33 protein-coding genes and 1 tRNA gene are annotated in these 43,243 nt (G+C 39.1%); 12 read left to right on the top strand and 22 right to left on the bottom strand.

Annotated elements, in window-relative coordinates:
* Positions 1–15: 15 nt before the first annotated feature.
* The 4 genes from HYW21_05480 to HYW21_05495 form a co-directional block, all read right to left on the bottom strand.
* Positions 16–1,686 carry a T9SS type A sorting domain-containing protein gene (locus HYW21_05480; protein MBI2548774.1) on the bottom strand — a complete coding sequence of 557 codons (1,671 nt, stop codon included), beginning with the start codon at positions 1,684–1,686 and terminating at the stop codon, positions 16–18.
* Complete coding sequence (locus HYW21_05485) at positions 1,687–1,911, bottom strand: hypothetical protein (protein MBI2548775.1); 225 nt, start codon at positions 1,909–1,911, stop codon at positions 1,687–1,689.
* A 32-nt stretch (positions 1,912–1,943) separates the two neighbouring features.
* Positions 1,944–2,336, bottom strand: coding sequence for a hypothetical protein (locus tag HYW21_05490; protein ID MBI2548776.1), 393 nt, complete (start codon positions 2,334–2,336; stop codon positions 1,944–1,946).
* Between the two features lie 113 nt (positions 2,337–2,449).
* Complete coding sequence (locus HYW21_05495; GenBank protein MBI2548777.1) at positions 2,450–3,886, bottom strand: right-handed parallel beta-helix repeat-containing protein; 1,437 nt, start codon at positions 3,884–3,886, stop codon at positions 2,450–2,452.
* Positions 3,887–4,118: 232 nt separating this feature from the next.
* Here HYW21_05495 and HYW21_05500 point away from each other — a divergent pair, with 232 nt between their 5' ends.
* The 7 genes from HYW21_05500 (at position 4,119) to HYW21_05530 (ending at position 14,597) form a co-directional block, all read left to right on the top strand.
* A complete protein-coding gene (locus HYW21_05500; GenBank protein MBI2548778.1) occupies positions 4,119–7,637 on the top strand; it encodes a PGF-pre-PGF domain-containing protein in 3,519 nt (1,172 codons plus the stop codon).
* Complete coding sequence (locus HYW21_05505) at positions 7,621–8,817, top strand: DUF4046 domain-containing protein (protein ID MBI2548779.1); 1,197 nt, start codon at positions 7,621–7,623, stop codon at positions 8,815–8,817. Before HYW21_05500 ends, HYW21_05505 begins: the two co-directional genes overlap by 17 nt.
* A gap of 45 nt (positions 8,818–8,862) precedes the next feature.
* Positions 8,863–9,183 carry a TrbC/VirB2 family protein gene (locus tag HYW21_05510; protein MBI2548780.1) on the top strand — a complete coding sequence of 107 codons (321 nt, stop codon included), beginning with the start codon at positions 8,863–8,865 and terminating at the stop codon, positions 9,181–9,183.
* Positions 9,183–10,544, top strand: a complete 1,362-nt coding sequence (locus HYW21_05515; GenBank protein MBI2548781.1) for a hypothetical protein — start codon at positions 9,183–9,185, stop codon at positions 10,542–10,544. Before HYW21_05510 ends, HYW21_05515 begins: the two co-directional genes overlap by 1 nt.
* Positions 10,537–11,370: a hypothetical protein gene (locus tag HYW21_05520; GenBank protein MBI2548782.1), complete on the top strand. Its 834-nt coding sequence runs from the start codon at positions 10,537–10,539 to the stop codon at positions 11,368–11,370. The genes HYW21_05515 and HYW21_05520 overlap by 8 nt, the downstream gene beginning before the upstream one ends.
* A 1-nt stretch (position 11,371) precedes the next feature.
* Complete coding sequence (locus HYW21_05525) at positions 11,372–14,347, top strand: DUF87 domain-containing protein (GenBank protein ID MBI2548783.1); 2,976 nt, start codon at positions 11,372–11,374, stop codon at positions 14,345–14,347.
* A gap of 70 nt (positions 14,348–14,417) precedes the next feature.
* The gene (locus HYW21_05530) at positions 14,418–14,597 is read left to right on the top strand and encodes a hypothetical protein (protein MBI2548784.1); all 180 of its coding nucleotides are present in this window, start codon (positions 14,418–14,420) and stop codon (positions 14,595–14,597) included.
* Between the two features lie 132 nt (positions 14,598–14,729).
* Here the strand turns inward: HYW21_05530 and HYW21_05535 are convergent, their stop codons facing one another.
* From HYW21_05535 to HYW21_05565, 7 genes are all read right to left on the bottom strand, one after another.
* Positions 14,730–15,269: a hypothetical protein gene (locus HYW21_05535; protein ID MBI2548785.1), complete on the bottom strand. Its 540-nt coding sequence runs from the start codon at positions 15,267–15,269 to the stop codon at positions 14,730–14,732.
* Positions 15,270–15,559: 290 nt separating this feature from the next.
* A complete protein-coding gene (locus HYW21_05540) occupies positions 15,560–18,727 on the bottom strand; it encodes a type I restriction endonuclease subunit R (protein ID MBI2548786.1) in 3,168 nt (1,055 codons plus the stop codon).
* Positions 18,708–20,135, bottom strand: coding sequence for a hypothetical protein (locus HYW21_05545; protein ID MBI2548787.1), 1,428 nt, complete (start codon positions 20,133–20,135; stop codon positions 18,708–18,710). The genes HYW21_05540 and HYW21_05545 overlap by 20 nt, the downstream gene beginning before the upstream one ends.
* A complete protein-coding gene (locus tag HYW21_05550) occupies positions 20,132–21,415 on the bottom strand; it encodes a restriction endonuclease subunit S (protein MBI2548788.1) in 1,284 nt (427 codons plus the stop codon). Before HYW21_05550 ends, HYW21_05545 begins: the two co-directional genes overlap by 4 nt.
* Before the next feature lie 9 nt (positions 21,416–21,424).
* Positions 21,425–22,036, bottom strand: coding sequence for a hypothetical protein (locus HYW21_05555; GenBank protein ID MBI2548789.1), 612 nt, complete (start codon positions 22,034–22,036; stop codon positions 21,425–21,427).
* Between the two features lie 54 nt (positions 22,037–22,090).
* Positions 22,091–23,449: a putative DNA binding domain-containing protein gene (locus HYW21_05560; protein MBI2548790.1), complete on the bottom strand. Its 1,359-nt coding sequence runs from the start codon at positions 23,447–23,449 to the stop codon at positions 22,091–22,093.
* 2 nt (positions 23,450–23,451) lie between these two features.
* Entirely contained in the window at positions 23,452–24,975 is a 1,524-nt protein-coding gene (locus HYW21_05565) for an SAM-dependent DNA methyltransferase (GenBank protein MBI2548791.1), read from the bottom strand.
* 277 nt (positions 24,976–25,252) lie between these two features.
* On the opposite strand from HYW21_05565, the gene HYW21_05570 reads away from it, so the two are divergent.
* Complete coding sequence (locus HYW21_05570) at positions 25,253–25,486, top strand: hypothetical protein (GenBank protein ID MBI2548792.1); 234 nt, start codon at positions 25,253–25,255, stop codon at positions 25,484–25,486.
* Positions 25,487–25,896: 410 nt separating this feature from the next.
* Positions 25,897–27,207 carry a glycosyltransferase gene (locus HYW21_05575; GenBank protein MBI2548793.1) on the top strand — a complete coding sequence of 437 codons (1,311 nt, stop codon included), beginning with the start codon at positions 25,897–25,899 and terminating at the stop codon, positions 27,205–27,207.
* Between the two features lie 82 nt (positions 27,208–27,289).
* Here the strand turns inward: HYW21_05575 and HYW21_05580 are convergent, their stop codons facing one another.
* From HYW21_05580 to HYW21_05605, 6 genes are all read right to left on the bottom strand, one after another.
* Positions 27,290–28,459, bottom strand: a complete 1,170-nt coding sequence (locus tag HYW21_05580) for an aminotransferase class I/II-fold pyridoxal phosphate-dependent enzyme (protein ID MBI2548794.1) — start codon at positions 28,457–28,459, stop codon at positions 27,290–27,292.
* Between the two features lie 110 nt (positions 28,460–28,569).
* Entirely contained in the window at positions 28,570–29,631 is a 1,062-nt protein-coding gene (locus HYW21_05585; GenBank protein MBI2548795.1) for a M20/M25/M40 family metallo-hydrolase, read from the bottom strand.
* Positions 29,612–30,532, bottom strand: coding sequence for an acetylglutamate kinase (gene argB / locus HYW21_05590; GenBank protein MBI2548796.1), 921 nt, complete (start codon positions 30,530–30,532; stop codon positions 29,612–29,614). Before argB ends, HYW21_05585 begins: the two co-directional genes overlap by 20 nt.
* Positions 30,532–31,542 (bottom strand): N-acetylornithine carbamoyltransferase, encoded by a 1,011-nt coding sequence (locus tag HYW21_05595; GenBank protein MBI2548797.1) that lies wholly within the window; start codon positions 31,540–31,542, stop codon positions 30,532–30,534. Before HYW21_05595 ends, argB begins: the two co-directional genes overlap by 1 nt.
* Positions 31,543–31,565: 23 nt before the next feature.
* Positions 31,566–32,630 carry an N-acetyl-gamma-glutamyl-phosphate reductase gene (argC, locus tag HYW21_05600; protein MBI2548798.1) on the bottom strand — a complete coding sequence of 355 codons (1,065 nt, stop codon included), beginning with the start codon at positions 32,628–32,630 and terminating at the stop codon, positions 31,566–31,568.
* The gene (locus HYW21_05605; GenBank protein ID MBI2548799.1) at positions 32,596–33,702 is read right to left on the bottom strand and encodes a hypothetical protein; all 1,107 of its coding nucleotides are present in this window, start codon (positions 33,700–33,702) and stop codon (positions 32,596–32,598) included. Before HYW21_05605 ends, argC begins: the two co-directional genes overlap by 35 nt.
* Before the next feature lie 170 nt (positions 33,703–33,872).
* Between HYW21_05605 and HYW21_05610 the strand changes: the two genes are divergently transcribed.
* The 3 genes from HYW21_05610 (at position 33,873) to HYW21_05620 (ending at position 35,408) form a co-directional block, all read left to right on the top strand.
* Positions 33,873–34,571: a DNA alkylation repair protein gene (locus HYW21_05610; protein ID MBI2548800.1), complete on the top strand. Its 699-nt coding sequence runs from the start codon at positions 33,873–33,875 to the stop codon at positions 34,569–34,571.
* A gap of 45 nt (positions 34,572–34,616) precedes the next feature.
* Complete coding sequence (locus HYW21_05615) at positions 34,617–35,324, top strand: hypothetical protein (protein ID MBI2548801.1); 708 nt, start codon at positions 34,617–34,619, stop codon at positions 35,322–35,324.
* Positions 35,325–35,408, top strand: a tRNA-Ser gene (locus HYW21_05620).
* A gap of 612 nt (positions 35,409–36,020) precedes the next feature.
* Here the strand turns inward: HYW21_05620 and HYW21_05625 are convergent.
* The 5 genes from HYW21_05625 to HYW21_05645 all read right to left on the bottom strand — a co-directional run.
* The gene (locus HYW21_05625) at positions 36,021–36,158 is read right to left on the bottom strand and encodes a hypothetical protein (protein MBI2548802.1); all 138 of its coding nucleotides are present in this window, start codon (positions 36,156–36,158) and stop codon (positions 36,021–36,023) included.
* A gap of 468 nt (positions 36,159–36,626) precedes the next feature.
* Positions 36,627–37,346, bottom strand: a complete 720-nt coding sequence (locus tag HYW21_05630; protein ID MBI2548803.1) for a hypothetical protein — start codon at positions 37,344–37,346, stop codon at positions 36,627–36,629.
* 172 nt (positions 37,347–37,518) lie between these two features.
* Positions 37,519–39,591: a hypothetical protein gene (locus HYW21_05635; protein MBI2548804.1), complete on the bottom strand. Its 2,073-nt coding sequence runs from the start codon at positions 39,589–39,591 to the stop codon at positions 37,519–37,521.
* Between the two features lie 2 nt (positions 39,592–39,593).
* Complete coding sequence (locus tag HYW21_05640) at positions 39,594–42,215, bottom strand: tandem-95 repeat protein (protein ID MBI2548805.1); 2,622 nt, start codon at positions 42,213–42,215, stop codon at positions 39,594–39,596.
* On the bottom strand, positions 42,212–43,243 hold a 1,032-nt coding region (locus HYW21_05645; protein ID MBI2548806.1), incomplete at its 5' end, for a hypothetical protein. The genes HYW21_05645 and HYW21_05640, both read right to left, overlap by 4 nt.

Genomic DNA, 43,243 nt, shown 5'->3' on the forward strand with positions numbered 1-43,243 from the left:
AGGTTTAACGTAAGACTATTTCGTTACCATCATCTTCCTCGTTGCTGTACCTTCTGGCGTTTGTAAGCTATAGACATACACTCCTGAAGGAACTCCTTGTGCATTCCAGGTGACAGCATGCTTTCCAGGTGAAAGAACACCCTCTTGAAGTATTTGAAGGATTCTTCCTGAAAGGTCATACACACCAACACGGCCACGCATCTCGTAGGGTACTTCAAAGAGGATGGTTGTTCTTGGGTTGAAGGGATTTGGAGCATTCTGACTGAGATACAGTCTTCCTTCTAATGAAGGTCCATTCCCTCCATGAATGCCAACCATAGGATCATCGCTAGGAACATACCCATACTCTCCGGTGTGATGCCGATCGTGCATAAACATTGGCCATGGCTGCATTGCAGAATCAGAATTCCATGTGTTTGATCCTAGATCCCAACAATAAAAGTTACCATCCCATGATCCAACCATCAGTTCGGTGTGACCATCATTATCAATATCTCCTACTGCCGGGGAAGATCCAATCTCTCTCCCTGTGGGGATGGGAAATTCTGGTGAAAGATACGAACCATCGTCATTAAACGCATGGACATAACCATCTATTGAGCCAATAGCAATATCTAATCTTCCGTCGTTATTTAAATCAGCAATAGCAGGTGAATTCGAAATTTGTGTGCCAAGAAGTTTTGGCCATGCAGGATTTAAGTAAGACCCATCCAACTTGAGAATATGGAGTTGCCCATTATCATAGGAAGCAATTACCATTTCTAAAGTCCCATTCTTATCAAAATCTGCCAATGCAGCAGGTGAACCTCGCATTGAGCTTCCTAATGGTTTTGGCCATGCTGGGCTATAATTCTCACCGGTTTTTCCATTAAGGACATAGAGTAAACTATCGCTAGAACCAATGATTACTTCTAAACTTCCATTGCCATCGAGATCTCCAATAGAGGGTGATGATTCTACTGACCCTCCGGTTATTCTCTGCCAAAGAGGGGTTCCATCATGATTAAACGCATAAATGGTTTTACTTGGATTTGATCCAAGAACAATCTCCATTTGACCATCGTTATCGATATCTGCAGTCGCAGGAGTTGTAGCTAAGACATTGTTTTCGCCAGTATTTACTGGCCAGCCAGGTAAATCAGTCCCATCGTGTTTTTTGATATAGAGTTTACCGTCATAGGAGTTGAAGATGTTTTCCAATTGGCCATCTCCATCTAAATTTCGAAGTGAAGGTGATCCAATAACCCAATCTTTGGTATTATACGGTGTACCAGGCATATTTGCACCATCCAGTGAAAAGGCATAGACTTTAGTATCATCGGATCCTGCAGTTATTTCTACCTCACCAGCACGATCAATATTCCCTATAGCAGGAGATGTTCCAACCCTATCTCCCGCATATTTTGGTTCAGTAACGAACTCTCCTCTAGAATTAACTACATACATACCACCATTCCAAGAGCCAAATGCAATGAGAGACTCTCCGTTCGGTTGTTGGTATAGGGTTGGTGAGGATTCTATTGGTTCGCCAGTATTGATGGGAAATCCCGGTTGCGTAGTGATCACAAGTGCCTGAGCTGGTTGGGCATTAAAGCCAGAAGAGAGTGCCAGAAAAGGCAATGCCCGGGAAATAGTTCTCAATGGTCCTGAACTCATAATGTTTTGATACACTTGTTGCATGTCCATTTATTTCACCTCCACGGTGATCTTTTTAGGTGATCTGGGATAATGACCGTCTCGAGGATTTGGGGGTAAATCAGGATCCGTTACAATCTGATTTCTATTATTATCATACCATATTTCGACATTATACACATAGCTTCCTTTCTGTGCTGTTACGGGTGGTTGCACGCCGATGAGAAATACATGTTTCTCGATTTGCTTAATCTTTACGTCTTGATTGAGCTCCACAGAACTTACCCAGCTCATGGCTTGGTCTGGAGCTATATTGATCGGCGTCCTATTTTCGGTGTAGCTTCTTTAAACTCGAGGTTCAATTCAAACATATCCATACTGCTCAGCACATTCATCACACCAACACTGAAAAGAGCGAGTTCTCCTGGTGCAACCTCTTGTGTATCAATAGGTACGGAAACTCGATTCGTATCCGTCAATAGTTGTTCGGTCTGTCGTTCCATTCGTGCCTGGATTGCCTCAACGCTTTCCTTACTACTCCCAAGCATCTTACTTACAGCAACAAAGGCAAATCCTAGAATGGCTATCATCAGAATCAGCAACACAAGATAAGTTACCGAGAGCTCAATACCTTTTTTATTGCATACACATCGCTGAGAAAAAGAACGTTCGCTGCCTTTATTTGTTTGTATAGGCTTCACAAATAGTTGATTAATGTGAAGAATCTATAAAAACCTTTCTATTTTTTGTTACTTAGTTGGGGTAAGAAGGATTTTCGAAGAAGAAATTAAAGAAACAAAAAGAAAAAATAAACCTAAGACACGCTGATAATCTTCACTGCGTCAGCTGCAACAATACCACCCGTACTGGGGAAGATCGCTACTCCTTGTAATTCTGAATCATCAAAGGTATATCTTCCTAAGTAAATCCATTGATCTCCTGGCGTGCTCTGATCAACATATTTGGTTGTTAGACCGTACTTGTGTTTGATCATGTACTTTGCTGCCGTACTCATCTGTGGGCTCCATGGATGATCGAATTTCCAAGCATAGACATCATACCGGCTGAGTAAACTGTGGACTTCCCAATAGACATAACTACTACTGCCACTTGCCGTATGGTACCATGTATTGCCATCAATCGCATCAGGGTAATTAATGCTCTGCCAGCCTGCGGTAATGACCATGTCATCACTCGGAACAATACCAGTAACTTCTGCTAATGGCCCATATCCCATGCCATTCAGTAAAGCAGCACCGCCATTAAACCACCCTCCTTGGTTGTCAAGGACTTCACTGCAATCTGGCTTGATGCAATCTCCCTCGCACGTAGGCGTAATGTTGAAATCCCAAGTGTTCTGGATACCCTGGTAACAGTATAAATTATAATTAATATCAAGCCCATTGTTCTGGTTATGGATGGTGTTGCCCCACATCACATTGTTTTGTGAATTATCCATATAGAGACCCCATCCTTCAAGAACTTCATCACCAACAGTTCGAGAACTTGAATTAACAGAGTTGCCCGTAATGCTGTTTAAATCTCCTCGGGTAATAATCACTGCAAGGAAATTATCCTCAAAGGTATTATTCGTTACTTCGTTATATTCTGATCCCCCCACATATCCACCGAGTTCGATGGCTGTCCAGAAACCCGTAAACGTATTGTTAATATATCTGTTGTAGAGCGATTGGTCAGTATTAGAAATGGCCATGCCGAGACCACCAGCGTTTCCTACAAAGACATTATTTCTGACGGTATTTGAATCAGAATGAACGTTGAGCCCAATCGTTTCAGTACTTACCGTAAACCTATTCCCCTCAAAGGTGTTCGAAGGTCCATTTAAGCCTACTTCTGCATTGAATACATTGTTTCTTACCAAATTGTTGGCTGAGCCAGCTATCAATTCAAAGACGTTTTGTAAGGTGTTGCCTTCAACAATGCTATTATTAACACCTTCTAAGAAGAGGTTACTGTAGCCAAAATTCCTAATAGCACAATTCTTAATACTAATCCCTGATTTGCTATTTGCGTAAATTCCATCCAAATATCCATTTCCATTAATTGTATATCCCTGACAATCTAAGGTAATATCATTAGCACCGATAGTTATACACGGTGATCTATCAGCAGTAATATTTCCTATAAGAACACTATTGTCGTAGATGGTTCGACAACCGGTGACTTCGACACCATAAACATTAACCACACTCACTAAGAGAACTAGCATTAATAGCCATAGTTTTTTCATTCTTCCACCCCTCAGCGATATTTACTACTGTCTTAAGACGAATTAGTATATAAATCTGTCGGTTTTTTCCTGTTCCGTATTTTCTTCAATGCTAAATCGAAAGGTTAATATAGTTCTGTCATTGGGGAATAGAAAGTAACAAAAGGGGAAGATGATTATAGAACACCGACGGTTAGGGAGAAGAGGGGGGACAAAATGGTTGATATTTTCTTTGATAGTTATGATATTGTCTATGCTCTATTTTTTCGAGTATAATAACAAGGCACTGTGGAATCCTACGATTACCGGTCATGTTGTTGACCAACCATCTATTGATGTTTTACAAGCAAATCTTGAAACGACCTTACAAAACGACGTCCACAGTACGAATATAGAGATAAAGAGTATTTCACAAAATTTAGACGGTTTATACGAGTTGAACGTGAGCTTTGTTTCCTCGCTCAATGAAGAGCAGGGCTTTATTACCTTTCATGGATTAAATGACCCATCGAAGATTGCCAGCATAGAGAGCGGACACTACGGAAGATTCAGTAGTGATATTGTCTTTGTTAATGTCGGTGATGCTACCTTCACGAGTGCCACAATAAGATTACCAACCTATGCACCAACAACCAAGCTATTGAAATGTGAAAATTTCTATTGGAACAGCCAAGCCTTTAATTGTTCTCAATGGCAGAATGTCAGTATTCCATTTCAGGAAGTCGAGGGAGGGATTCTGTTCAATGTGTCGTCCTTCTCAGGATATGTAGGTACTAGCTATACCTATGATAATTTTGAAGCGAGTTTTACAAATTATTGTAATGATCCTCCCAGTTCAATATGGAGTGGTTCCATCTGTTCGACTGGCGCAGGGAGTTTCAACATTATTCAAGATGTAAATTTTGCATTTCTTGACAAGAAATATGGCAATGTGAGCAAGTCAAATTCGGAGAATAGCTCCTTAATCAATGTGTTTGTTTATGACAGTTCGCTCAAGACTTTTGTGTATGAATCCGTGTTGAATGCTCGTGTGTATGTAAATGTACAATCATTGAACATAGGAACAGGGAACAATATGTGGAAGTTCCTTGATTTTGGTGATAGCAATGCAGATTCTCAGGCATTTTTGTATTTTGACGAGAATGAGAGTTTAGGATGTGGGTATTATGCTGGTTCTGGTACCGGGACATTAACGGCATGTCCGAATCAGGTTCTTCAAAATCTAACGCTAGGACAGTGGTCTGCTGTGGAACTCCACTACAACAAAACAGGAAGATTACAATGTTGGCTTAATTCATCTTTGTTTTGTAATGCCTCTAGCCTTTCGGTGAATAATGAAGCTATCCGTTACTGGACATTGGGAGTAAGTAAAGGTTCAACGAATAATGCGACGGGTACATTATTGTTTGACGAATATCGTGCAGCAGCAAGTGATATAGGCGCGTACCCCTCAATAAGCAATATAACGGTAAGCAACCTATCAGTTTACGACGACCAGAATTTTTCTTTATGGGCATTGATAAGTGATCCGGATGCAGGTGATAGTATTCAGACAGCGTATGTCAACAAAAGCAGTAGCGAGTTGTTTCTCTTTCCAGAGTTGTCTCCTGAAAGTCGTGCAGGCACCTTGACCTTGCAGGCTGGCAATAATTATTCGCTGATAGTAAACGAGTCTTTGTATGACAAAAACCCTAGTTCTTCCTCCTTTACTCTCAACCTCTTTATTTTCGCCAATGACTCAGTGGGACAGGTGCAGAAAGGGACAGCAAGTATAACGGTTCTTGATGGCAACCCAACGGTTTCACTTGACACTCCGCCAGCTCTATGGAGCAATACCGGGAATATGACCCTAAACTGTAGTGCAACTGATCCGAGTAACAATCTCTATAATATCTCTTTATACACGAACCAGAGTGGCGTAGCTGCTATTAACCAAACGCAGAACATCAGTGGGAATGCATCGTCAGTCTCGTTTAATCTGACGAATCTTGGTGAAGGCGTGTACGGATGGAACTGTGAAGCTTATGATACTGAATCGTTGGATGGCGATGCAGCCAATAGTGATACGGGAGATGTTAATAAAACCTTTACCGTGGACATGACCTCACCGGGAAGCATTACCAACCTGACGAACGAAAGTGCGAGTTTAAATTGGATTAAGTGGAACTGGAGCAATCCAACAAACGACGACTTTAACCATACTGAAGTGTGGCTGAACAATAGCTGGCTGGCAAATGTGAGTTCTCCTACGAACAATTATGTTGCTACGGGTTTAACCAATACGACAAATTACACGGTGAGCATCCGAACCGTGGATCATGCCGGGAATGTCAACACGACGTTTGTGAATAATACGGTTAGTACCAATGCCGAGCCAGATACGACACCACCAAGTACGATAACTGATCTGACGAATGTTTCAGTAACTGATTCGAGCATTACGTGGAACTGGACTAACCCGAATGAAAGTGACTACAATCATGTTGAGCTTTACGTAAATGGCAGCTTTGTGGCAAACGTGAGTTACACGATGCACAACTACACCGGTACTGGATTACAGAACAACACGAACTACATGTTAAGCACACGAACCGTTGATCATAGCGGCAACATCAACACCACATGGATCAACCATACTGTTGCAACCGCCATCGATACGACTGCACCGGGAACCATTAGCAACTTACTGGTTATCAACCGAGATTCGAGCTGGTTACAATGGAACTGGAGCAATGCGAATGGTGATTATAACCACAGTTTAGTGTACCTTAATGGCAGTTATGTCAGTGCTGTGTATGCACCGGATCATCAGTACACAGCGTCTAACTTATTAGCAAACAGCGTCTATATGTTGAGCCTGTTGAGCGTGGATCATTACGGCAATGTTAATACAACCTGGATAAATAACAGTGCGCAGACTAATGCGAGTTACTGTGGTGATGTCCGTTGTGACACCGGAGAAAGTTGTTCTTCGTGTCCAGTAGATTGTGGTGAATGTCCGGTGGGAGAGCAGGTTGGTGGTAATGCACCTGTTGTTACGATCGTGCAAACCGAACCAAAGGTTTCGAGAGCGTGGGATAAACTCGATCCAAATGCTGAAATAACCTGGAGGATCTATGATAACACTATTGCAATTAAAGAGTTGTCGTTCACCACTAAAAAGGCAATGGAACACCCAGAGATCAGCATAACCACGTATGCCAATAGGCCGGTAGGGTTGTATGAAAGTGTTTCAGGCTTGTTGTATTATTATCTACAGGTGCAGACCAAGAACATGGACAGCAGTTCGTTGAAAGATCTTAGCTTTCAGGTTGCTGTTGAGAAGGCATGGCTGGATGCTAACCAGTTAGCTGCTGCTGATGTTGTTGTCTATCGTTATACCAGTGATTGGGTAGCTCTGCCCACCAGCAAGAAGGATGAGAATTCTTTGGTGGTTACCTATACCGCTGAAACACCAGGCTTCAGCTACTTTGCGATTGCCGGTAAGAAACCAGAGCCCATCGTCATACCACCAGAGGAAGAGGAACCAGCGCCTGTTATCGAGGTACTGCCACCGGTGCACGACGTTCCACCGAAAGAACCAGAAATTGAGCGTCCATTGGTTGTGCCGAGTAATACGAGTGAACCTCGACCAGAGCCATGGAGATTTATCATACCTGAGGGGGATCTCTTGATGCTCCTTGGGTTTACGGCCTTACTCATTGTGTTCAGTGGTGTTAAGTACCTAAGGCAAAAGAAAAAAAAGGTGTTGACCAATGACCAGACCCTTTAATTTCCCAAAAGAAAAACAACAATGTGTATGCTGTGGAAGGAAAAGCACAGGTAAAAACAAGCAACGTCTCGCTGTTTGTGAGTTTCATAACCAAACAATAAAGAAGTACTCTCGGTACGAAGTGATTAAAATCTATGAAAAGGTTTTGGCTGGCTATCGGAAAAGATTCCCTGTATCCTTTTGGAAGTTTGATGGGAAACGCCATGCCAGAATATTGATTCGATATTTGATTGAAGAGAAATTACGATTAAAAAAAAGAGAACAAATTCCTTTGCGGCTTACTTACGATTTGCTTCGAGAATATAAGTTACTTAGCATATATTTAACTTGTTTTCAGTCATTGTATACCCTTTTGGATAATGCCTATCCAGGACGATTTAAGCCATGGGAATTCGAAGTGACTACGCGAGGATTTTGGCGAGGAAAAGAAGGTCGAGAGCATGCCAAAGCAGCTCTCCGTTGGTTCGTTGAAAAGAGGTTAAAGATCCCCCTTCATGAAGTTCCGTTACACATCAATATTAAAACACTCACTGCACACGGTTTAAGCGGGTTGTTAGGCCGCACCACCCCGTATCAGTCACAATGGGAGCTTGTTAATGACACGTACCCTGGTCTTTTTAAGCCATGGGATTTTAAAGTCATCAAAAGAAGCTATTGGCAGGGAGAACAAGGGAAACGTCATATACGCGAAGCAACAAAATGGCTGATTGAAGAGAAATTAAAGATCCCTCTAGATCAAATACCCACAACCATAACCGTATACCATTTCAAAAAACACCGGTTAAATGGGGCACTTTCTGTTTGTGGTAATTCTCCTGCCGCAGTTATAGAGAATGCCTACCCTGGTCTTTTTAAGCCGTGGGATTTTAAAGTCATCAAAAGAGGCTATTGGCAAGGAGAACAAGGAAAACGTCATGCAGGGGAAGCAACACGATGGCTGATTGAAGAAAAATTAAAGATCCCTCTAGATCAAATACCCACAACCATAACAACATACACGTTCTATGACCAGCGGTTAACGGGGGTACTCTCCGCTTGTCGTCGTTCTATCTATGGAGTTATTAACAATGCGTATCCTGGTAGATTTAAACCTGAGGACTTTGCCAGAAAAAGGAACGAAAAAGGACAAATTATAGTTAAAGCCAGTTCTCCTGTGTGCACAAGAGTCGTACAATCTTAATAAACCCCTAGCGTAACTTCTTTAGACATAGCGGGGTGAAGTATCATGAAATGGCAGATAGTTGTATTGGCATTACTTGTACTCATGCCATCTGTTTTCGCTTATGGGTTTAATGACACCATCAGCGATGAGGATAAAGCAACATTCGATGAGATATTAGTTCCGGTAATGAAAATCTACGATTTTGTGAAGTATAGTGCAACGGTCATTGCGGTCGTGGTCTTACTGTTTGCAGGAGTGAAATTTATGATGCATGGCAATGATCCGCGGCAGCGAGATGATGCAAAGCATATGGCAATGTATGTCGTTATCGGATTAGTCATTATCTGGGGAGCTCCCCTGATCGTTGAATATATAATCGCATGATGAAACCATGGATATACCTTGTAACTATAGTACTGTTCAGTATCCAGGGTATTGCAGTCGATTGTTCATGGTTTCTAGATCAAACCGATTGCAATGCAATCTTAGCGAGTAATCTGACTGATGATGAAAAAGAACTTGCCGTTGTTAATTTGTTATATACGGATTATTATGTGGCCAATCATACTTTTATTCAGAACTGGAATACCGGGTTAGATATCACTGAACCACCTGAGAACGTGATGGTAGCTAATAGCACGTTCATTGCAAACGCTTGGATGACATTGCTAACCATAATGCCTTCTATGCGCATTGAAGACAACCCCCACATCCGATCTTCTGCTACTATCATGGCAGGATATGGTTATGAGGTGATCGTCCCGGAAAACTATCAGGCTCGAGCATATCCTGAAACGAACAATGGTGACTGTCAACGTTCATACAGACTACAAAAAAACTCATCAGTATTTTCCGTGAGCGATGGTCAAAAAGAACTGGGTAATAACCGATCCGTTACTACAAATTTTTCCAAGAACACCACGCTGTATGCGAACTATACCATTACCACACAGATATCGGTTGACCATTATCAGTGGAAATTGGAATGTTGTCGAGAACTTAATTACGAATGTGTTGAAGAATGCTGGCAATGTCGGCATAATACACATGAAGATCTGGTAGATAGTATCGTCCTCAACGATTCACTAGTTGTTGTTTATGATGATGATCCTGAAATTACAGAATTTACGTTAATCAACCAGTACCGTGATACCAATATCGGTATCTTCAACAACAGGAACAGCAACATCCACATCGAATCAGGCAATGCATCCTATGCTAGCTATAAACAGTTCTATTCGTTGGATTATGATTCTAAACCCTATTATGTGTTGCAACTTGTTGCAGATCCTATCAACGAAACTCAGGTAAGAAATGTTTATACCTCTCAGGATGTTCTGATCTTTGCCCGAGATCCTGATTGTCAGATAACCTATAGTACACATTTTTTGACCAAAAATGCGTCCTGTCTGCTTAACTTCTCACAAATAACCATAGGCATAGACACCAATAAGTTTCAGTATGCGATCAACGAATCAATCTATGTTACCCTACTGCCCGCAAACACACCGATGACCGTATCCTATGGAAACATTACAGTAGAAGCTGAAAACGCTACGGTATTTCGTGCAAATCCATTAGCAACGAGGATTACTGCACAACACGGTTACCTGAAAACAGCAACCATCATTGCCATTACCAACCCAGAAAATTGGGAACTGGTTGCTGATGTATCAGTCTTTTCAGCACTGCACTATGTTCTTTTCCTCGTACTTCGTAAATATTGGGGTGGTTTCTTTGGCTGATTGTGGCTTGGCTAATTTAGGTGCTTGTCTGCCTGAGAAATTCTTTGAGTACATTCTCTCGCTCATCAATGCACCACTGCAATGGTTGCTTGATCTTATCCGATCGTTGCTGACTGAACCTGTTGATATTTACTTGTTTGGTTATTTCTGGGCTATTGTGATTTATATCCTATCACTCTTTTATGGGCTCCTGTTAACGTACAGCGGGTTTCGATTCATGTTTTCAGGTCATGATGTAATTATGCGAGAGAATGCAAAATCATGGCTCAAAAACATCATTATCATGATGGTACTTGTCCAGGCATCTTTTTTCCTTTATGAGTTGGTCATTGAAGTAGGTGCAGCACTCACGGCAGGAATCATGACCTTAATACCAAATGATTTCTTTCTGTTAACCGCAGACAGTTTCATTAATTTCACGCTTGAACTCGTGTTTGGATTAATCTATCTCATCGTATTACTCATCACGTTACTTGTATTGGTCATGCGTTATCTCTTTGTAGGCATAGGAGTTATCTTTTTTCCTATCGGTCTTTTTCTGCTGTTTATCCCGCCATTACAGGGATATGGCAAAGGTATTCTGCATCTTTGTGGAACGTTTATTTTTATGACCTTTTTCCAGACCATTATTTTACTCGCAGCTTCATTAGTCGTCGAAGTACCCTTTTTTGAACATATCAAAATATTGGTCATGATTTGTGCTTTTTTGCTCGTCAATATACTCGTGGTTTTTCTCATGATGATCAGTATCGGTAAAATCAATGAGTTGAGTGGCATGAATACCAGTTTGAAAGTGGTTGCAAGTCGTTTAGTACGACTGAGTTAACATGTCATATGAAATACCATCGCAATTAGCGTACCAGGAAAAGATCATCTTTGATCTTACCTTTGAACAATTAGTCTATGCAGGAATCTTTCTGCCCCTTGTCGTCATCATCCTGTTTAAAACAGCGTGGCCAGAATTCCTGCGATGGATGGTAAGTACCATTGTTATGATTCTCGGCATTTGTTTTATGTTTTTTGATTTGAAACACTGGCTCAAGAACTGGTACGAATATCTTAAGTTACGAAAAGTCGATACCAACAGCGAACGAATGATTCATTTTCTGGAAGTCAAACAGATAAAAGCACAAGTACTTACGACAAAAGAAAAGAAATTAGCATTTCTGAAAGTAGAACCACTGAATTTTGCCATACGAACGCAGGAAGAACAAGAAATGATTATCCAGCAGTTTAAGAAATTCCTGAATGCACTTGATTTTCCGATTCAGATTCTCATGGATACGGTTCCCATACGACTTGAAGATTACCTGACATCACTCGAGAAACGAGTGCCTGCAACGTATAAGGAACAGTTTCTGGAATACAAAAAACATCTGTTGACGACTATAGAAAACGATAAAATCCTGAACAGGAATTTTTATGTCATCATTCCACAAAAAGAAGATCTTGATATCCAAGTAACCTTATGCCAATCACGATTAAACGACCTCGGACTTAAAACCAGGAGATTAACAGACAACGAAATAGGATCGGTTATTTCAAAGTTCTATCGAGGAGATCCCATTACCTTTTGTCCTGACCGTATTGAAAACAATATTGATTTAGTTAAGGTTAATGAACAACTCAATCGCATCGTAGCTGCCGTCGGCTATCCACGCCTTGTTGAAGCTGGATTCTTAGATAAGATTGTCATGGCTGCTGGTGACTTTGATTTGGCATTGCACATCAATCCATTTCCCATTGAACAACTCATGGTCATGCTCAACAAGGAATTACAAAAACAGCGGGCAGATCTGTATGCTGCCCAATTACAGAATGTTATTAATCCATCACTTGAAATCCAGTATACTGATACCAGAACAACACTCGAAAACCTGCAAAAAGGATCGGAAAAATTGTTTATGGTCTCATTGTACATCAATTGTCGGGCTGATACTGCTTATCAACTCAATCTCTTGACACGCAAAGTTCAGTCTGAACTCAATAGTTTAATGATTCAGCCAAAAGTACCCTTGTTTCGTATGATTGACGGTCTTAAATCCGTTGCTCCTTTAGCCGTTGACAAACTTAAATATCAGCGTAACATTACGTCAACTGCCTTAAGCGCATTCTTTCCCTTTACGTCACCGTTTTTGCAGGTCGATACGACGGGCGTAGGCTTTGGATTAAATAAAAATAATATCCCCATCATTCGGGACATCTTTAAACTGAGTAATCCAAATGGCTGTATTTTAGCTACCTCTGGCAGCGGCAAGAGTTACATGGCAAAATTGTTTATTGCACGACATCTCTTGAATGGCACTAACGTTATCATTATTGATCCACAAAGCGAATATAAAGATCTCGTCAGGAAGTTTCATGGAGAAGTTATTGCATTGCACCGGACTTCTCAAACCATGATTAATCCGCTTGATCTCATGGGACATGATTATGCTGAAAAGCGTCTTAGTTTAATGGATTTAATGCAGGTCATGCTCGGAGAATTAACTGAACCGCAGAAAAGTTTCATTGATCGAGCATTGACCGAAACCTATGCACGAAAAGGTATAACCGATGATGCTGCCACGTGGAACAATAAACCGCCAAAACTCAGCGATCTGTTAATCGTTCTTGAACAGATGGAAAAGCTGGCAACGGTTATGGAAAAAACAACGTTGCGAAGTCTGGTTAACCGTTTAGCAATGTATGTCAGTGGCGTATTCTCATTCTGCAATCAGGATACCAATATGCAGTGTAATGATACACTGGTATGTTTTGATATCGGTGCCATGCCAAAACAGGTCAAACCAGTTATTATGTTCCTTGTCCTTGATTATGTCTACATGAAAATGAGAAAAGATATTCATCGTAAATTACTGGTGGTGGATGAAGCATGGGCATTGTTGGAAAGAAGCGAAGAGGCTTCTTATATCTTCGAAATTGTTAAAACATGTCGAAAATTTAATCTGGGGTTATTATTAATCAATCAGGAAGTTGAAGGACTCCTGACCAGTAAAGCAGGTAAAAGTGTGCTCGCTAATTCTGCCTATACCATCTTAATGCGTCAAAAACCGTCAGTCATGAAAGATATGGAACAGACCTTTGATCTCAGTAAGGCAGAAGTTAATTACTTGCTAAGCGCATCAGTCGGTCAAGGAATTCTGATCATGGAAAATGACCATTCTGAACTCAGAATCCTAGCATCGCCCATGGAACATGAGTTGATAACAACCAATGCCGATGAACGGTTACAAAAGGATCAAGGAATAATCACTGAAAACAGGAATGATGTCACCATAACCGTCGATGACGAAAAAGGCATTTACAGTCACAACAAACTGACCTTACCCGAGATCAAGTATTTGATAGCAAAGGGCTACAAGGATGTCCAGCAGTACAGCATTACTTCTCGGAAAAAGGAAAGATTTCTTTTGAAGCCAAGATTCAATGAAGGGATAAACCATTATTTCCTGACTATGGATATTTACACTTTTATCAGACAGTTTACCGATAAGGTCTGGCTCTATGAAACCATCAAACCAGACATTGTGTTTACCATTGATGACAGGCAAATCGGGATTGAAGTTGAAACAGGCAAACAGCTGGAAAAGGATAAACAAAAGGTTTTGGAGAAGGCTGCATACAACAATGAACATTATGCTGATTGGTTCTTTGTGGTGACTGATAAGAACATTGTACAAAAATATAAGCAGTTTGGCAAAACCATAGATAAACGATCTATAGGAAATTATCTCGCCAAAATATGCCAAAAATGTCCGCAGCCAATTTGCTCAAAGAAGCCGTACGGACAAGGAATTTGAGGGTTTCAGCCATTTTGGCTGTACCCCATAAAGAGCTCTTTATTACAAGAGAAGTGAGGAGGAAAAAACCATGGAAAACCAAGAAGTACAGCAGCAATTAAGACCAGTAAAGATTGAGCAGCTAAACAAGCAGCCAATCGTAGAAACGTCTTTGCAACTCAGCGAAGATAAGAAATGGATGGTTCACAAGACAACCATCACTGACATCAAACCGTTAAGTTATGTCGAGAAAGTTATGGGCTCAATTTGAGCCCTTTTTATTATATCTACTTCGTTGAATCTGTATGGTGGAAGAAGCATTCGTCTGTGGAGAGCCCATCTGTATTCGTTTTACCCTCGACTCGTTCGTTCTCATGAACACGTAAAAATAAAAGCCTTGGGTTTAGAACTTTTTACTCGCTTTGAACAAAATCATAATTCCTAGAATATAAGCTGGAATAAGTAATATAATTCCTAGTATTGATAATATTACCGTCAGAAAAGAGATCCCAACGATTATCAATAATATGCCAGCTCCTTTTGCAAGACCGCCAAATAATCCTTTTAATTTAAGAACACTAATACCAAATATTATTTCTAGGATTCCAAATAATAACAGAACAAGAATAGAAAAAAATAATCCAAATAACTCAGGGCGGTATACAGACACAATATAAAATCCATTTAAAATAAAAGCAAATATTAAAGAAATAATAGAAATGATTTTTAATAACGAATTTTTTGAATAAATCCCAAGTAACACATACCCATAAATGAAAATTAAATATGAAAAAAAGGATATTAATAATATAATTACATAATAAGTTACTAAATTTCCTGTTAATTTATTAAGGCTTTTTAAAACCTCAAAAATAATTGCAGGTACTACGGTTAAAAGAGTTATTATTCCTGCAACCGCAGAATGCTTAAGAGTTATATTCATACTGAAGTTATCGTGTTATCATATGTATATAAATGTTTCTTTGATAGGGAGTTTTCCGCCAGAAATCTCCTGCTTACGCCTAAGATTGGTAATTCCTTTTATCACTTGTTACTATATATTGCTTTCTGCCACTGGGCCATTTGTCAGAAATATAATTCATAGAGTATTCAGAAGTATTTGATAGGCTACTATTAATCAACTCAGTTGTATCTTGACTAAATAATTCGTAAAGGCTTTTTATGTCCATTTTATAAGATCCGAGTCCATTCTTTCTTTCTAGAGGGAAAAACTCATTTACTTACCCAACCCTTAGCAATTAATTCTGCTTGCTTCAAAACTGTTTCAATTGCATTCTTCTCTTTATCAGGAGGATAACCATATTTTCTTAAAATCTTCTTGACTTTCAAACGCATTCCTGCTTGTACACTTTCCCTTTGAGTCCAATCTATTGTTACACTATTTCTAATCATTTCAGTTAATTCTAATGCAATTTTTCTGAGAGCATCATCACCTAAAATTTTAACAGCACTATCATTAACTTCAAGAGCATCATAAAATGCAACCTCATCATCACTCATATTAAGCTCTTTACCTCTGCCTTTCTCATCTCTTACTTTTCTTGCTAATTCAATCAACTCTTCAATAACTTGGGCAGCTTCTATACTCTTATTTGTATATTTCTTGATGGTTTTATCGAGCAAGTCCATGAATGATTTAGCTTGAACCATATTTTTCTTTGAAATGATTCTTATTTCATCATTGAGCAGTTTCTTTAATGCTTCAAATGCAAGATTCTTCTGAGGCATTTCCTTGACTTCTGCCAAGAAACCCTCAGATAAAATGGAGAGTTCTGGTTTTTGAATTCCTGCTGCTTCAAAAATATCTATAATTCTATCGGAGATTACCGCTTTTGACAAAATCTGCTTAATTGCAGAATCAAATTTATCCTGTAATTCTCTCTTTGTTTCTGTTGTTTTAGTAATGGCAGATTTTATTGCTTGGAAAAGTCCCACTTCATCTTTTATTTTCATCGCCTGATCATGTGGAACAGCTAAAGAAAATGCTTTTAGAAGCGCAGTTACTTCTCTGGCAAATCTCTCCTTTTTGTCTTTCTCTTTGAGAATATGCTCCATTGCAGACGGAACAAAAGAGATTCTCTCTTCTGGTCTATGCTGGAAGAATTTTTTATAATTGAAGCCATAAAACATATCTTTTACAACTTCATACTTTTCCATCATGAGCTTAACTGCTTGCTCTTGGTCAAAAGTCGGTTTTCCTTTTCCACCACTTTCGGTATAATTCATTAAAGCTTTTTTAAGTTCAGCACCAACACCCATATAATCAACGATTAAACCGCCTTCTTTTCCCGGATAAACTCTGTTTACTCTGGCAATTGCCTGCATTAATGTATGTCCTTTTATGGGCTTGTCTAAATACATAGTATGAAGAGAGGGAGCATCAAAGCCAGTCAGAAACATATCTCTTACAACTATTAATTTTAATTCATGCTTATCATTTTTTAGATTATCTCCTATCTGCTTTCTTCTCTTTCTATTTCTTATATGCTGTTGCCATTCTTTAGGATCAGAAGCTGAACCAGTCATAACGATTTTTATAAAGCCTTTGTCATCATCTTCATTATGCCATTCTGGTTTTACTTTTATTATTTCGTTGTATAAATCAACACAAATTCTTCTGCTCATACCAACAATAATTCCTTTTCCTTCTAAAACAGATATTCTTTCCTCAAAATGCTTTACTATATCTTTGGCGATTCTGCTTATTCTTCTGGGAGAGCCTGCAACCTTTTCCAATTGCGCCCATTTGCTTTTTAGTTTGTCTTTGCCTTCAATTTCTTCCCCTTCTGTGGCTTCCTCAAACTCTTCATCTATTTTCGGTCTTTCTTCGGGCTTTAGTTCAAGTTTTGCTAATCTACTTTCATAAAAAATTCTAACCGTAGCTCCATCTTCAACTGCCTGCTCAATATCATAGACATCAACATATTTCCCGAATACTGCTGGGGTGCTTCTATCTGATTTCTCAATAGGAGTTCCAGTAAATCCAATAAACGAGGCATTTGGCAGGGCATCTCTCAAATACTTAGCATATCCATAAGTGATTAATGCTTTTTCTTTCTTGTCTAATATTTTAGCAGAAAAACCATACTGGCTTCTATGGGCTTCATCGGCAATAACAATTATGTTATCTCTTTCTGAGAGAATAGGATATTTTTCTCTGTCTTCTTCTGGAAAGAATTTTTGTATTGTTGTGAAAACAACACCGCCAGAAGATACTTTGAGAAGTTTCTGAATTTCTTTTCTGTCATTTGCTTGTGTCGGCTTCTGCCTTAGAATCTCTTGGCATTTTCCAAAAGTTCCAAATAGCTGGTCGTCTAAATCGTTTCTATCAGTTAAGACTATGATTGTAGGATTGTCAAATTCTCTGACTAATTTTCCAGAGTAGAAAACCATCGTTAAAGACTTGCCAGAGCCTTGCGTATGCCAGACCACTCCTGCTTTTTTATCGCCTTTTGGCTGTTCTTTAACAGATGAAAGCCCATAAGATTCTGGAGCTTCTCTTACTTGCATGATTGATTTTGCACTGGCTCTTCTTGTTGATTCTATTGCTTTAATCACAGCCCAATATTGATGATAAGCAGCTACTTTCTTTTTTGTCTCTTTATCTTTTTCAAAAACAATGAAGTTCCTGATAATATCCAATATTCTCTTTTTATCACACATTCCTCTGAGTAGGATTTCTATCTCGGTAAATCCTTTCTTTGGCTTTTCTCCGTTGATGGTTTTCCATTGCATAAACCTCTCTCTTTCAGAGGTGATTGTTCCTGCTCGTGCTTCGATTCCATCACTGATGATTAAGATTTCATTAAATCTGAATAAAGACGGTAGCTGTTGCATATAAGTTTGGAATTGGTCGTAAGCTGTCCAAATATCCGCTTTTTCATCTGCCAGATTCTTTAATTCCAAAACTACTAACGGCAAGCCATTTATGAACACAATAACATCAGGTCTTCTTTCAACATTATTTTCAATAATTGTAAACTGATTAACTGCTGAAAATTCATTATTTTCGAGGTTATCAAAGTCGAATAATTTAACTATAATGTGCCTTTCTTCTCCGCCTTTTGAGATTGGAATACTCACCCCATCAACAAGCAGCTTATGGAAACTTTCATTATCGGCAATGAGTTTCTGGCTTTCACTTCTCAGAATTTGCTTTATTGCCTGCTCTCTTGCTTCTTCTGGGATTGATGGGTTAATTTTCCTTAAAGCATATCGCAATTTATTAACAAGAACAACATCTTTGTAGTCTGCTCTTAAAGCAGAGCTTCCGCCAGGCAGATATTCCTCATTGCTTCCTCTGATTATATCATAATCAAGATTCTTGAGAATACCCAAAACATTCTCTTCAACGTGTTCTTCAGTTATTAGTTTTTTCATGGTTTAATCCTTTTGTTAACTTTAGGTATTCTTGGTATTCTTGAGTAAATATCTCTGGTCTTTCTGTGATATACTTCTCAATATTATTATACAATGCATCACTAATTTTTTTTATTAAATCAACTGTATCTTTTAAACTTTCTTCATTAAGAACAAGGATAGGTAAATAATATCTCTCTTTTGCTGTGATTGGAAGCTTATCTAAGTCTTCACACGCAACTAAATAAAAGAAGGATTTTATCTCATCAAGACTTAATTCATTGTCAATATTTGCTTTGTATATGTTTGCTCTTGTAATTATAACCGGGAAAAGTCCGTTAAACTTGAAGCTTTTTTCATCGGTTATCCAAGATATTGATTTTTTATGTTGATACTCGCATGCATTCAATAGATTATTTGAAGACTTAAACAAGGGTTCATTTCCTTTTTGTTCTAATTTACCATTATTATCTTGTAAATAAACGACTGATTTTGACACAACTACACTACCAAATTGTTTGATAAATTCGGATAATAATATATAACCTCCACCATAGCCCAATAAGTGAGAACTAATCGATAAAAAATTTGGAAACATAAAGGGCAAGTTTTCTGGTTCTTCTCCATCTAATTCAAATATACATATCGACGAATTACTCCAATCTTTAACTTCGGAGATAACCCTGAGTTGTAAACAGGGAAACAGATTCTTTTCTTTATTTTCAAAGGTTTTAAACTTGACATTTCCTAAAAGATCTATGTCTTTAGAAACTTCACCATACTGGTTTTTCTCAAAATATCTTGAAGAGAAAGTATTAATTCCCAAATCCTTCAGCTTCTCCCTTATTTGAACTTCAAAGGGAATTCCTGATTTCTTTAATGCCTCGATTATCTTTTCTTTTTGATTATCAATCTCTATTATCTCCAAAACAGATATTTGATCACATCTCTTTTCTGCAAACACCATAGTTCTATGATTGCCAGACATGATCTCAAAATTATTGTCTGCTTTTTTTACAATTATTGGCAAGTATTCATTAATAATATCAAAATTAGCTAATACAAATTTCACACGTTTTTTAACTTTTTCATTATCTTTGTTTTCATTAAAGAAATCTGAAATCTTTTTACCTGAAGAACCAGAAATTCCATCCAAATTATCGTGATTCTTTTCAATGATCAAACTGTCTAACTTCACTGATTTTTTGCAGAATTTTTTATCTTTCAGTCTGTTAAGCCAGAATATGTTTCGTTCATTAATTTTTTTAACTTTTTCCTCTATAGCTTGTACAGTTAAATTCTTTGATTCTTCCGTAAATTCTTCTAATTTCTGTTTGATGTTTTTCGGATTAAAATCTGATGAATTTGTGAACTCACTAAATTTAATATCAACATAAAAAAGTTGACATAAATAATCTGAATTGCTCATGCTCTAACCTCAATTGGAACTCTTATCTTTCCAGACATTAGTCTTGGGAGAAGAGAGTCTCGGATTTGTGATAAATTCTGAATTTCCCCTAAATTATCAATCATTTTAACAAAAAGATAATTCATCATCTTGTTTATCTTTTGCAAAAATATTTCATTAGGAATGAGGTAGATAAAATTTTCAATATCTGAATTGCTTATGTTGCCTTGAGCACTACTCGCAGAAGAGCCACCACTTATTAATCCCTGGATTTCATTAGTATTTAGTATAAGATACATAAGATATTTATTATTAGATTCAACTTTTCCTACTCGTTGATTCAATAAAATTTTATCTTCCGTTTTAGGAATTATCCCTATTTTCCCAATCTTTGCTCCCGTCATTGCAATTAAAACATCTCCGGAAAAAAGATAAAATCTATTATTTGTTTTATTGTATAATTCTTCTGAAATATAACTTTCAAAATTAAAATCCATAAGGGGGGGTTGAATATTCTTAATCTTTGCTAAACCAATTCCATCATCTAAAAAATCCTTACTCTTAAAAGCAAAACCCGGCTGGATTTTTCCTAATTCTCCTAATTTACCGACATTCCAACCTTTCGGAATCTCTTTATCCAATTCTTCATTATGAACCATCTCTCCACCAGAGCTTTTGTATGGTTTGCCTTCCTCGCTTGGAAATTCAAAATCAACAAACCATCTTTTGAAAATTGCCTTTCCTATTGCTTCCAAAGTTTTGTTCATTTGCTGGTTGAGTTCAATTTTTGAATCTAAGTCTGAGAGGATTTTAGCGATGGCAATTTGTTCAGGAAAAGAGGGGATATTGATTTCATAGCTCATAATCGAATTTTTATCTCCACGTGGCATTTTGGTTCCCTTAGAAGTCAAAACAGTAAATTCAAAAAAGTTATCTTGAGATAAATAGTAGTAAAGATATTTGTTGTTTATGCTTGATTTTTTCCTTATAACCAATACATCATTAGAGCAACCACCGGAAAATTCTGCCAACCAAAATTTCTTAAAATATGTCCTAATATTTGAGAATAAAATATCTCCTTCTCTGAATTGAGTTACCTTCCCAACTTTGGGTAATGAAGAAGCCACAGTAATCCCGCCTTTTTCAGGCAGCATATTTTCGGTTGAAATAAAATTATTCAGATTTATGTCAACAAGACTAATCTTTTCAGTAATATATGAAGCAGTTTCTTTTAACTCTTTAACTTCCCAATCTTCAGGAATTAGTCCTATTTCAGTTTCTTTAAATTTTGTTGGCTTCATTTTTCCCATTCATTGCCCATATTCATAATACAGATTATCCAGTTCATTTACCTTCTCCCATATCTGTTGGTATTTCTTATAGTCTTGTTTATTCAAATAGGCATCCATATCGTGCTGGTAGAGAATCTTAATGCATTCTATAAAGTGCAATTGCATTTTTCCTTCTTCTAAAGAGCGTATTTTTTCCCATAATGAAAACAATGAGTCAGACCACAAATCTACTATTTCTTTTTCGTCGGTATCCCATTCGCCCCAAGTAAAAAGAAGAAAGTTAGTTCTAAAATGTTCAAGGGCATTTCTTGCTGCAATCCTAACCCTCCCATCGTTATCATCAATTAATCTTAATGCATTAAGAAATTGTTTTCTGAAATCCTTAAAATCCCAGTTTTTTCTGTAAAACCTTGAAACAGCATACATTGCAACGTATCGCTCTTCCCAATCATTTGAATCAGATTTCAATAAAACCAAATTAAGAAATTCTTGTTTGTGGGTGGTTTTGTTTGACCGTGATAATTTCATAATATTATCTAGCACTTTATACCTCACCTTCTTATCTTTACTCTTCAAAGCACCAATTAACAGCTCAGCATTCATATTCCGGAAATATTTTTCTTGTGCCATTTCAGTCTTCAGGAATCAGTCCTATTTCAGTTTGTTTGAATTTTAATTTATGTTTCATCTCAAAATCTCCCAATGCCCGCCTTTATCAGGGCCGACTCTTTTTATTCTTCCATCATCTTTGAGCTTGGTTATATTCCACTCTACACCTCTTCTTGAAAGCCCTGTTATTGATTCAAGCTGTTTTATGCTGACTGAGGGATTTTCTTTAATTGCATTGATAATTTTCTCCACAGTTTTCTCCACAGTTTTCTCCACAGTTTTCTGGGCACCGTAAAACCTCTGTTCATAGCTTTCCATCTGTAAATCAGGTCTCTTGAATGTTATAGTAAACCAGTTCTCATCAGTTTCTATCTTGGGATTGCTAAGCTTGTACTCTTTCATAGCATTCCTTATCCTCAATATTCCTGTGCCTGCTTTTTCCACAAGATTCATTTTGGAAAGTAATCCAAACAGAAGTTTATTCCTTGACAGGCTCTTTTTTCCAAGATCAGAAAGCCTTATCCCAGGAACAAGCCCGCCAGGATTTACTATTTCCAACCTGTCCTTAAAGATATAAACTTGAATCTCTGCATTTGAGAAATAATCCCTGTGCACTATTGCATTGAGCAATGCTTCCCTTAATGCCTCTTCAGGCAATTCCAATTTTTCTTCCCTTGGACCAGCTGTTTTAATTATGTACTCTGTATTTAATTTAGATTTAATATAGTCTATTACATCCACATAGTTTGAATATAAATCTCCATCAAATTCTTTCTTGTCAAGGATGTTTACCTTATCATTTCCCAAAAACAAGACGCAGGTAATCTGCGCATTTAAGAAAAATCGAGTAACCTTATTACAAAATAATAAGACTCCTGCATTTTTTATCTTGCTATCTTGCAAAAGCTCCATATTCCTAAGAATTTCCTTTTCACTTAAAATTGGGCTTATTTTTGACCTATCCAGAAATATTCTAAACGCCTCTTTATTGAAATCAGCATTCAGATTAAATCTCTCATTTACCTTCTCATCAAATAATATTTTTCCCTCTTTCTGGAAAAATTCCCTAATTTCATCTCTGTTAAGCTGCTGTGAATTTGCACCCTGCCTTACATAAAATTTTCCGTTTGTGGAGTAAGGCTTATTCTTTCCTTCATGAACAATAATGATAAGGACATTTGAAAATTCCTCTAAGAACACTTCCAATTTTGGATCACAATTTCTTGCTATATCCTGGATTTGAGATTTCAGCCTGTTTGTTATCTCAATTCCCTTTATTTTCCTGTCATCGGAAATGCCAATCAAAATTTTGCCGCCGTTTCCATTAGCAAAAGAGCAAATCTCTCTAGCTAAATCAGAAGAAAATGACTCTTTAAACTCGACATTGTACCCTTCTCCCTCTGAAATCAGGAACTCAAATTCTTTCTTATCCATATTTACACCTTAAACCCAATACTCTCCAAATTCTTCTTTATTTCAACATCCAACTTCTGCCCTTCTTTCATCTGTTCAGACAATTCAGCAGTTAATCGTTTCATTCTCTCTTCAAAAGCTTCGTCATCTTCTACTTCTTCTTGGATTCCAACATATCTTCCAGGAGTTAGGATAAAATTGTTCTTTTCAATCTCTTCTAATTTAGCGGATTTGCAAAAGCCAGTAACCTCTTCATATTTGAGCTTATTTTCTCCTCTCCATGAGTGATAAGTGGAAGAGATTTTCTTAACATCATCTTCAGTCAACTCACGATGCCGTCTATCAATCATCACGCCCATATTTCTGGCATCAATAAACAAGATTTGCCCTCTTCTGTCCCTAAACGAATGGTCTTTTTTATCTCGTGTAACAAACCATAAACACGCAGGTATCATGGTGTTATAAAATAACTGAGATGGCAAAGCTACCATGCAATCAACCATATCAGCATTAACGATATTTTTCCTTATTTCTCCTTCATTGGAAGTATTAGAACTCATTGAGCCATTTGCCAGAACAAAACCTGCCACCCCAGTAGGGTTTAGATGATGAATAAAATGCTGAACCCATGCAAAATTAGCATTATTCTTTGGAGGAACTCCAAACTTCCAGCGTACATCTTCCTGCAATAATTCACCGTTCCAATCAGAATCGTTAAATGGAGGATTAGCAAGAATAAAATCTGCTTTCAAATCTTTATGCTGGTCATCATGGAAAGCATCGCCCCATTTGATATTTGAGTCAATCCCTCTAATCGCCATATTCATCTTACAAAGCCGCCATGTTGTCTGGTTGCTTTCCTGTCCATAAACAGAGATGTCTCCTATTCTTCCGCCATGTGCTTCAACGAATTTTTCGGATTGAACAAACATTCCACCTGAACCACAGCAGGGGTCAAATATTCTTCCCTTGTATGGCTCTAACATCTCAGTTAATAGCTTTACGATAGAACGAGGAGTATAGAACTGCCCGCCTTTCTTTCCTTCAGCAGAGGCAAACTCGCCTAAAAAGTATTCATAAACTCTTCCAAGAATGTCTTTACTTCTGTTTTCTTTATCACCAAGTCCAATCGTGCCAATTAAATCGATTAATTCCCCTAATCTTTGTTTATTCAATCCTGGACGAGCATAATTCTTCGGAAGAACACCTTTAAGTGTGGGATTATCTCTTTCAATAATATCCATTGCTTCATCAAGAAATTTTCCAATCTCTGGTTTTTTTGCATTGGCTTGAAGATGCTCCCATCTTGCTACTTTTGGAACAAAGAAAATTCTCCTAGAGACATACTCATCAACATCTTCTGGATCTGAATCTTTCTCTGTCTTCAGTTTTTCATAAACTTCTATAAAAGCATCAGAAATATACTTTAAAAAAATCAAACCTAAAACAACGTGCTTATATTCAGCAGCATCCATATTGCTTCTTAACTTATCAGCAGAAGACCATAATTTTTGTTCAAAACCTAAGTTAGCACCGTTATTTGACATTTTCTCGCCCCCCACTTAAACGCTACTTCTCCGATTCACTTCAGCATCTCCCAACGTCCGCCCCCTGCCAGGGCCAACTCGTTTTAAAAGTATTACGGTGGACTTTATGCATAATAATGACACTTCCTTATAACTATTACGTTTTATACCCCCTCTTCCTATTTTTTCGGTCTATACCGAATGATTTCCGAAGATTCAACCACAAAACATATGAAGGTGGAATACTTTCCGCTAGTTAAGCAAGATTTTTCAGTTCAAGAGGTGATGGAGGCACCGTATGGTTGCCGTACATCGAATAACTGTTCGGGTAACAAAAAATCAACTTGAACGAGTTAAGCTCAATGCACAAGCAAATGGGTATGTGAACCTGTCTGATTATATACGATGTTTAGCGCTGGAAAGGGATATCTCAGTTGAAAAGATGCTCTATGAGCTATATAACAAACTTCTTCCTGAGAAAGCCAGCCACAAGCCTTCCCGCGTTGATAAACCACTAACCCGATTCATGTAGATTTGTGCAGACATCTGGCGTACAAACTTTATAAGCCCGATTCCTTTCCTGTTAAGGAATGAAACGCTCAGACTTTACTGACGAGGAATGGGAGAAGCTTAGAGAGATCGTTCAGCTCTATCAGGAAGAGCATGGAAAGGTTGAATAATCCTATTCAGGAGTGCTATTTTCTGTTTTCAGCAGGTTTATATACAAGCTGTACTCATATATTACTAGCCAAATTCTTTGGAATAAATCTCTACTCGATAAAGCGGGAATCATCATAAAACTATCATCTGCCCCCATCGGGCATTCTTCTCCTTTTAACCTATGAGACTCTCTTAGTCGACAAGAAATCTCCACCAACTAAATATTACTTAAAAGTAGTGAATTTAGAAAGGTTTATAAGGAAGTTATGAAACAACTTATTTATGATTCACCTCCAGACATTACGCAGTTCTTTTCCTGACTTGCAATTCTTTGGAAATACATTTATTGCCATGTATTTAGCAGCAAATATTCCTCAAGGCACACTTGTTTCAAGAAAAGTAGGTGGTTCTTTACCGGAATTACACTGGCAGGCAGTTATGCAGGAGAATTTGGGTGTTCGATTGGTATATCATGATTATTTAGGAAACTCTACAAATGGTCAAGGCCTAGCAGCCCTTGTCCGTCAAGAAGCAGATAGAGGGGAAAATCCTGTGGTTGTTAATTACCACTTCCCGGATAATGACCTTGAGGAGCGCGTAATTGCCAAAAAAAATGATGCAGGTAGTGATGTTCGACAATTCGTGCATTTACATTGTTCTGCAGAATTCTTCTTTCAGAACAGAAAAACACAAGAACAACGGCAAGTGAATCTTAGACGTGCTTATGACGAGAGGTGGGTCGATAAATTTATCGCAGTTAGCTACGCTGTAAGAGATTCATACCTTAGCGTACTCCCCCATGATGCAATGGAAGTGGTAAGAAATGGCGTACCTGAAGAGGTTTATGAATTCCGACCTGAAAGGGATAAGGATGCATTCAAGAATCAAGTACAACTACAAGGAAAATTTCTTGTAGGATATTCTGGAAGACTAGATACAGTCAAAGGCTATCAGGATTTAATTGCTATTTTATCATGGTTTAATAAACATCCCGAATACGATGTAGGATTTCTCATCGCAAGTTCTGGTGGAGCAAAATTACCTCAATTTGAGGGCGATGTTGCTTCACGTGCACCTAGGCTATTAAGAGAGAATCGCTTAGGAATGGTACTAGATGTTGCAAAATTTGTGGGAGGAAAAAAGCACTACAATACAACCGTTTATGATTTTTTCACGCAATTCGTAGAGACTAGCTTACGTCCTCAGTGCAGACTTTACAAATGTGTTAGTCCTGCACCACTACAAGCAATGGTCGATGTCTATATACAACCTTCTGAATCCGAAGGTCTGCCTTTGGCTGTAATCGAAGCAGCGTTTACAGGGGTACCTATTGTCGCTTACAGAGTAGGAGGCATTCCGGAGATTGTCTCTGATGCCAATGGCAAATGTGTTGATTATCATCCAAAACAGAGAGTAAGAGTTAATGAATTCTGTGATGCAATAGTGGCTGGTATTGAGCAAAACTATCGACGTGATGGGTTACATGATTCAACAAATTTTAGAATGGAGTTAAGAAATAGACTAGTACCTATCTTTGGAGCAAATGCCATGACCACCAATATAAATAGAGTCTATAGAGATGCCATCCGATAAAGATCTTTTAGTACCGTAAAAGATATGACCCCAATCTCCACACTTCGATATAGAGATTTATGGCTAAACGAGATTAAAGTTTTCAAATCACCTTCTGAAATCGTCCTATCACTTCATCTACCTTATCAGAGTCAGGGGTACACAAGGCTAGTCGAACATACTGAGGAATGCCGAAAGGACGTCCAGGAACAACACCAATGCCAACTTGCAACAAGTTTTCTGAAAGCCTGTCTCCATCATAAACTGGATGTCGGGCACAAAGATAAAGACCTCCTTGTGGGGTAAGGACAGTAAACCCAAGCCTCGAAAGTTCTTGTTCGTACGTTCGTAACTTTTGAAGTGCTGGTTGCCAATCAACGTTCAGAGGAAGATGACATTGACTAAGAGCTAGCTGTTCACGGGTTGGAGCCTGAACCACTCCTCGTGCAGGAAGTCGATCTGCCAAACGTTGTACTGCCCCCTGATAATCAGGGAATTCAGGATGCAACGCAACATAGCCTATTCGACATCCAGCTAAACGCCCCTCTTTAGAGAATGAATACACAACCGCAGTAAGCTCGTAATCAAGAGTTTTAATAACTGAGTTCCATTGTTCACCTTCACGTACTAAAGCACGATAAGGCTCATCCGAAATAACCAACAGATTCCTCTTATCATTGTTACTACCATGAAGCATATCTCCCAAGTTACGAAGAAAATTGACTGAGAAAATCTTTCCTGAGGGATTGTTGGGAGAATTAAGAATCAATGCACGTGTGTTTTGATGCACGTTTGTTGTTATCTGCTGGAGTAATGTTTCTTCGTTGTTGGTATAGGGAATAATGTTTGGAGTAAGGCGAGTATGCGTTGCATATTTAACATAGAGCGGGAAATAGGGAGATATAATCAACACTTCTCCAGGAGAGAGTTGGTCAAGTAAAGCAACAATTCCCTGAGCAGCACCAGGCATGGCCACAATGTGCTCTTCAGTTGTTGCAAGACCATTTACCCTACGTTCAAGATCTGCCACTGAACTGCGAAAGTCTGAGTGTCCTGAAGAAGATGTATACGCATTACTCTCTGAGACTCCTTCACGCTCTCTTATGATCAGGTCTTGTAATCGCTGCGCATATTCTCCATTAATACTGCCACAAGGATTACCTTGAGATAAATCCAGTGGTGTAACCCCAGCTTCCCTTGCAGCCGATAGCAGCCTCTGGCGACGGCTACGTATGGGATCTGGTCGAAGAGGACGTTCAAAAGGGGTTTGCATGTTACTTTATCTCATCTTTTACATGCAAAGAACCACTGATGATTTAAAAATATATCTTCATCGAGGTATGTCGTTAAATGTAAAGAATAAAACATATGAAACAAGAAACACTAAGAAGATCTTGCAAAATACTCACGGACAATAGCGGTGTAAGCACGTGTTGCCTTCTCAAGCTCTTCAATCAGAATAAATTCATTGGCAATATGCGATTGTGCGCTATCTCCGGGACCAAGGATAATACCAGGAGCATCAACCCAGTTTAAATCACAGGTTGTTGGCGTTCCATAGACCCTGTTTGCTGTGAGTGCACGCTTTGCTGCACGAACAATGAGCGCATCTCTTTCTGTTTGTTTTGGATGATAACGATTCGCAACGACCGTAACCGTACCTGTAACTGTTTCGGTAAGTACGTCAATCATCCTCTCATTGGGATATTCTGGTGTTGTTCTGATATTTAAGCCAAAGGTACATGATGCAGGAATGATATTAGGGCGTTCTCCGCCATTTATGCTCGTTACCGCTATTGTCGGATAGCCCAACAGAGGATTTTTCTGATGAAATTGCAGGGATTGTATTCTCTTCATATCCTCAACAGCTGCAAGAATAGCGTTGGTACCAAGTTCTGGTTTTGCCGCATGACAACTAACTCCGCGTGCATGAACTTCAAGAAGAACAACGCCTTTCATAGCAACTCGTATCTTCAGTCCCGGTTCTCCAATAATTGCTGCATCTATTTGCGGTAAACGATGAATCAAATCTGCAAGACCTTTATCTCCTATTTCTTCTTCGCACGTCAAAGCAAGGATAATGCTTCCTCGAGAAGGAGGAGATTTCGCGAGATCATTGAAAGCAGTAACCATAGCAGCGACGCATCCCTTGGCATCATTTGCTCCTCGGCCATAGATCCTTCCCTTTTGCTCAACTGCCTGAAAGGGATGAGTAATCCAGCCTTCTCCTGGAGGAACAGTATCAGTATGCGTATTCAGTAAAAGCGTTGGCTTTCCTTTACCAAGCATACAATAAACATTTCTGCCATGGACAACCGGCTTAAGCCCTTTTTTTTTCAGATACAAAGTAATAAAACGAACAATATCCTTTTCCTGTCCACTAATACTAGGAATTGCAATAAGATGCTTCAGGAGCGTCTTGGTATCATAATCCTCGTTCAGCATACGACATTTTCTCCTGGGATGTCACCATCATGGTTCCAATTCCTTCTTCAGTGAATATCTCAAAAAGCAATGCGTGTTGCTTACAACCGTTAATGATCTGTGCTCGCCGAACACCGTGCTCAACCGCATGCAAAAGCGTGACGAGCTTGGGATGCATGCCCTGGGTTATAACACCATCCTTAACAAGTTGGTGAAAATCTGTAGTATCAATAACACTTATCACACTATTTTCATCATGGACATTACGGAGAACACCATTGCAATCGGTAAGACTGATGAGCTTACAGGCCTTTAGCTGAACAGCAATCTCTGCTGCAATAGTATCAGCGTTAATATTATAGATCTTTCCTTGATCATCTGCTGCAAGAGAGGAAATAACCGGAACATAATCATTTGCTAGAAGGACCTGCAACAGCTGTGTATCCACTTGTTGTACATCACCAACATGACCATAATCCACCTCAGTAACGTCCCCGGTCTCTATATTTTCGACCTTTTGTACCGGACGCTTTGCTGCATAAATAAGACCACCATCTATTCCAGAAATACCAACTGCTTGGACACCATGCTTCCGCAAAAGTGAAATGAGGTCAGTGTTAATTTTACCTGCAAAAACCATTTTGACTATTTCAAGATCCTCATCGCTTGTTACTCTTCTGCCATTGATAATTGTTGGTGTATGTCCTAACCGTTTGGAAAGCTCAGTTGCCTGCTTTCCTCCACCATGGACAAGGATAATGTGGATGCCTACTTGATGGAGCGCTGCAATGTCAGCTGCAATAGTATTGAGAAGCATTTGATCGTCAATTAAACTACCACCTAGTTTAATAACAAAGGTTTCTCCTTTAAATTTTCGAATATAAGGAATTGCTTTGGTAAATCCCTGAATAGCTTCGAGCATTAGGGTTCACCGAGTAACGTCATAAGAAGACCCATCTGGGCATACAAACGGTTTGCAGCCTGCGTATAGATAATAGAAGCAGGACTATCAATAACAGCATCAGTGGCAACCACGTTTCTTCGAATGGGAAGACAGTGCATAAATTTCGCTCCTTTTGTCTGATGCATTTTTTCTTCATCAACAATCCAATCTTTGTAGGCTTGCCGCATTTTTTTCTCTTCTTGTAGATTTCCATAATAAAGCCGTGATCCCCAACTCTTAGCATAAATAATAGAGCTATCATCCAGTGCGTTATGGTAATCGTGCTGCTGCTCAAACCGAGAATGTTGGGATAGACAGTTCTGTTTTACTTGCTGAAGAATATCCTCATCAAGATCATGGTCAGGAGGATTAATGATGGTTACATCCATACCCATCCTGCTCGCAATAAGTACCGCTGAGTTAGGCACAGCCATAGGTAAAGGACTAGGATGATATGCCCAAAAAAGCACAAATTTTTTTTGGTGAACATTGCCGAGTACTTCCTGCATGGTCATGATATCAGCCAGTGCCTGACAAGGATGGTAGCACGAGGATTCCATATTGATAACGGGTTTTTCACTGTAACGGACAAACCCTTGCATGATCTCATCCTTTTTATCTTGTTCCCAGTTTTCCATAGTAGGAAAGGCTCTAACTGCAAGCACATCACAATATTGAGAAAGAACGTGTGCAGCTTCTTTAATGTGTTCAGCCTTATCACCATCCATGACAACATGGTCCCGCCATTCCAAATTCCACATACCCTTACCCACTTCAAGATTAATTGCATGACCACCCAAAAGAGCCATTCCTGCCTCAAAGCTCGCACGAGTACGCAACGATGGATTAAAAAAGAGCATACCAAGGATTTTTTGCTTAAGTACCTGAGGATAAGATTTTGTTTGCTTAAGCGAAAGACCTAAGGTAACAAGGTGTTGCAGTTCCTCAACAGAAAAATCCTGAGTTGTTATAAAATGCCTGAGTTTCATACGTTCACCACCAGTCAACGGAGTTAGGGACTGCTCCCCAAAAAATCAAGTCCTGCTCGCTGATCAAAGCCAAACATCAAATTCATATTTTGAATCGCCTGACCTGCAGCCCCCTTCACGAGGTTGTCAAGAGCACTACAGACAACGACAAATGTATGCTTGCCTTCTTGTTTGCTCTCCACATTGATGTCACAATAATTAGTCAAGGAAACAACACGACTTTCAGGTGAGGCATCGCGTATCCGAATAAATGGTTGGCCTGCATAAAAATCCTTGTAAAGCTGCCGAAGTTCTGACGACGATAAAGGACGAACGAGTTTTGTGTGAATGGTTGCAAAGATACCCCGAACAAACGGAGCTGAATGGGTAATGAAATGAAAGTTCTCAGGGACAGTACCAAGCAATGTTAACTCTTGCAGAATTTCAGGAGTATGTTGATGGGTAAAGAGTTTGTAGGCATAAAAATTATTCGTTCGAAATGCATGGGTTGTTTCCTGTTTAGGGATATGGCCACTACCTGATGAACCGGTTTTTGCATCAACAATCAAATAATCACTGAGCAATTTTTTCGTAACTAAAGGTATGCATCCTAATAACACTGCTGTTGCAAAACATCCTGGATTTGCGACATAACGTGCCTTAGCAATTGCAGTAGCATGGAGTTCGGGCAACCCATACACAAAATAATGAAGATGTTCATGCGACTGATGTTGCTTTTGATAATACTTTGCATAAATCTCTGGATCTTTGAGACGGAAATCGCCGCTTAAATCAATAATCTTTACTCCCTTGTGCAGAAGATCAGGAACAAGTTCCATTGAGGTTCCATGTGGTGTTGCTAAGAAAACAAGATCTGCGCTCTTTGCAATTTTTATTGCATCATACTCCTCAAAACACAGATTTGTTACACCCAACAGATTTTTGTGCACCTCTGCAATTAGTTTTCCTCCATGAGTCGTTGAGGTAACAGAAACAAGTTCTCCATGAGAATGATGTAGCAATAAACGGATGAGTTCTCCACCAATAAATCCTGAGCCCCCAACCACAGCTACCTTAATTGACTTCACAGGTGTTGATGTGCTGCTCATGATTAATCCCTAGACAATGGATACGATGTTCTTCAGTCTTCAGATGCTTAGCCTTTAGTTTTTTTTCAACGAGGGCAGAAAATTTCTTTGGATTACTCCATGCGTTTGCTGCGGATAGGCCAAGTTTTTTCTCAACAAAGGCTATGCCAACCTCGTCATCGGTAGTTGGCCCACACATGATATCAATAGTATGACCATAGAGGTCCATTGCTTTTTTCGCTCCCCATGCAGCAACAGGATCGCTTGCTGCCATTACCAAGCAACAAACATGCTGCACAAGATCATTATCAGCTAAAATTTCTTGAACTCCATAGTCTCCCATAATACCATCACCAAGTTCCACAACAATGAAATCAGGGTTATAGGCATGTAACGCTTGAATAATTCCTTTAGCTGCTTTTGGAACGACGGCTGCATTTGTTGTTGAAGGGAATCCTACATCAGTAAAGGAAAGTGCCTTAACAGCGCCATGATCTTCCATATTCAACAAGTCTCGCATAAGGGAAACACCAGTAACCTTTGCACCGGCAACAATGTACTGCTTGCTGTGAAGATACTGAATAATCTCGCATGCTGCCTGGGTTTTTCCCGTATTCATACAGGTGCCTGCAACCATGATTAATGGTACTGATGTTGTGAGTGTTTCCTGTAACGGCAGGGCAAAATCCTTCATGTTACATGGCTTACCATCGATAAGAACTCCGCCGAGAACTTCAACTTTTAAGGCATGACCAATACTTTTATTTTCCGAGGTGCAAAGGCCAATAACACCACCCATATTCAGGACATGCAACACATCGCCAACAACCACGGTTTCAGGAATATGACCGACAAATCCCTTCAAAGCTTTACGTTCACCTAAAACACTCACGATAATATCATTTTTAGAGATCTTGGCCATTCTTCCGGTAACAAGTTCCATTTGGTCATAAATCCGTTTTTCTTCAAGTGCCCGTACGACAACAACTTGGCCCTCTTGTGCAACAATGTCAGCCGTCAGGGTAACTTGTTTCTCTAAAGGGATATTTTTTGTCGGCGAAGCAATCTTGTGTACTTCTATCGTAGTCATCATTCACTCTCCGTAGTTTGTAATTTTTGAAAGAACTATAATCATAAAGATCTTGTTTATATATCTTCCGTCTAAGAAGAAACAGGTATGGACAGAAGTGTCTGAAATGGGACAAAAGAAAAGACTTGTGAAAAAAGCCCAAACTTTAAATAGAAGACTTCTTCCAAATACCTATGCTAATCAAACTCAAGCAAACATTACAAAGGCATGCAGATTCTGAAAGAGCAAAAATTCTCCAACGATTTTTTAAAACAGGAAAGGGTGAGTATGGCGAAGGAGACATCTTCTTGGGGATTACTGTTCCCGTACAACGACAAATTGCAAAAACATTTCATAATCTTACGATAAAAGACATCCATGAACTGCTCAAAAGCAAAATTCATGAACATCGGTTGCTCGCCCTGCTTATTCTCGTAGGACAATACGAAAAAGGAAGTAGTACAGAAAAAAAGGAGATCGTTGTATTTTATCTCAAGCACGGTCAATGGATTAATAATTGGGATCTTGTTGATCTCTCGGCACCAAAAATTCTTGGTGATTACTTATTGGACAACCCAAGAGATGTACTCTACAAACTTGTAAGATCACCATCAGTATGGGAAAGAAGAATTGCAATCATTGCAACCTATACGTTTATTCGTCATCAACAATTTGACGATACTATCCATATTGCAGAGCTCCTGATGAAGGATTCACATGATCTTATTCACAAAGCAGTTGGATGGATGCTTCGAGAAGTAGGAAAGCAAAGTCTTGATGTAGAAGAACAATTTGTAAACGAACATTGCCAGCATATGCCAAGGACCATGTTGCGGTATGCTATTGAACGATTTCCCGAGCAAAAACGAAAAATATACCTCCAGAAGAGATAACAAATCAGCAAAAAATATATAAAAGCAGAAATTTCCCCTCACCACATGAGCAAATTAAAACTGTCCACGGTAGCCCTCTTGGGATTAAGTGTCATCTTACTCCTCCTGAGTATTGGCTGTACACAAAAAGCTAATGCATGTAGCACTTTGGAGGGGCATGAACGAGATCTCTGTATCAAAGAGAAAGCCATCAATGACACCAACCTTAGTCTTTGTCAAACAATCGCGAATGAAAACTGGCGAGCAGATTGCGTAAGCAAGATAGCTGTGAGTACGAATAATATTACGCTTTGTGCCCAAGTAACCAATCAAAGCAGAGAATACTGCATTACTGAAATTGCACGACAGAAAAATAATGTTAAACTCTGCACTGCACTAACGGATGAGTACTGGAAAGATACCTGCTATAGTGATTATGCCATCAATAATAGTCAAGATGAATTTTGTCAGGAGATAAATGTTGAGTGGCGCCATGATAGATGTTATAGCACTATTGCAAAGCATGAAAATAACGAGCTACTCTGTGTAAAGATAAAGAACGATGCAACACGCGATCAATGTTTCCGTACCATTGCAGTTACTAAACAAGACATAAAGATCTGTTCACATCTTGTCGATAGACTCGGTGGAGAATACTGTAGGTATTCGGTTGCTCTTGCTCGGAAAGATATCAACGATTGCTTCACCATTACCTTTTCACCAATTCGTCTCGATTGCTTGCAGAGATTTACAACACTCAACCAAACATCCTAAGCCAAGGTGCGACAATCAGGTACTCGGACCGCCTCGAAAGCGGTTTGGCTCTCGCCTTTCCCGGTTCAAATCCGGGCCTTGGCGTTGTACCCCTTTGTGATACTTAGAAAATACCAAATCTCTTTTTTTCTTTTGGTTTATCTAAGGTATCTTTAATTTTTATTTTTTTCTTTTGCTCTATTTGTCCTTCTTCAACATAATCAGAAATTATTTTGTAAAGTTTTTCTCGACAGTTTATACACAATTGAGGCATTTCTCCATCATGTGATTTAAATCCACATCAAAATATTCGAATCCAGGTATATCACTTTCTCGTTCAATAGGTTTTCCGCATCTATCACAAAAGAGTATCTTAACCATTTAAATCTATAAATTAATGAAATATATAAAACTTTTTATTGAGAGACTTATTTGCCTGAGAACTAGACTAAATATTCACAGGATGGGCATTCCATTATATGTAAAAGTTCTTACAGGCGTTTAATCAAACACCGGGCCCTGTTAAGATCAGTAAAGATTGAACAGCCGATCATAGAAATATCTTTGCAACTCAGCGAAGATAAGAAATGGATGGTTCACAAAACAACCATCACTGAAACCAAACCTTTGAGTTGTATCGACAAGGTTATAGGCTCAAACTAAGTCTATTTTCAACAATTTAAGATGGCTGGAAGCAAATTAATATGCCCCTTCATTTCACTCGGTAGTCGATGATTCAATAACTTCTTGTTCTGTTTTAACTTGTGCTGTTTTTAAGAGACATTGGGGGATAGTTTGATTACAAGATTGCTGTACATCCTTTGCGTTTTGGACGAGTGGTGTGTCAACCACCATATTGCGCACCACCTCTACCTCATCGTTTTCGGGGTTATCTATAACAGTTCTGATCTCTAGATAATAAGATATAAACCAGTTGACAATCGCAATAATCGCTATTACCACTACTAATGATAGTATTAGGCGCGACATAGTTACACAATCCTTCTATACATCTTTGCTGCTCCAAATAACGCGTACATCACTCCTATAATTAATGATGCTACAATAAAAAGGTACCCAAGGATAGTGCTTGTTTTTGTGAAAACAAGTAAGAATCCAATTACAGATAGAACAACTACAATTCCACCACCTTTAATGCTTCTTTGAGAGATATGGATCCATTGAACCATAAGAGGGCATATGATGACTAGTTGTATAAATAATTTGCTATGGTCTACCGCTTTTCAATTACGTATAGCATTGGCTTTGGACTTTGATAAGCTACTCACTAAGCGTAGTCACAGCATGAGGTTGGACTAGCCATTAGAATCGTTTAAAATTTAAATCCCCAAGATATTGATAGAGATTAGGAACACCAATCCAGCTCTTGTACATCCCACCAAATAATCTTGTAGAAAAAACCATCAAACTATCTTCATTTGTTTCAAGAAATTCCACTTTTAGTACTTTTTCTTTTTTATCATAAATTTTGATCATCACGTATTTATTTAAAACGCAAACTGCATCTATTTGATTATCAATCATTTTTTCATCTTTATAGATATCTAAAATCTTCTCCTTGAATTTCTCTTTACTTAAACCTTCATAAGCAAACAAGCAGGAAAATATACTTCTAGGTAAACTCCCAGAATTTGCTGTAACATCTAAATCTCTATTTAAGCTTTTTACAGATTTTGTAATACCTAGCGATTTTGACAATTCACCAGAAGTCAAATTTGATTTTACTTCAATATGGGCTAAAACGCCACCACTCAGAAAATGTTTGGTACTGCCATAATCAAAAATTGGCAAGAATTCATCGTAAATAACAATATCAGCTTGTTTGCTTTTTTTGTCTTTAGAATCAATAATTTCTCCAGTCCCTATAACAAATTTTTTAGGAAAAGCTTTGGTTAAAAAATTTTGGATAAAAATCTCTCTATTTTGACCTTTTAAACCACTATGTGAAATTTCAGAACTTCTTTCAAGTTCTGACTTAAGTATCTTGGATGTATTTCTAAAAAAATTTTGAATTATTGTCATATATTTAGGCATGAAGATCTTATATATATAAACTTCGATAACCCCCCGCGATAGCAAATCTTTTCAGGACATTGTTGTCAATATCGAGAATAACTCTTAGTCCCCAACTCGTAATCTAAAATAAGGGCTCCCTACTACTCGTTTTACATGAGCATAAGGTCTTATGCTAACCTTATGACTTCTTGACTACCATTGTATCAACCAACTCCTTTTGAGGTGTTTCTGGGTAGGGAATCAATACGTCAGATGAGACAGAGTCACAAGCCTCGTCATGGATACACGACCCTTTTCGCTGTGAACTTATTGAAGGCATGACTGGCACTCTATAGGTTCGTACAACGGTCTCATTTTCTGTTTCTACAAATTCCTGCTCCAAGATAAAGCCTACCGAAAGATTGGCAGGCACTTTTTCCATTTCTACCGGAATACGATGAGACTCAGCCCATGCATCATGGCGTATACCAGAGACTTGCCATGAAAACTTACACTGCGATTGATCACTGGTTACAACAAACTTGTTATCACTAATCTCCTCACTAATGTAAAAGGAACAAAACTTACCAATGGATGTTATCTGATAGGTGTATTCACTCGTATCGTAACCATTCAATGCTTGCCACCATGATGGTAAAGCTACCGTTGCTTTTTTATCATTTCCTGTTTTAGCTTGGCCAAAATACATATTGCGCATTTCCGGACTTTCCACAAATGAATGCTGGAGGATCTTATTTGATGGGTCAAGCGGATGATCAATAGTAAAACTTCCTCCTGCCTTACTAATGGATCCATCAATCTGAAGATCGCCATCTATATCAAAGGAACCAATTTCTTCGCTGCTATCGTACCATGATTGGAGCTTAACACCAAAGCCACCATTATGCTGCACCTTTAGTATCCCCTGCATACTAGGATCTACCGAAGCACCTTGGAGGTAGAGTGTTGGTGAATCCTCACCATTCGCAGAAGGATCCATGTTATACATGTACGATCGAATATTGCCAACCGCATTGATTGGTCTTCCTCCATCACGAGAATCTATTGAGATACCATGACCATTACCAGACTGAACAATTCTTAGGGCAGCTTGATCATCTCCACTGTTATCTTGGACAATATCAACCACTGGTGCACCAGTATAATCACTCCCTAAATTTCGATAAAAATACCCTGCTTTTCGATAACCATTATCTCCCATGGCAAACACTGCCCTGTTGAGATTATTTCCTAAAGATTGGTCCCTAAATTGACCAGTAGCTTCAGCGGTGTCTAAATACTTGTTAGCTATCAGTGCATTTGCATTCCCCTTTTGATTGATCCATAATGCGGTCTGATCGTCATTCACATTATCCTGATATATTTCAGCGACAGGAACACCGGTATTTTCAGTAGGAAGGTTTCGATAAATATACCATGTCCTTCGGTTAGTGTCTGTCCCTCGTGGACCTTCAACGTAATTCTTTCCGAATCCTTTACTCGCATCCTCTGCAAGAAGAGCAGTTGTATCTGCATCCGCAGTTAATGTCGCTCGTAATGCATACGATGTTCCTGCTTGTCGAATCCGGAATGCAGGCTGATCATCGTTTGTGTTATCTTGTTGGATTAAAACTACTGGAATGGCTGTTGCGCTACTGTTTAAGTTTCGATAAAATGTACTTGACCCATAGCCATACGTTGCAGTCAATGGATTCACACCTAAACGTACCTGATCGTTTGAGCTACGTTTAAAGAATCCTAATGCTGCACCACCATAACCATAGCCATTTCCAGGTGAGCCAGTGACTTCAATGACTGCAATGTCTGCAGCAGTTGTTGTTCCTTTTACTGAAAGTGTTGTCGCATTGTTTTCCTGTTGCACGGTTAATGACGGAGATATGCTGTTCGTATGAATCGTCAGGCTCTCGTCCAAATCCTGAATCTTGCCTTGCCACCAAACGACCTCTTTCCGATCATTGGCATCAAAATTAAGATCATTGCCATTAATTGCAATATCCAGATAATAGGTCTTGCCATAAATCAATGATGAGGGATTTAGTTCAACATCAAAATACCCGTTTCTCACAGCGCCTGGAAAGAACTCACTGTACAACAACACACCACCAACAGGATAGTCATAAATGGAAACCGTTAAATCTCCTGTTTCAATGATATTTCCTTCATACAATGCTTTCCCTGAAAACCCTGTCTGTGCATAAACTCCACTGACAACAAGTAAAACTAACATTACATACATGAAAAACGTTTTCATGATTATCCCTCCGTTTCATTAAATCCTTTCATCATCAATGATGCATTGATAACCATTGCATCTTTCTTGATACGAACATAGGTGTACTGTGAACCTGGAAGTACATAGCTCATGATCCTTTCTGAAGATCCACCAACAAAACCATCAATAGTTCCATTGTATGGCTGAACAATAACAGGAACGTTTTGTATGGTCGTATTCATCCCATCATCAACAGAAACTCTTAGTGTAAAATTGTCTGCATCTCCTTCTTGAGTAGCATACTTCAACATGCTTCCATTCAAGCTAAAGCGAGAATCATTGATGTTGTAGTAGAGTAGATCTTTCTCTACATCAAAGGCATACAAAGGTTGGAAGAGGATGTTGCCCTCGCTAACTGTCAATGGTGGAATCATTGATAAGAAAGGTGCATCGTTGACCGACAGTACGGTAACCATCATCGTGTCATGGGCAATCCCACCATGATTGTCGTCCACGGAGATAGCACAAGAACTCGTACCATACCAGTTTACTATCGGCTGATAGCTGAATATATTGCCATAGACTGCACAATCCACTGCACTTCTGTTTTCTTCAGTCAGCATAAACAGCAACGGATCGCCATCAACATCATCTGCGTAGAACGTTAAGTCTAACGTAGAGAGTTCTGAATCCTCATCAATCGTTTTTGTGGGTAGCACTAACGTTGGTGGATCATTAACTGGCAAGACCGTTATTGGCAAAGGTCCTTGGGTTGTGCCATTAGGGTTACCATCATCTGCTTTGATTAAACAACTGGTTGCGCCATTCCAATGTGGTGCAGGTGTCATGGACAATGTCGTATTGATAATCGTACAATCTACCTGTGCAGGGTTTTCTTGGAGGACGGTAAACGTTAAACGATCATCCTCTATGTCACGAGCATAGGTCATAAGCTCTAGAGATTGAGACCAAGCATCTTCAACCAAGGTTTCTGTGACAAATGACAACACTGGAGGATCATTGACAGGAGTTACATTGACAAAAAAGGTTTGATTAACAACAGCCATACCATCATTTACTCCAATAGTACAGGAAGCTGCCTCATTACCAATGCCATTCCAGTTCGCTGCAGGAGTCATGGTCAAGAGTTCTGCATTGATCTCACAATTGAGCTCTGCCAGATTTTCTTGGATGACCATAAACTGTAACTGATCATTATCAGGATCGGTTGCATACTGACTCACATTAATGGTTTTTCCCTGATCTTCATTGGTGTCTTGATCAGGAATATTCACAAGAGGTAATTGATTAATTATCAAATGATACATTCCAAGATCCTCTAGGTCTAGTTTTCCCACTGCATTCGAACGAAAGTCTATAACGATGGTACATTTCTGGTCTGGATCAGGGGTACAACTCGGTAAGCTTTGGTTTATGGGTTCAGTGAAGTTATCAACATATTCGGGGCCTGCGAAATAACCCGCACGCTCCCACACCGGTATTGTCTCAACATCCATACGCAGATCCTTTACTGTTGATTGAATAATAACGGTATTACTTTGGACAGGTAGGCCAGCTTGGATTCCATCATGAGGAATGACTCTACAGAACCAATTATCTCCTGAATTGAGGTAACTTTTATTGAGCATCCTTGTGGTGATACTTTGATAAACATTGTTCTTCCACCACTCATAGCTCGAATTTGCTTCCTGAAATCCCTCAGGATCAATAAAGGTATACTCACAGAAAATATCATGCCCTGCAGTCGGCGTAAGCGGAAGTATGCGAACATCAGTTGCGTAAGGTGCCTCATTCGGTCGTTCACAGATTTGATAATTGGTTATGGAAATATTTGCAGGAGTGGTATAAACACGGTACCCCGTATACCCTAAGCGATTCCATCCTACGTACTTTCCCGCACAACGATTATCAGTGTACAGATTTACATCTGGATTTCCTTTTTCTACGAAATGACCAGTCATGATAAATAAAGAGGTATCTCTACCTACACAACCAGAAGCACAGTTAATTGTCGGAGAAAAATTCGACAGAAGATCACATGCCATTGCACTCGGAGCACAATAGACGTAATTAGCAGTAGCATAGTCCAGTGCAAAATGTGGATCCTCAATGCTATCTTCATCAGTATGAGCACGCATCAGTTTAAGCATGTGGTTGTATGAAGAAGATGGATCTGTTACATTGAGATAATTTGGTTCAAACCATCCACCATTTTGTATATTCTTGTACCAAGGATCATTTCTATTGGTATTGTCAACTAATGCCGCCATTCCTTCTACGTCACAAACATCATACCCATCAACTTCAGCTTTAAAAAAAACATTATCGCGTGTAGGGTAATATTCAAATCGATAACACTGGTTAATGGAAGGTGGGGTGTAAGAATTAAACGTGGCTGAATCATAATTTTTTCGTTCATCCCAGATAAGTCCTGCTCGATAATCATCATGTGGTAAATCCCATGATGCATTATCACAGGCAAAACCACTACAGCGTCGAGAACATGCAGAACCACTACAGACAACACCATTATCAGTAAAACCTTCAGGACAAGCCTGAGGTGTACAATCTGACCATGCCTGTGTTTCGGGAATGACGGTAAAGAGCAAAACAGCTATAACAACAAAGAGCATTCGCTTCATGATGCCTCACCTTCTATCTTCATGGTTCCATAGATAAGCTGTGCTTTCTTGGGGATCTTGATGGTAACTCTCTGTACTTGGCCTGCCTCAGTAAACACGAGAGTTTTGTTGAATGAGCCATCAGCAAAGACATTGATAAGTTGCGTGCCTTCAGGCAATACCTTGACAGGAACATACTGGTGATGGGATAAATTACCATCAGATACTTCTACCAGAATGGTGTAATCTCCGGTATCATTGTTCGTTGGCAGCCATTGTCCGGTCTCATTGAACGGTGCACTGTAATACAAGGTTAGGGTATCATTATCAGGATCTGAAGCATTTGCTTGTAAGCTTGCTGTTTGGCCTGCTATCGCAATAACCGGTTTCATGGGTTCGAGGTATGGCTGATGGTTGTTGCTGCCCAAGGTTGCCATGATACTGTACGGAGAGCCTGCCCGTTTCACCACAATCTCTGCTTTACCATCATCATCAATGTCAGCAATCGCTGGAGAACTTCCTATTAAGCCACCAAAGCTGTAGTTGAACAGCTGGGTGCCATCACCGTTAATAACGTGCAAGATTGACTTGTTATTCTCAGGAATAATAATCTCATTATCACCGTTTCCGTCGATGTCGGCTATGACCGGAGCAATATTCGGGCTATGAAAAGTTCCACCATTGGTGTACTCACAGTCTATTCGTTGACCCTGGATGTCAATGCAAACCACGCCACCTAACTCTTCTTCGGGATCATAGCGAAAGGATAAGGCAGCTTCAGTATTCGTGTCTTGGTCGAGATTGGCAAGAGCAACCGTGGTTGGACTATGGAAACCTAAGCCGGTTATTTTTTCTAAATTTCCTGTTGCACCATCAAACGCATAAAAGGTATCTGCACAGCTCCTGTACACACTACAGTAGTAGGATGTAGTACTTACCAAGATTTCATAGGTATTGTCACGATCATAATCATACACCACAGGCGCTCCTTCCATAACTCCAAAGCTATTTGCCCATTTCAACTGGAGTTCATTATTCGCAAAGTCAAA

It is taken from the genome of Candidatus Woesearchaeota archaeon, from assembly GCA_016187565.1.
In the GTDB taxonomy this organism is placed as follows: Archaea; Nanobdellota; Nanobdellia; order Woesearchaeales; family JACPJR01; genus JACPJR01.

Coding starts and splice junctions, on each gene's coding strand:
- HYW21_05495 (MBI2548777.1), bottom strand. CDS start 3,886: ATGAAAAAACTATGGCTATTAATGCTAGTTCTCTTAGTGAGTGTGGTT.
- HYW21_05570 (MBI2548792.1), top strand. CDS start 25,253: ATGGTTGCCGTACATCGAATAACTGTTCGGGTAACAAAAAATCAACTT.
- HYW21_05525 (MBI2548783.1), top strand. CDS start 11,372: ATGTCATATGAAATACCATCGCAATTAGCGTACCAGGAAAAGATCATC.
- argC (MBI2548798.1), bottom strand. CDS start 32,630: ATGAGCAGCACATCAACACCTGTGAAGTCAATTAAGGTAGCTGTGGTT.
- HYW21_05530 (MBI2548784.1), top strand. CDS start 14,418: ATGGAAAACCAAGAAGTACAGCAGCAATTAAGACCAGTAAAGATTGAG.
- HYW21_05605 (MBI2548799.1), bottom strand. CDS start 33,702: ATGATGACTACGATAGAAGTACACAAGATTGCTTCGCCGACAAAAAAT.
- HYW21_05505 (MBI2548779.1), top strand. CDS start 7,621: ATGACCAGACCCTTTAATTTCCCAAAAGAAAAACAACAATGTGTATGC.
- HYW21_05480 (MBI2548774.1), bottom strand. CDS start 1,686: ATGGACATGCAACAAGTGTATCAAAACATTATGAGTTCAGGACCATTG.
- HYW21_05610 (MBI2548800.1), top strand. CDS start 33,873: ATGCTAATCAAACTCAAGCAAACATTACAAAGGCATGCAGATTCTGAA.
- HYW21_05575 (MBI2548793.1), top strand. CDS start 25,897: ATGATTCACCTCCAGACATTACGCAGTTCTTTTCCTGACTTGCAATTC.
- HYW21_05615 (MBI2548801.1), top strand. CDS start 34,617: ATGAGCAAATTAAAACTGTCCACGGTAGCCCTCTTGGGATTAAGTGTC.
- HYW21_05585 (MBI2548795.1), bottom strand. CDS start 29,631: ATGCTGAACGAGGATTATGATACCAAGACGCTCCTGAAGCATCTTATT.
- HYW21_05500 (MBI2548778.1), top strand. CDS start 4,119: ATGCTCTATTTTTTCGAGTATAATAACAAGGCACTGTGGAATCCTACG.
- HYW21_05545 (MBI2548787.1), bottom strand. CDS start 20,135: ATGAGCAATTCAGATTATTTATGTCAACTTTTTTATGTTGATATTAAA.
- HYW21_05510 (MBI2548780.1), top strand. CDS start 8,863: ATGAAATGGCAGATAGTTGTATTGGCATTACTTGTACTCATGCCATCT.
- HYW21_05630 (MBI2548803.1), bottom strand. CDS start 37,346: ATGACAATAATTCAAAATTTTTTTAGAAATACATCCAAGATACTTAAG.
- HYW21_05580 (MBI2548794.1), bottom strand. CDS start 28,459: ATGCAAACCCCTTTTGAACGTCCTCTTCGACCAGATCCCATACGTAGC.
- HYW21_05565 (MBI2548791.1), bottom strand. CDS start 24,975: ATGTCAAATAACGGTGCTAACTTAGGTTTTGAACAAAAATTATGGTCT.
- argB (MBI2548796.1), bottom strand. CDS start 30,532: ATGCTCGAAGCTATTCAGGGATTTACCAAAGCAATTCCTTATATTCGA.
- HYW21_05640 (MBI2548805.1), bottom strand. CDS start 42,215: ATGAAGCGAATGCTCTTTGTTGTTATAGCTGTTTTGCTCTTTACCGTC.
- HYW21_05595 (MBI2548797.1), bottom strand. CDS start 31,542: ATGAAACTCAGGCATTTTATAACAACTCAGGATTTTTCTGTTGAGGAA.
- HYW21_05535 (MBI2548785.1), bottom strand. CDS start 15,269: ATGAATATAACTCTTAAGCATTCTGCGGTTGCAGGAATAATAACTCTT.
- HYW21_05540 (MBI2548786.1), bottom strand. CDS start 18,727: ATGAAAAAACTAATAACTGAAGAACACGTTGAAGAGAATGTTTTGGGT.
- HYW21_05560 (MBI2548790.1), bottom strand. CDS start 23,449: ATGGATAAGAAAGAATTTGAGTTCCTGATTTCAGAGGGAGAAGGGTAC.
- HYW21_05550 (MBI2548788.1), bottom strand. CDS start 21,415: ATGAAGCCAACAAAATTTAAAGAAACTGAAATAGGACTAATTCCTGAA.
- HYW21_05515 (MBI2548781.1), top strand. CDS start 9,183: ATGAAACCATGGATATACCTTGTAACTATAGTACTGTTCAGTATCCAG.
- HYW21_05635 (MBI2548804.1), bottom strand. CDS start 39,591: ATGAAAACGTTTTTCATGTATGTAATGTTAGTTTTACTTGTTGTCAGT.
- HYW21_05625 (MBI2548802.1), bottom strand. CDS start 36,158: ATGGTGGTTGACACACCACTCGTCCAAAACGCAAAGGATGTACAGCAA.
- HYW21_05555 (MBI2548789.1), bottom strand. CDS start 22,036: ATGGCACAAGAAAAATATTTCCGGAATATGAATGCTGAGCTGTTAATT.